At 74.2% G+C, this 54,158-nt stretch carries 58 protein-coding genes, 2 pseudogenes and 1 riboswitch (2 of these 61 cut by a window edge); of the genes and pseudogenes, 31 read left to right on the forward strand and 29 right to left on the reverse strand.

Going from position 1 to position 54,158, the window contains the following annotated elements; all coding sequences use genetic code 11:
• On the reverse strand, positions 1 to 1,082 hold the 5' portion of the coding sequence (locus GKE82_RS22885; protein ID WP_309233777.1) for an FAD-dependent oxidoreductase. The gene continues 382 nt to the left of window position 1, outside the view; only the first 1,082 of its 1,464 coding nucleotides appear in the window; the start codon lies at positions 1,080 to 1,082; the stop codon falls past the left edge of the window.
• Between the two features lie 118 nt (positions 1,083 to 1,200).
• Here GKE82_RS22885 and GKE82_RS22890 point away from each other — a divergent pair, with 118 nt between their 5' ends.
• The gene (locus tag GKE82_RS22890; protein ID WP_154734875.1) at positions 1,201 to 2,232 is read left to right on the forward strand and encodes a histone deacetylase; all 1,032 of its coding nucleotides are present in this window, start codon (positions 1,201 to 1,203) and stop codon (positions 2,230 to 2,232) included.
• Positions 2,233 to 2,235: 3 nt separating this feature from the next.
• Here GKE82_RS22890 and GKE82_RS22895 read toward each other — a convergent pair whose 3' ends face one another.
• The 3 genes from GKE82_RS22895 to GKE82_RS22905 form a co-directional block, all read right to left on the reverse strand.
• Complete coding sequence (locus tag GKE82_RS22895; RefSeq protein ID WP_154734876.1) at positions 2,236 to 2,739, reverse strand: hypothetical protein; 504 nt, start codon at positions 2,737 to 2,739, stop codon at positions 2,236 to 2,238.
• On the reverse strand, positions 2,736 to 3,551 hold the full coding sequence (locus GKE82_RS22900) for a zinc ribbon domain-containing protein (protein ID WP_154734877.1): 816 nt from the start codon (positions 3,549 to 3,551) through the stop codon (positions 2,736 to 2,738). The genes GKE82_RS22895 and GKE82_RS22900 overlap by 4 nt, the downstream gene beginning before the upstream one ends.
• A 75-nt stretch (positions 3,552 to 3,626) precedes the next feature.
• Positions 3,627 to 4,586, reverse strand: coding sequence for a glycosyltransferase (locus GKE82_RS22905; protein ID WP_154734878.1), 960 nt, complete (start codon positions 4,584 to 4,586; stop codon positions 3,627 to 3,629).
• Positions 4,587 to 4,680: 94 nt separating this feature from the next.
• Here GKE82_RS22905 and GKE82_RS29295 point away from each other — a divergent pair, with 94 nt between their 5' ends.
• The 4 genes from GKE82_RS29295 (at position 4,681) to GKE82_RS22920 (ending at position 7,179) form a co-directional block, all read left to right on the forward strand.
• Positions 4,681 to 4,929, forward strand: coding sequence for a hypothetical protein (locus GKE82_RS29295; protein WP_146175406.1), 249 nt, complete (start codon positions 4,681 to 4,683; stop codon positions 4,927 to 4,929).
• Between the two features lie 107 nt (positions 4,930 to 5,036).
• Positions 5,037 to 5,837, forward strand: a complete 801-nt coding sequence (gene murI, locus GKE82_RS22910; protein ID WP_375337027.1) for a glutamate racemase — start codon at positions 5,037 to 5,039, stop codon at positions 5,835 to 5,837.
• Positions 5,834 to 6,565: a ribonuclease PH gene (rph, locus tag GKE82_RS22915; protein ID WP_309233778.1), complete on the forward strand. Its 732-nt coding sequence runs from the start codon at positions 5,834 to 5,836 to the stop codon at positions 6,563 to 6,565. Before murI ends, rph begins: the two co-directional genes overlap by 4 nt.
• Positions 6,562 to 7,179: a non-canonical purine NTP pyrophosphatase gene (locus GKE82_RS22920; RefSeq protein WP_154734880.1), complete on the forward strand. Its 618-nt coding sequence runs from the start codon at positions 6,562 to 6,564 to the stop codon at positions 7,177 to 7,179. Before rph ends, GKE82_RS22920 begins: the two co-directional genes overlap by 4 nt.
• Before the next feature lie 6 nt (positions 7,180 to 7,185).
• Here the strand turns inward: GKE82_RS22920 and GKE82_RS27410 are convergent, their stop codons facing one another.
• A complete protein-coding gene (locus tag GKE82_RS27410; protein ID WP_196189387.1) occupies positions 7,186 to 7,326 on the reverse strand; it encodes a hypothetical protein in 141 nt (46 codons plus the stop codon).
• Positions 7,327 to 7,471: 145 nt separating this feature from the next.
• Between GKE82_RS27410 and GKE82_RS22925 the strand changes: the two genes are divergently transcribed.
• The 8 genes from GKE82_RS22925 to GKE82_RS22960 all read left to right on the forward strand — a co-directional run bounded on the left by GKE82_RS22925 (position 7,472) and on the right by GKE82_RS22960 (position 14,841).
• The gene (locus GKE82_RS22925; RefSeq protein ID WP_107570095.1) at positions 7,472 to 7,747 is read left to right on the forward strand and encodes an HU family DNA-binding protein; all 276 of its coding nucleotides are present in this window, start codon (positions 7,472 to 7,474) and stop codon (positions 7,745 to 7,747) included.
• A complete protein-coding gene (gene pyrF / locus GKE82_RS22930) occupies positions 7,744 to 8,682 on the forward strand; it encodes an orotidine-5'-phosphate decarboxylase (protein WP_154734882.1) in 939 nt (312 codons plus the stop codon). The genes GKE82_RS22925 and pyrF overlap by 4 nt, the downstream gene beginning before the upstream one ends.
• Before the next feature lie 39 nt (positions 8,683 to 8,721).
• Entirely contained in the window at positions 8,722 to 9,036 is a 315-nt protein-coding gene (locus tag GKE82_RS22935; RefSeq protein WP_107570093.1) for a LysM domain-containing protein, read from the forward strand.
• Complete coding sequence (locus GKE82_RS22940) at positions 9,033 to 10,289, forward strand: D-alanyl-D-alanine carboxypeptidase family protein (protein WP_154734883.1); 1,257 nt, start codon at positions 9,033 to 9,035, stop codon at positions 10,287 to 10,289. The genes GKE82_RS22935 and GKE82_RS22940 overlap by 4 nt, the downstream gene beginning before the upstream one ends.
• Entirely contained in the window at positions 10,286 to 11,245 is a 960-nt protein-coding gene (locus GKE82_RS22945; RefSeq protein WP_107570091.1) for a 1-phosphofructokinase family hexose kinase, read from the forward strand. Before GKE82_RS22940 ends, GKE82_RS22945 begins: the two co-directional genes overlap by 4 nt.
• 166 nt (positions 11,246 to 11,411) lie before the next feature.
• Positions 11,412 to 12,653: a GuaB3 family IMP dehydrogenase-related protein gene (locus GKE82_RS22950; protein ID WP_107570090.1), complete on the forward strand. Its 1,242-nt coding sequence runs from the start codon at positions 11,412 to 11,414 to the stop codon at positions 12,651 to 12,653.
• 63 nt (positions 12,654 to 12,716) lie between these two features.
• The gene (gene guaA / locus GKE82_RS22955; protein ID WP_154735323.1) at positions 12,717 to 14,300 is read left to right on the forward strand and encodes a glutamine-hydrolyzing GMP synthase; all 1,584 of its coding nucleotides are present in this window, start codon (positions 12,717 to 12,719) and stop codon (positions 14,298 to 14,300) included.
• 76 nt (positions 14,301 to 14,376) lie between these two features.
• Positions 14,377 to 14,841 carry a hypothetical protein gene (locus GKE82_RS22960; RefSeq protein WP_154734884.1) on the forward strand — a complete coding sequence of 155 codons (465 nt, stop codon included), beginning with the start codon at positions 14,377 to 14,379 and terminating at the stop codon, positions 14,839 to 14,841.
• 13 nt (positions 14,842 to 14,854) lie between these two features.
• On the opposite strand, the gene GKE82_RS22965 is transcribed toward GKE82_RS22960, so the two are convergent.
• Entirely contained in the window at positions 14,855 to 15,991 is a 1,137-nt protein-coding gene (locus tag GKE82_RS22965; protein ID WP_154734885.1) for a M23 family metallopeptidase, read from the reverse strand.
• A 35-nt stretch (positions 15,992 to 16,026) separates the two neighbouring features.
• A riboswitch (cyclic di-AMP (ydaO/yuaA leader) is annotated at positions 16,027 to 16,187 on the reverse strand.
• A 145-nt stretch (positions 16,188 to 16,332) separates the two neighbouring features.
• On the opposite strand from GKE82_RS22965, the gene rplM reads away from it, so the two are divergent.
• From rplM to glmM, 3 genes are all read left to right on the forward strand, one after another.
• Positions 16,333 to 16,767 carry a 50S ribosomal protein L13 gene (gene rplM, locus GKE82_RS22970; protein ID WP_154734886.1) on the forward strand — a complete coding sequence of 145 codons (435 nt, stop codon included), beginning with the start codon at positions 16,333 to 16,335 and terminating at the stop codon, positions 16,765 to 16,767.
• Positions 16,768 to 16,985: 218 nt separating this feature from the next.
• Complete coding sequence (rpsI, locus tag GKE82_RS29300) at positions 16,986 to 17,522, forward strand: 30S ribosomal protein S9 (RefSeq protein ID WP_375337055.1); 537 nt, start codon at positions 16,986 to 16,988, stop codon at positions 17,520 to 17,522.
• Positions 17,523 to 17,540: 18 nt separating this feature from the next.
• Positions 17,541 to 18,851, forward strand: a complete 1,311-nt coding sequence (glmM, locus tag GKE82_RS22980) for a phosphoglucosamine mutase (RefSeq protein ID WP_154734888.1) — start codon at positions 17,541 to 17,543, stop codon at positions 18,849 to 18,851.
• A 38-nt stretch (positions 18,852 to 18,889) separates the two neighbouring features.
• Here the strand turns inward: glmM and GKE82_RS22985 are convergent, their stop codons facing one another.
• Positions 18,890 to 19,459, reverse strand: a complete 570-nt coding sequence (locus tag GKE82_RS22985; RefSeq protein ID WP_154734889.1) for a TetR/AcrR family transcriptional regulator — start codon at positions 19,457 to 19,459, stop codon at positions 18,890 to 18,892.
• Positions 19,460 to 19,602: 143 nt separating this feature from the next.
• Between GKE82_RS22985 and glmS the strand changes: the two genes are divergently transcribed.
• The 10 genes from glmS to GKE82_RS23035 are packed head-to-tail and all read left to right on the forward strand — an operon-like array spanning position 19,603 to position 29,052.
• A complete protein-coding gene (glmS, locus tag GKE82_RS22990) occupies positions 19,603 to 21,486 on the forward strand; it encodes a glutamine--fructose-6-phosphate transaminase (isomerizing) (RefSeq protein ID WP_154734890.1) in 1,884 nt (627 codons plus the stop codon).
• 9 nt (positions 21,487 to 21,495) lie between these two features.
• Positions 21,496 to 21,861 (forward strand): holo-ACP synthase, encoded by a 366-nt coding sequence (locus GKE82_RS22995; RefSeq protein WP_107570082.1) that lies wholly within the window; start codon positions 21,496 to 21,498, stop codon positions 21,859 to 21,861.
• Positions 21,858 to 23,408, forward strand: coding sequence for an NAD(P)H-hydrate dehydratase (locus tag GKE82_RS23000; RefSeq protein ID WP_154734891.1), 1,551 nt, complete (start codon positions 21,858 to 21,860; stop codon positions 23,406 to 23,408). Before GKE82_RS22995 ends, GKE82_RS23000 begins: the two co-directional genes overlap by 4 nt.
• 10 nt (positions 23,409 to 23,418) lie before the next feature.
• Positions 23,419 to 23,886: a CBS domain-containing protein gene (locus GKE82_RS23005; protein WP_154734892.1), complete on the forward strand. Its 468-nt coding sequence runs from the start codon at positions 23,419 to 23,421 to the stop codon at positions 23,884 to 23,886.
• 3 nt (positions 23,887 to 23,889) lie between these two features.
• The gene (gene alr / locus GKE82_RS23010) at positions 23,890 to 25,011 is read left to right on the forward strand and encodes an alanine racemase (protein ID WP_309233779.1); all 1,122 of its coding nucleotides are present in this window, start codon (positions 23,890 to 23,892) and stop codon (positions 25,009 to 25,011) included.
• The gene (locus GKE82_RS23015) at positions 25,008 to 26,414 is read left to right on the forward strand and encodes an HD domain-containing protein (RefSeq protein WP_196189388.1); all 1,407 of its coding nucleotides are present in this window, start codon (positions 25,008 to 25,010) and stop codon (positions 26,412 to 26,414) included. The genes alr and GKE82_RS23015 overlap by 4 nt, the downstream gene beginning before the upstream one ends.
• Positions 26,415 to 26,423: 9 nt before the next feature.
• On the forward strand, positions 26,424 to 26,846 hold the full coding sequence (locus GKE82_RS23020) for an HIT family protein (RefSeq protein ID WP_107570077.1): 423 nt from the start codon (positions 26,424 to 26,426) through the stop codon (positions 26,844 to 26,846).
• Positions 26,843 to 27,631, forward strand: coding sequence for an enoyl-CoA hydratase/isomerase family protein (locus GKE82_RS23025; RefSeq protein ID WP_309233780.1), 789 nt, complete (start codon positions 26,843 to 26,845; stop codon positions 27,629 to 27,631). The genes GKE82_RS23020 and GKE82_RS23025 overlap by 4 nt, the downstream gene beginning before the upstream one ends.
• A gap of 9 nt (positions 27,632 to 27,640) precedes the next feature.
• Complete coding sequence (locus tag GKE82_RS23030) at positions 27,641 to 28,468, forward strand: alpha/beta fold hydrolase (protein WP_107570075.1); 828 nt, start codon at positions 27,641 to 27,643, stop codon at positions 28,466 to 28,468.
• Between the two features lie 41 nt (positions 28,469 to 28,509).
• Positions 28,510 to 29,052: a hypothetical protein gene (locus tag GKE82_RS23035; RefSeq protein WP_107570074.1), complete on the forward strand. Its 543-nt coding sequence runs from the start codon at positions 28,510 to 28,512 to the stop codon at positions 29,050 to 29,052.
• 3 nt (positions 29,053 to 29,055) lie between these two features.
• Here GKE82_RS23035 and GKE82_RS23040 read toward each other — a convergent pair whose 3' ends face one another.
• The 4 genes from GKE82_RS23040 to GKE82_RS23055 form a co-directional block, all read right to left on the reverse strand.
• Positions 29,056 to 30,348 carry a PD40 domain-containing protein gene (locus tag GKE82_RS23040; RefSeq protein ID WP_154734894.1) on the reverse strand — a complete coding sequence of 431 codons (1,293 nt, stop codon included), beginning with the start codon at positions 30,346 to 30,348 and terminating at the stop codon, positions 29,056 to 29,058.
• A 105-nt stretch (positions 30,349 to 30,453) separates the two neighbouring features.
• Positions 30,454 to 31,218 carry an ABC transporter permease gene (locus GKE82_RS23045; RefSeq protein ID WP_154734895.1) on the reverse strand — a complete coding sequence of 255 codons (765 nt, stop codon included), beginning with the start codon at positions 31,216 to 31,218 and terminating at the stop codon, positions 30,454 to 30,456.
• Positions 31,215 to 31,982: an ABC transporter permease gene (locus GKE82_RS23050; protein WP_107570071.1), complete on the reverse strand. Its 768-nt coding sequence runs from the start codon at positions 31,980 to 31,982 to the stop codon at positions 31,215 to 31,217. Before GKE82_RS23050 ends, GKE82_RS23045 begins: the two co-directional genes overlap by 4 nt.
• Positions 31,979 to 32,947, reverse strand: coding sequence for an ATP-binding cassette domain-containing protein (locus tag GKE82_RS23055; protein ID WP_107570070.1), 969 nt, complete (start codon positions 32,945 to 32,947; stop codon positions 31,979 to 31,981). The genes GKE82_RS23050 and GKE82_RS23055 overlap by 4 nt, the downstream gene beginning before the upstream one ends.
• A gap of 84 nt (positions 32,948 to 33,031) precedes the next feature.
• Here GKE82_RS23055 and GKE82_RS23060 point away from each other — a divergent pair, with 84 nt between their 5' ends.
• Both GKE82_RS23060 and GKE82_RS23065 read left to right on the forward strand, forming a co-directional pair.
• On the forward strand, positions 33,032 to 33,688 hold the full coding sequence (locus GKE82_RS23060; RefSeq protein WP_154734896.1) for a hypothetical protein: 657 nt from the start codon (positions 33,032 to 33,034) through the stop codon (positions 33,686 to 33,688).
• Positions 33,688 to 35,004, forward strand: a complete 1,317-nt coding sequence (locus GKE82_RS23065; RefSeq protein WP_154734897.1) for a cytochrome P450 — start codon at positions 33,688 to 33,690, stop codon at positions 35,002 to 35,004. The genes GKE82_RS23060 and GKE82_RS23065 overlap by 1 nt, the downstream gene beginning before the upstream one ends.
• Positions 35,005 to 35,025: 21 nt before the next feature.
• On the opposite strand, the gene GKE82_RS23070 is transcribed toward GKE82_RS23065, so the two are convergent.
• The 8 genes from GKE82_RS23070 to GKE82_RS23105 all read right to left on the reverse strand — a co-directional run bounded on the left by GKE82_RS23070 (position 35,026) and on the right by GKE82_RS23105 (position 41,677).
• Entirely contained in the window at positions 35,026 to 35,469 is a 444-nt protein-coding gene (locus GKE82_RS23070) for a hypothetical protein (RefSeq protein WP_154734898.1), read from the reverse strand.
• A complete protein-coding gene (locus tag GKE82_RS23075) occupies positions 35,469 to 35,729 on the reverse strand; it encodes a hypothetical protein (RefSeq protein ID WP_230316264.1) in 261 nt (86 codons plus the stop codon). Before GKE82_RS23075 ends, GKE82_RS23070 begins: the two co-directional genes overlap by 1 nt.
• A 60-nt stretch (positions 35,730 to 35,789) precedes the next feature.
• Complete coding sequence (locus GKE82_RS23080) at positions 35,790 to 36,500, reverse strand: plastocyanin/azurin family copper-binding protein (protein WP_146175405.1); 711 nt, start codon at positions 36,498 to 36,500, stop codon at positions 35,790 to 35,792.
• Between the two features lie 164 nt (positions 36,501 to 36,664).
• A complete protein-coding gene (locus GKE82_RS23085; RefSeq protein ID WP_107570065.1) occupies positions 36,665 to 37,291 on the reverse strand; it encodes a cytochrome c oxidase subunit 3 in 627 nt (208 codons plus the stop codon).
• Positions 37,292 to 37,314: 23 nt separating this feature from the next.
• Positions 37,315 to 38,148: a hypothetical protein gene (locus GKE82_RS23090; RefSeq protein WP_107570064.1), complete on the reverse strand. Its 834-nt coding sequence runs from the start codon at positions 38,146 to 38,148 to the stop codon at positions 37,315 to 37,317.
• A 7-nt stretch (positions 38,149 to 38,155) separates the two neighbouring features.
• Complete coding sequence (gene ctaD / locus GKE82_RS23095; RefSeq protein ID WP_107570384.1) at positions 38,156 to 40,057, reverse strand: cytochrome c oxidase subunit I; 1,902 nt, start codon at positions 40,055 to 40,057, stop codon at positions 38,156 to 38,158.
• Positions 40,058 to 40,067: 10 nt separating this feature from the next.
• Positions 40,068 to 41,156: a cytochrome c oxidase subunit II gene (gene coxB / locus GKE82_RS23100; RefSeq protein ID WP_158276882.1), complete on the reverse strand. Its 1,089-nt coding sequence runs from the start codon at positions 41,154 to 41,156 to the stop codon at positions 40,068 to 40,070.
• Between the two features lie 95 nt (positions 41,157 to 41,251).
• On the reverse strand, positions 41,252 to 41,677 hold the full coding sequence (locus GKE82_RS23105; protein ID WP_154734899.1) for a helix-turn-helix transcriptional regulator: 426 nt from the start codon (positions 41,675 to 41,677) through the stop codon (positions 41,252 to 41,254).
• 133 nt (positions 41,678 to 41,810) lie between these two features.
• Between GKE82_RS23105 and GKE82_RS23110 the strand changes: the two genes are divergently transcribed.
• Positions 41,811 to 42,224, forward strand: coding sequence for a cyclic nucleotide-binding/CBS domain-containing protein (locus GKE82_RS23110; RefSeq protein ID WP_107570383.1), 414 nt, complete (start codon positions 41,811 to 41,813; stop codon positions 42,222 to 42,224).
• A 102-nt stretch (positions 42,225 to 42,326) separates the two neighbouring features.
• Here GKE82_RS23110 and GKE82_RS23115 read toward each other — a convergent pair whose 3' ends face one another.
• From GKE82_RS23115 to GKE82_RS23145, 8 genes and pseudogenes are all read right to left on the reverse strand, one after another.
• Complete coding sequence (locus GKE82_RS23115; RefSeq protein ID WP_154734900.1) at positions 42,327 to 44,486, reverse strand: penicillin acylase family protein; 2,160 nt, start codon at positions 44,484 to 44,486, stop codon at positions 42,327 to 42,329.
• A 10-nt stretch (positions 44,487 to 44,496) separates the two neighbouring features.
• Positions 44,497 to 44,835: pseudogene (locus GKE82_RS31680) on the reverse strand (penicillin acylase family protein); the annotation flags it as partial.
• A 207-nt stretch (positions 44,836 to 45,042) separates the two neighbouring features.
• Positions 45,043 to 45,276, reverse strand: coding sequence for a hypothetical protein (locus GKE82_RS23125; protein ID WP_107570060.1), 234 nt, complete (start codon positions 45,274 to 45,276; stop codon positions 45,043 to 45,045).
• Positions 45,277 to 45,409: 133 nt separating this feature from the next.
• Entirely contained in the window at positions 45,410 to 46,318 is a 909-nt protein-coding gene (locus tag GKE82_RS23130; RefSeq protein WP_107570059.1) for a heme o synthase, read from the reverse strand.
• A 62-nt stretch (positions 46,319 to 46,380) separates the two neighbouring features.
• Entirely contained in the window at positions 46,381 to 47,691 is a 1,311-nt protein-coding gene (locus GKE82_RS23135; RefSeq protein ID WP_309233781.1) for a cbb3-type cytochrome c oxidase subunit I, read from the reverse strand.
• Positions 47,692 to 47,719: 28 nt separating this feature from the next.
• Positions 47,720 to 48,085, reverse strand: a pseudogene (locus tag GKE82_RS30205) (cbb3-type cytochrome c oxidase subunit I); the annotation flags it as partial.
• Positions 48,086 to 48,108: 23 nt separating this feature from the next.
• Positions 48,109 to 49,035, reverse strand: a complete 927-nt coding sequence (coxB, locus tag GKE82_RS23140; protein ID WP_107570057.1) for a cytochrome c oxidase subunit II — start codon at positions 49,033 to 49,035, stop codon at positions 48,109 to 48,111.
• 61 nt (positions 49,036 to 49,096) lie between these two features.
• Positions 49,097 to 49,927: an enoyl-CoA hydratase-related protein gene (locus GKE82_RS23145; protein ID WP_154734901.1), complete on the reverse strand. Its 831-nt coding sequence runs from the start codon at positions 49,925 to 49,927 to the stop codon at positions 49,097 to 49,099.
• 33 nt (positions 49,928 to 49,960) lie between these two features.
• Between GKE82_RS23145 and GKE82_RS23150 the strand changes: the two genes are divergently transcribed.
• Entirely contained in the window at positions 49,961 to 50,722 is a 762-nt protein-coding gene (locus GKE82_RS23150) for a gamma-glutamyl-gamma-aminobutyrate hydrolase family protein (RefSeq protein ID WP_309233782.1), read from the forward strand.
• On the opposite strand, the gene GKE82_RS23155 is transcribed toward GKE82_RS23150, so the two are convergent.
• Positions 50,697 to 51,278 (reverse strand): RNA polymerase sigma factor, encoded by a 582-nt coding sequence (locus GKE82_RS23155; RefSeq protein WP_196189389.1) that lies wholly within the window; start codon positions 51,276 to 51,278, stop codon positions 50,697 to 50,699. The two genes, GKE82_RS23150 and GKE82_RS23155, sit on opposite strands and share 26 nt — an antisense overlap.
• A gap of 154 nt (positions 51,279 to 51,432) precedes the next feature.
• Here GKE82_RS23155 and GKE82_RS23160 point away from each other — a divergent pair, with 154 nt between their 5' ends.
• The gene (locus GKE82_RS23160; RefSeq protein WP_154734903.1) at positions 51,433 to 52,116 is read left to right on the forward strand and encodes an FHA domain-containing protein; all 684 of its coding nucleotides are present in this window, start codon (positions 51,433 to 51,435) and stop codon (positions 52,114 to 52,116) included.
• Between the two features lie 3 nt (positions 52,117 to 52,119).
• On the opposite strand, the gene GKE82_RS29305 is transcribed toward GKE82_RS23160, so the two are convergent.
• Positions 52,120 to 54,158 carry the 3' portion of a protein kinase gene (locus tag GKE82_RS29305; RefSeq protein WP_309233783.1) on the reverse strand. It continues 73 nt past the right edge of the window, so the window shows 2,039 of its 2,112 coding nt (coding positions 74-2,112); its start codon lies off the right edge, out of view; it ends in the stop codon at positions 52,120 to 52,122.

Consider the following 54,158-nt stretch of genomic DNA (forward strand, 5'->3'; position numbering starts at 1 on the left):
GCGCCGTGCAGCCCGGTGCAGGCGGACTCGCCGACCGCGTACAGGCCCGGGACGGTGGTGGCCCCGTCGAGGTCGGCGACGATCCCGCCCATCACGTAGTGGGCGGCGGGCGCGACCGGCACGAGCGTCGTCGCCGGGTCGAGCCCGGACTCCCGCAGCGCGCCGACGACGTTCGGGAACTTCCCGGCGTCGACCATCCGCATGTCCAGGTCGACGTGGTCGGTGCCCTGCGCGCGCATCGTCGCCCAGACGGCGCGCGAGACCTCGTCGCGGGGCGAGAGCTCCTCGACGAACCGCTCGCCGTCGCGGTCCAGCAGCCGGGCGCCCTCGCCGCGGATCGCCTCGGTGACGAGGAACCCCTCGCGGCCCGGGATCCCGGTCACCGCGGTCGGGTGGAACTGCGCGAACTCGAGATCCGCCAGCGCGGCGCCCGCCGCGTGGGCGAGCATCAGCCCGATGCCCAGCGAGCCGGGCGGGTTCGTCGTGCGCGACCACAGCGCCGCCGCGCCGCCGGTCGCCAGGATCGTCGCCCGGGCGCGCACGGCCCGCCCGTCCTCGCAGGCGAGACCGACCACGCGGCCCCCGTCGGTCCACAGCGCGGAGACGCGCGTGCCCTCGAAGACCGTGATCCGCGGATCCTCTGCGACGACCGCGGACAGCTGGCGCACGACCCGGCGGCCGGTGGCCGAGCCGCCCGCGTGGACGACGCGCCGCACGGAGTGCCCGCCCTCCAGGCCCAGCGCGAGGCGGCCGTGGCGGTCGGCGTCGAAGCGCACGCCGAGTCGCTGCAGGTCGTCGACGACCCCGGGCGCCTCGCGCACGAGGACGTTCGCGGCGCTGCGGCGCACGAGGCCGCGGCCGGCGACCTCGGTGTCCTGGCGGTGCAGGTCCGGGGAGTCGTCGGCGGCCAGCGCGGCGGCGATCCCGCCCTGGGCCCAGTAGCTCGCCGTGAACGCCAGCGGCGTCGCGGAGACGAGCGTCACGCGGGCCCCGGCGCGGGCGGCGGTCAGCGCCGCGTACAGGCCGGCGCCGCCGGCGCCGACGACGGCGATCTCGGTCTCGTGCAGGTGCGGATCGGGCACCGCCGCAGCGTATCCGCCGCCGGGCGCTGGACCGCGCCCCGTCCCCACGGCGGCCCGTCGCGCGCGCCACGACCGGCGGGCCGGGTGGGAGCGGTGGGTGCCGGGTACGGTTCCGGCGATGACCGTCCGCACGCCCGCCCCGGTGCTCCTGCGCCACCCCTCCTCGCTGGAGCACGACACGGGCGACCACCCCGAGCGCGCCGAGCGCCTGCGCGCGATCGACCGGGCCGTCGCGGCCCGCCCGGACCTGGGCTGGGAGGCGCGGGACTCCCCGGCGGCGACGGACGCCCAGCTGACGGCCGTGCACCCGCCCGCGCACGTCGCGGGCATCCGGGCCCTCAGCGCGCGCGGCGGCGGCTGGATCGACGGGGACACGTACTGCGGCCCGCAGTCGTTCGCCGCCGCGGCCCACGCCGCCGGGGGTGCCTGCGCGCTCGTCGACGCGCTGCTGGGCGAGGGGCGCCCGACCGGGGCGGCGCTGCACCGTCCGCCCGGCCATCACGCCGAGGTCGACCGCGCGATGGGCTTCTGCCTGTTCAGCACCGTCGCGGTGGCCGCCCGTCACGCGCGGGACGCGCACGGCCTCGAGCGGGTCATGGTCCTCGACTGGGACGTCCACCACGGCAACGGGACCGAGGACGTGTTCCGCGACAGCGCCGAGGTCCTGTTCGTCTCGATCCACGAGTCGCCGCTGTACCCGGGGACCGGGCCGGCGTCGGAGATCGGACGCGGACCGGGGGAGGGGTACACCGTGAACCTGCCGGTGCCGGGGGGCTCGGGCGACGCGGCGTTCACGTCGCTGGTCGAGCACGTCGCGCTGCCGCTGGCGCGCGCCTACCGGCCGCAGCTGCTGCTCGTCTCCGCCGGCTACGACGCGCACGCCGACGACCCGCTCGCCGGCTGCCGCGTCAGCGACGACGGCTTCGCGACGATGACCGGCTCGGTGCGCCGCCTCGCCGACGAGCTCGCGGTCCCGCTCGGGCTCGTGCTGGAGGGCGGCTACGACGTCGCGGCGCTCGCGCGCTGCGTCGTCGGCTCGCTGGAGGTGCTCGGCGCGGACCAGGCCCCGCCCGCGCCCGCGATCGACGAGCACCCGCTCGCGCAGGCGGCGCGCACGCGCCTCGCCCCGCACTGGCCCGCGCTGGGCTGAGCGCTACGGGCCCGACGCGCCGCCGCTGTCGGCGTCGCCGTCCGTCGTGGTCGTCCGGGAGTCCGCGCCGGATCCGTCGTCGGCCTGCGGCGTCGCGGTGGCGACCGGCGGCAGGCCCGAGGAGCCGGTCGGCCCGGTCACACCAGGGGCGCCGGGCGTCCCGGTCACGCCGGTGGCACCCGTGACGGCGGTGACCGCCGGGGTCGTCGTCGGCGCCCCGCCGGCCGCGCCCGGGGGCGGGGTCGACGCGGCCGTCTCCGTCGGGGTGACGCCCGGCACGGTGCCGTCGTCGGTGTCGGTGAGCGCCGCGAACGCGACGACGAGGGCGAGGACCGCGACGACGACGACCGCGGCGAGCCCGGCGATCGGCAGCCGCCAGTTCGGGGTCGGCGCGAGACGGGTGCGCGCCGCCGCGCCGCAGTTCAGGCACCAGTCCTGCTCCGGCCCGACCGGTGCGGCGCAGCGGGGGCAGCGGACCGTCCCGGGCGGGAGCGGCGGGGTGCTCACGAGGCCTGGTCGTCCGGGCGCCGCACGACGGTCAGGTCGTCCGCCGGGGCCTCGGTCGTCGGCTGGTCGGCCTGCTCCGCCGCGGCCGTCGGGGGCGCGTCGGCGGCGGGCGCGGACGGGGCGGGGGTGGTCGGGATCGCCTGGGTGGCCTGCGCCTCGGCGGCGAGCGTCGCCGACACCGGCGTGGCGCCCGTCTCGGCGGCGCTGACGGCGGGCATCACCGGCGCCTCGGGGGCGGTCGGGCCGGGGGCGGGCGTGGGCGGCGGCGCGGGTGCGGTGGCGCCGCCGGCGGCCGCGCTGACGACGACCTGCGGGGCGGCGGGCGTGCCGGCGGGGGCGGGCGCGGTCGCGTCGCCGACCTCGCCGACCGCCAGCGGCCCGCGCAGCCCGATGCCGCAGGAGGGGCAGAACCGCGCGTCGCTGCCGTGGATCGCCGCGCACCGCGGGCAGGCCGCCAGCCCGGGCTCGCGCAGCTCGTGGAACGGCCGCTGGTCCTGGAGCGCGCGCTCCAGCGCGCGGAGCTCGAGGTCGACGGCGGCGAGGGCGTTGAGCTTCTGCGCGACGAGCTCGTCGCCGCGGCGGCCGAAGCGGTGCAGGTCGAAGACGAGGCCGCCGAGGTCGCGGAACCCGAGCTCGCGGACGCGCCGCAGGTGCCGCAGGCGGCGGCGCAGCCGACCGCGGTCGCGGAAGCTCGGCTCGGGGGGCGCCGCGGGGTCCTGCGGGGCCAGCCCGGCGGGACCGCCCGGGGGCGGGACGACGGGGGCCGGGTCCGCAGTGCGGGGCCGGCGAAGACGGTTCAGGAGGCCTCTCATACGCAGACGGCGCCGATGTCGGCGCCTGCGGCCACTATACCCGCGACGCGCCCGATCGATGCGGCGTGCCCGCGGTCACCCGACGTCGGGCAGCAGCGCCCGCCAGGCGTCGTGGACCCGCTCGGCCATCCGGTCGGCCGACCACGGCGCGACGACCGAGCGCCCGTCCACGCGCGGGTCGGGCTGCGCCAGCGCCGCCGCGATCGCCCGCCGCCAGCGGTCGCGCTCGTAGGGCGCGCAGAGGGCGCCGGCGACGCCCTGCAGCGCCTGCGGGTGGATGCCCACCGGGGTCGTGATCACCGGGACGTCGCAGGCGAGCGCCTCGAGCACCGCGAGCCCGAAGCCCTCGGCGTCGCTGGGGAGGACGACGACGCTCGCGGCGTTCATCCAGAGGGGGACGTCCGCGGGGTCGACGGTCCCGAGCGTGTGCAGGCGCGCGCCGTCCACGGCCTCCTGCGCGAGGTCGAACCGCTTGCCGGCGCGGCCGGGATCGGCGGGGAACAGCACGCACGGCTCGTCGGGCGGGAGGCCGAGGCGTGCGCGGGCCTCGGCGCGGGGGATCGGGCGGAAGCGGTCGACCGCGACGCCGCACGGCAGCACCGCGGTGGGCAGCCCGCGACGCCCCAGCGACGGCAGCGGCGTCCCGCGCGGGGCGGGACCCGCGAGGTCGACGCCGAGGTCGTGCGAGACCGCGGCGACGAGGTCCATGCGCCGCGCGACGAGCCGCGTCAGGCGGCCGGTCCGCGGGTGCCGCACGTCGGTCCCGTGGACGGTGAGGACCCGGGCCCGGGCCGGGATCGCGAGCGCCGGGAACGCGGTGAGGCCGAAGTGCGCGTGCACGAGGTCGAACGGCCCCTCGCGGCGGGCGAGCCCGCGCAGCCGCCGGACCGCCTGTGCGTAGTCGCCGGGCGCGAACTCGGTGAGCGTCACGTCGGCGCCCAGCCGCCGCAGGGCGGCCACCTGGTCGCGCACGAAGATGCCGCGTCCGGGCGCCTCGGGCGCCGCGGCCATGTTCGTGACGACGATCGTTCGCATCCCGTCGCAGATTCTCCACAGGTGCGTCTTTCGCCGTCACGCGCCCTCGCCTTGACTGCGGTGCAGACCAGCCACCGACCCCTGGAGGACCCCCATGGGACACCGCATGATGGGCCGCGCCCACGCCGCCCTGCACCACTGCACCACCGACCTGCGCCGTCGCCTCGCCGCCGAGACGGGGCAGGGCACCGTCGAGTACGTCGCGCTGATCCTGCTCGTCGCCGGCGTCCTGGCGGCCGTCGTGACGGCCGGCGTCGGCAAGGAGTTCGACCTCGGCGAGACGATCATGGGCAAGCTCAAGGACTCCGTCGACGGCGTCGGCGAGGCCCCGGGCAAGAAGTAGGCGCCACCGGCGCGGGGCCTACACTGGCCCCGTGCCGGCCCCCCGCGTCCCCGCACCCCCGCGACCGCCCCATCGGGGTCTTCGACTCCGGCGTCGGCGGGCTCACCGTGCTCCACGAGCTGCTCGTGTCGCTGCCCGAGGAGGACTTCGTCTACCTCGGGGACACGGCCCGCTTCCCGTACGGCGAGCGCACGCCGCAGGAGCTCGAGGGATTCGCGATGCAGATCGCCGAGGAGCTGCTGCGCCGGCGGGTGAAGCTCCTCGTCGTCGCCTGCAACAGCGCGACCGCCGCGGCCCTGCCGGCGCTCCAGTCGCGGATGCTGCAGACGACGCTGGGCGTCGACGTCATCGGCGTCGTGCGCCCCGAGGCGCTGCAGGCCGTCGCGACGACCCGCAGCGGTCGGATCGGGCTGCTCGCCACCCCGGCGACGGTCGACTCCGGGGCCTACGACCGGGCGGTGCAGAGCGCGGACCCGCACGTCACGCTGACCTCGGTGCCGTGCCCCGACCTCGCGCCCATCATCCAGGCGGGCGGCGCCGGCGGCGACCTGTTCGACGAGCACCTCGTCGACGTCGTCCGTGCCTCGTGCGCGCCGCTGCGCGACGCGGAGGTGGACACGGTCATCCTCGGCTGCACGCACTACCCGCTGATCCGGCCGCTGCTGCAGCGCGCGCTCGGGCGGGGCGTGGCGATCGTCAGCTCGGGCGCGGCGCTCGCGCGGCAGGCCGAGCACGCGCTCACGTCCCGCGGGCTCGACACGCGGCGCACGGGGGAGGGGACCTACTCGTTCCTCTCGACCGGTGACCCGGAGGCGTTCCGCGCGCTGGGGACCCGCTTCCTGCAGCTCCCGCTCGGGCCGGTCGAGCAGGTCCTGCCGACCGCCGACGGCGCGCTGCTGCTGCCGTGAGCGCCCAGCGGACGGGCGGCCGGGCCGCCGACGAGCTCCGTCCCGTGACGATCGAGCCGGGGTTCGTGCGTACCGCCACCGGCTCCGCGCTGATGAGCGCGGGGGAGACGCGCGTCATCTGCACCGCGACCGTCGAGGAGCAGGTGCCGGTCTGGATGCGCGGCCGCGGCAGCGGCTGGGTCACCGCCGAGTACGGGATGCTCCCCGGGTCCACGCGGCAGCGCAAGCGGCGCGACGGCGTCCGGCCCGACGGCCGCTCCGTGGAGATCCAGCGGCTGATCGGCCGCTCGCTGCGCGGCGTCGTCGCCCTCGACCGCCTCGGCGAGCGGACCGTGCACCTCGACTGCGACGTCCTGCAGGCCGACGGCGGCACCCGCTGCGCGTCGATCACCGGCGCGTACGTGGCGCTCGCGCTCGCGGTCGAGGTGCTGCGCGCCGACGGGCGCCTGGACGCCTCGCCCCTCACGGGCTCCGTGGCGGCCGTCTCGTGCGGGGTGGTCGGCGGTCGGCCGCTGCTGGACCTCGACCACCGCGAGGACGCGCGCGCCCAGGTCGACGCGAACGTCGTCATGACCGGCGACGGCGGGCTGGTCGAGGTCCAGGCCACCGCCGAGCGCACGCCGCTCAGCCGCGCCCACCTCGACGAGCTGCTGACGCTCGCCGAGACCGGCATCACCGCGCTGCGCGCCGCGCAGCGGACCGCGATCACCGCAGGGAGCCCCGCATGACCCCGCTGCAGCTCGTCCTCTCCACCCGCAACGACCACAAGGCCCGCGAGTTCGGCGACCTGCTCGCGCCGCACGCCGTCGCGCCGCTGCCCGACGCGGTCGTGCTGCCGCCCGAGGACGGCGACACGTTCGCCGAGAACGCGCTGGGCAAGGCGCGGGCGGCCGCCGCCGCGCTGGGCGTGCCCGCGATCGCCGACGACTCGGGCATCGAGGCGGCGGCGCTCGACGGTCGACCCGGGGTGCGCTCCGCCCGCTTCGCCGGCCCGGACGCGACCGACGCGGAGAACCTCTCCAAGCTGCTGCGCGAGGCCCCGGGGGGCAGCGCCGTCGCGTACGTCTGCGCGATCGCGTTCGTCGACCCGCACGACGGCACCGAGCGGGTCTTCGAGGGGCGCTGCACCGGGACGCTGGACCACGACCCGCGCGGCACCGGCGGCTTCGGCTACGACCCCGCGTTCGTGCCCGACGACCCGCTGGCGCGCGACCCGGCCGGCGCGGACGGCCGCCCCCGCACCATGGCCCAGCTGTCCCCGCAGGAGAAGGCGTCGATCAGCCACCGCGGCCACGCGGCGCGGCTGCTGCTGGCGTGGCTCGACGGCCGCGTCGCGGGCTGACGCCGCTCAGCGCAGGTTGACCGCGGCCGCGAGGCCCACGGCGCCCGCGACGGCCGCGTAGCCCTGGTAGCCGGCGAGCAGCAGCAGGACGACGGTGAGGGCGCAGACGCCGACCGTGGCGCTCCACGCGATGCGGTCCAGGGACATGCGCGCATCGTGCCAGACGTCCCGGATCCCCGGATTTCCGCAACGTGCGGGAATCCCGGCGGCGCGGCCCGATGTTTCCTGGGGTTTTCGTCCGTTCCCGCTGCTAGCGTCGCCGTGCCCGACCAATTCCCGAGGGAGGCACCCAGTGACCAAGTCGGAGTTCGTCGACGCCGTCGCCACGACGGCAGGACTCGACAAGAAGGACGCCGCGGCCGCGGTCGACGCCGTGCTGAAGACGATCGAGGGGACGCTCGCCGACGGTGGTGAGGTCACGTTCTCCGGCTTCGGGAAGTTCCACGTGACCGAGCGCGGCGCCCGCCAGGGCGTCAACCCGCAGACCGGCGAGCGGATCCAGATCGCCGCGTCGAAGGCCCCGAAGTTCACCGCGGGCACCGCGCTCAAGAAGGCCGTCAAGTCCTGACGGGTCCGTCGGCAGTCGCCGCGACCGGTCGCCGCTTCGGCGACCGGGTCGCGGACCACGTCGCCGCGCGCGAGTCCCAGATCGTCCTGGGCCTCGACCCCGACCCCTCCCGGCTGTGGCCCGGGAGCGGCGAGGGCGTGCCCGCCGACGGCCCGCCGGCCGCCCGTGCGGCGGCCGCGGTTGCCGCCCACTGCCGCGCGGTGATCGCCGCCGTCGCCCCGGCGGTCGTGGCGGTCAAGCCCCAGCTGGCCTGCTTCGAGCGGCTCGGCGCGCCCGGCCGCGCCGCGCTCGGCGCCGCGGTGGAGGCCGCGCACGAGCACGGCCTGCTCGTCCTCGCCGACGGCAAGCGCGGCGACATCGACGTGTCGGCTACCGCGTACGCCCAGTCCCTGGTCGGGACGACGCCGACGCCGTACGGGGACGTCCCCGGGCTCGGGGCCGACGCCCTGACCGCGGCGCCCTACATGGGCGTCGACACGATCGACTCGCTGCTGGCGGTCACGCGGCCCGCGGGCGCGGGCGTGTTCGTGCTCGTGCGGACCTCGAACCCCGGGGCGGCCGACGTCGAGGACCTCGAGCTCGCCGGCGGCGGTCCGCTGTGGGAGCACGTGGCGCGCATCGTCGACCGGCTCGGCGAGGGCGACGGGGCGGCCCTGCACGACGTCGGCGCGGTCGTCGGCGCGACGCGGCCCGAGCACGTCGCCCGCATGCGCGAGCTGATGCCGCGCGCCGTGTTCCTGCTCCCCGGCGTCGGCGCCCAGGGCGGCCGCGTCGAGGACCTCGCGCCCGCCTGGGCGCCCGGTCCCGCCGGCGGCCTCGCGACGGCCTCGCGCTCGATCGTGCAGGCGGCCGAGCGTGGCGGCGTCGGGACCCCGGCGGCGGCGGCCCGCGCGGAGGCCGAGCGTCTGCGCGACGCCGCATGGTCGCTTGCGTGACGCCGGTCGCGGCGCCCGCCGCTCTAGAATCCCTGGACCGTGCCGTACCGCAGTCCTGCCCGCTTCCTCGCCCCGCTCGCGCTCGTCGCGGCGTTCCTGTCGGTCTACCTCGTGGTCAAGCCGAGCTCCGAGGAGCAGTCCGACGAGCCCGCCACGACGACCTCGACGACGCGGACCACGTCCGGCTCGGGCAGCGGCGGGACGACGCGCAAGAGCTACACGGTGAAGTCCGGGGACGTCCTCTCGGCGATCGCCGAGAGCACCGGGGTCCCGCTCGAGCGGATCATCGAGCTCAACCCGGACCTCGATCCGCAGGCGCTGCGCGCCGGGCAGAAGATCAAGCTGCGGCGATGACGTCGCGGACGTCCCGGCCGGGCGCGGCGGTCCTCGCCGCGCTCGTGGTGCTGCTCGGCGCCCTCGTGGCCGCCGGTCCCGCGCGCGCGCAGGACGGCGAGCCGTCGCTGCGGTCGGCCTCCTCGGCGATCCTCGTCGAGCCCGCCACCGGCGACATCGTCGTGGAGAAGCGCGCCGACACCCGTCGGGCGATCGCGTCCACGACGAAGATGATGACCGCGCTGGTGACGCTCGAGCGGGCGTCGCTGGACGACGTCCTCACGACCACCGACTACCGTCCGGCCCCGGTCGAGTCGCAGATCGGGCTGCAGCCGGGCGAGCGGCTGACGGTCCGCGACCTGCTGCGCGGCCTGCTGCTGGCGTCCGGCAACGACGCGGCCGTCACGCTGGCGGTGCGGATCGGCGGCTCGCGCGAGCGGTTCGTGCGGCTCATGAACCAGAAGGCGCGCGAGATCGGCCTCACGAACACGCGCTTCGCCAACCCGATCGGCCTCGACGACCCGGACAACTACTCGACGGCCACGGACCTCGCGAAGCTCGCGCTCGTCCTGCGCCGCAACGCGTTCGCGCGCGAGACGATGAACCTCGAGCAGGCGACGCTGCGCTCGGGCGCCCGCCGCCGCGTGGTCCAGAACCGCAACCTGCTCGTCCGGCGCTTCGACTTCGTCAACGGCGTCAAGACCGGCCGCACGAGCCAGGCGGGCTTCGTGCTCGTCGGCAGCGGCTCGCGCGACGGCGTCTCGGTGGTGAGCGTCGTGCTCGGGGAGCCCAGCGAGGAGGCCCGCGTGCGGGACTCCGCCGCGCTGCTGCGCTACGGCCTGCGCCGCTACCGCGTCACGCGGGCGCTGCGCACCGGGCAGCCGCTGGGCAGCGCCACGCTCGAGTACCGCGACGACCAGCGCGTCGAGCTGGTGGCCGCCCGCTCCTCCTCGCGCGTCACGCGCCGCGACGAGCGGCTGACCACCCGCGTGCTCGGCGCGCCGAAGGTGCTCGACGGCCCGCTGCCCGCCCGCTCGCGCGTCGGCACGGTCGAGGTCCGCTTCCGGGGCCGGGTCGTCGACCGGGTCCCGCTGGTCACCGCCACCGAGGTGGTGGAGGCGACGGCGACCGACCGGCTGAAGGACTTCGCCGGACGGCCGGGCACGAAGATCCTGCTCGGGGCCCTCGTCGGGTGTAGCCTCCTGCTGGTCCTGCTGCGGCGTCGCATGGGCGCCCGGACCGGCCGGCAGACGAGCGGGACCGAGATCGCATGATCATCACCGTCACCCTCAACGCGGCGATCGACAAGTCGCTGAACGTGCCGAGCTTCCGGCTCGGCCGCCGTCACCGGACGGTCGAGCAGACGACGATGGCGGGCGGCAAGGGCGTCAACGTCGCGCGCACGCTCAAGACGCTCGGGCAGCCCGTGATCGCCACCGGCTTCCAGGGCGGGCCGACGGGCACGCGGATCGTCGAGCAGCTCACCGAGGACTCGATCCTCAACGACTTCGTGCGGATCCGCGAGGAGTCGCGGACGAACACCGCCGTCTACGACCCGACCAACGGGCAGATGACGGAGATCAACGAGCGCGGCCCGGCGATCACCGCCAAGGAGGTGGAGCTGTTCCGCGACAAGCTCCTGTACCTCGCGCGCGGCGCCGACATCGTCGTGCTGGCGGGCTCGCTGCCCCGGGGGGTCGAGGTCGACGTCTACGCCGGGCTGGTGCGCGAGCTGCGCCGCATGGACGTCCTGGTGATCGTCGACACCGACGGGGAGCCGCTGCGCCACGCCGTGCGCGCCGAGCCCGACCTCATCTCGCCCAACGTGCTGGAGGCCGAGGAGCTCGTCGGCCACGAGTTCAACGACGACGAGGACCGCGCGATCGCCGTGCGCGAGATGGTCCAGCTCGGCGCGCGCGAGGCGATCATGACCGCCCCCGACGGCTGCGTCGCCGCGATGCACGTCGACGGCGAGCGGCAGCTGCTGCGCGTCACGGTCGAGCCGCGCGAGACGGTCGCCGCCGTCGGCTCGGGCGACGCGTTCCTCGCCGGCTACGTGGCGTCCCGCTACGGCGGCGGCTCGGTCGAGGACTGCCTGCGGTTCGGCGTCGCCTGCGGCGCGGAGTCCACGAAGCGTCTCGGGGCGGGCCTGATCGACCCGCGCGAGGTCGAGAAGCTGACCGCGGAGGTCGACGTGCAGCGGATCGTCGCCCCGGCGGAGGTCGGCTGACCGACCGGTCCGGGGCGGGGGTCTTCCTTCGCCCCCGAACCGTCCGGCCCCGGTGCTATCGTGCCGCTGGCAGTGAGTTGCCGCCTCACAGCCTGCTTCAACCCCATCGTGACCCCGCCTGCGCGGGGTCTTTTCGTCACCCCTCAGACCTAGGATCGGGCGCTCTATGGACATCGAGATCGGACGCGGGAAGAAGGCCCGCCGGGCTTACGGATTCGACGACATCGCGATCGTGCCGTCGCGCCGGACCCGGGACCCCGACGACGTCGACATCAGCTGGAAGCTCGGTCCCTACCGCTTCGACCTGCCGCTGCTCGCCTCCGCGATGGACGGCGTGGTCTCGCCGCGCACCGCGGGCATCATCGGCAAGCTCGGCGGCCTGGGCGTCCTCAACCTCGAGGGCATCTTCACCCGCTACGAGGACGCCGAGGACCAGCTCGAGCGCATCGCCAAGCTGCCGAAGGACCTCGCCACGCGCGAGATGCAGGCGATCTACCAGGAGCCGATCAAGCCGCACCTGATCGCGCAGCGCGTCAAGGAGATCAAGGACCAGGGCGTCGTCACCGCCGCGTCCCTGACCCCGCAGCGCGTCACCGAGTACTACGAGCTCGCGCTCGAGGCCGGTCTCGACATCCTCGTCATCCAGGGCACCGTCGTCTCCGCCGAGCACGTCTCGCAGACGGCCGAGGCCCTGAACCTCAAGGAGTTCATCCGCGAGGTCGGCGTCCCGGTCGTCGTCGGCGGCTGTGCGAGCTACCACACGGGCCTGCACCTGATGCGCACCGGCGCGGCCGGCGTGCTCGTCGGCGTCGGTCCCGGCGCGGCGTGCACCACGCGCGGCGTGCTCGGCCTCGGGGTCCCGCAGGCGACGGCGATCGCCGACGTCGCGGGCGCCCGCTCGACGCACATGCTCGAGACCGGCGAGTACGTGCAGGTCATCGCCGACGGCGGCATGCGCACGGGCGGCGACATCTCCAAGGCGATCGCCTGCGGCGCCGACGCCGTGATGGTCGGCTCGCCGTTCGCGCGCGCCCACGAGGCGCCGGGCCGCGGCTTCCACTGGGGCATGGCGACGTTCCACCCGACGCTCCCGCGCGGCGCGCGCGTGCAGACGGTGCAGAACGGCACGCTCGAGGAGATCATCAGCGGTCCCGCGCACGAGAACGACGGCACGTTCAACCTCATGGGCGCGCTGCGCACCTCGATGGCGACCTGCGGCTACCAGGACCTCGCGGAGTTCAACCGCGCGGAGGTCCTCGTCGCCCCGGCGCTGCAGACCGAGGGCAAGCTCCTGCAGACCTCCCAGCAGGTCGGGATGGGCTCCCGCGGCTCCGCCGTCGGCGCGCACTCCACCGGCGAGGACGGCTCCAACGGCAGCGGCAAGACCCCGACCCTCGCGCAGGCGTAGGCGCGGGCGGGGACCGGCTTGAGCACCGACAACCTCCCGACCGCCGCGACGGCGGTGACCGAGCTGGCCGACGAGTCGGCGCCGATCGAGGCGCCGCGGTCGGTCGACGAGGTCGTCGTCCTGGACTACGGCGGGCAGTACTCGCAGCTCATCGCCCGCCGCGTGCGGGAGTGCGGGGTGTTCAGCGAGCTCCTGCCGCACCACGTCGGTGCGGCGGAGGTCGCCAAGCGCAAGCCCAAGGGCCTGATCCTCTCGGGCGGGCCCGCGTCGGTGTACGCGCCGAACGCGCCGAAGCTCGATCCGGGCCTGCTCGAGCTCGGGATCCCCGTGCTGGGCATCTGCTACGGCATGCAGCTCGTCGCGCTCGAGCTCGGCGGCACCGTCGAGAGCGCGGAGGTCGGCGAGTACGGCCGCAGCACCCTCACGGTGCGCGAGCACGGCCGGCTGCTCGCGGGCACCCCGGCCGAGCAGCCCTGCTGGATGAGCCACCGCGACACGGTGTTCGCGCCGCCGCCCGGCTTCACCGCGCTCGCCGCGTCGACCGCCTCGCCGGTCGCCGCGCTCGAGTCGACCGAGCGGGACATCTACGGCATCCAGTTCCATCCCGAGGTCGTCCACACGCCGTTCGGCCAGGACATCCTCAAGAACTTCCTCCGCGACGTGTGCGGCTGCGACCTGACCTGGTCGGCGGCGTCGATCGTCGAGGAGCAGCTCGCGCGGATCCGCGAGCAGGTCGGCGACAAGAAGGTCATCTGCGGCCTGTCCGGGGGCGTCGACTCCTCGGTCGCCGCGCTGCTCGTCCACCGCGCGGTCGGCGACCAGCTCACCTGCGTGTTCGTCGACCACGGGATGATGCGCAAGAACGAGGGCGACCAGGTCGTCCAGACGTTCCGCGACACCTTCAAGGTCCCGCTCGTCGCCGTCGACGCCGAGGAGCGCTTCCTCACCAAGCTCCGCGGGACGACCGAGCCGGAGGCCAAGCGCAAGATCATCGGCACCGAGTTCATCCGCGTGTTCGAGGAGGAGGCCGCCAAGCTCGCCCAGGGCGAGGAGGGGGCCCGGTACCTCGTGCAGGGCACGCTCTACTCGGACGTCATCGAGTCCGGCGGCGGCACCGGCGCGTCGACGATCAAGTCGCACCACAACGTCGGCGGCCTGCCCGACGACCTCCAGTTCGAGCTCGTCGAGCCGCTGCGCGCCCTGTTCAAGGACGAGGTCCGCGCGGTCGGTGCCGAGCTCGGGCTGCCCGAGCGCCTGGTCTGGCGTCAGCCGTTCCCGGGGCCCGGGCTCGCCATCCGCGTCGTCGGCGGGGAGGCCACCAAGGAGCGGCTCGACCTGCTGCGCGACGCCGACGCGATCCTCCAGGACGAGATCCGCAAGGCCGGCCTGTACCGCGACCTGTGGCAGTCGTTCTGCGTCCTGCCGGACGTCCGCACCGTCGGCGTCCAGGGCGACGAGCGCACCTACGGCTACGTCGTCGTCATCCGGGCCGTCACGTCCGACGACGCCATGACCGCCGACTGGGCCCGCCTGCCCTACGACCTGCTCGAGCAGATCGCCGCGCGCATGATCGGCGAGCTGCGCGAGGTCAACCGGGTGGTCCTGGACATCACGTCCAAGCCGCCCGGCACGATCGAGTGGGAGTGAGCGGCTGAGGCGCCGCCCGGCGCGGGCCGGGCGCCGGGGGCTGATCCCCGCCGTGCGCGGCGGACGTAGCCGGGGCATGGAGCCTGCGCCGCTGCCGCTGATCGACGAGCACGTGCGGGCGCTGCCCGGCGACGCGGCGCAGGCGTGGGACGCGGTCGTCGCCGTCCTCGGGCGCGCGCTGGACCGGTCGCTCGGCCCGCTGACGCACGTGTGGGGCTTCCAGCCGCCCCGGCCGGGCGGCCCGCGGCCGCTGCAGGTGGGCTCCTGGGGGCCGGGCTTCACGGTCACCGCGTTCGAGCCCGGCGAGCGGCTGGACCTCTCGGGCCACCACCGCTTCGCGCGCTACCGCCTGGAGGTGCTGCTCGACCCGCCCGCCGACGGGCGCGTCGTCGTGCGGGTGCGGACGCTCGCCACGTTCCGCGGCCGCCGCGGCCGCGTGTACCGCGCCCTGGTGATCGGCACCGGGGCGCACGTCGTGGCGATGGGCCGGCTCCTGGCGGGCTTCGACCGCGCCCGGCGTCGCGCACCCGTCGCGGCCTAGCGTCCTGCGGCTCCTAGGAGCGGCGCTCCCAGCGGCGCAGCGCCGACGACGGGTCGATCGGCCGCCCGCCGGAGTACCAGCCCGGGGCGGTCCACAGCTCGAAGTGCAGGTGGCAGCCGTCGGCGACGCCGGTGTCACCGACCTCGCCGATCCGCTGGCCGGTGAACACCCGGTCGCCCTTGCGGAAGGTCACCTTGCGGCGCAGGTGCATGTAGACGTGGTCCTGCCCGGTGCCGTCCGGGTCGATGACGAGGTAGTTCCCGGCGCGCGCCTGCACGCCCGCGAACTTCACGCGGCCGCCGCGGACGGCGCCCAGCGGCGTGCCGCAGGCGGCGAAGACGTCGCGGCCCTGGTGGGAGCGCCCGCCGCGCGCGGCACCGAACTCGCCGGCCCCCGTCCCGAACCGGTAGCGGCCGAGGATCGGGAAGCGGTCGCGCACGAACTCGAAGGGCTGCTCGACGACGGTCTCGCCGGACTGGGCCATCGTCGCGGTGGTCCCGGCGGGCCGCAGCCGCAGCCGCCACAGGTAGGTGCCGTCGCTGGGCACCTTGCCGCCGACCGTGCCGTCCCACTCGAGGCTCTGGACGGTGCGGCCCGGCACGGTGACCGCCGGGTAGGAGCGCACGACCGTGCCGGTGCGCGCCTTGACGAGCTCGGCGCGGGCGCTCGCGGGCCCGGCGCTGCGCACGAAGTAGCTGAGCCGTGCCTTGCGGCGTCCGGCGTAGAAGACCCGTCGGGCCTCGACCCGGGCCTCGACGCCGCCGCTCGACACGGCCGTGGCGGGGGAGACCACCGCGAGCCGGGCTCGCGACGGGCCGGACGCGTTCCCGTCGTCGTTGGCGACCGCGACCGGCCCGCTGGCGGCGCCCGCCGGGACGGTCACGGTGACGGACCCGGGGCCCGTCGCCGTCGGCGCGGCCATGCGGTCGTCGGCGATGCCGTCGGCGCCGAGGAACGCGACCGCGCTCACCCGGTCGAGCGCCTCGCCGCTGAGCCGCACGACGCTGCCGGGGCCGGCGCTGTCCAGGCCCGTGCACGCGGTGACGCACGCGATCCCGGTGACCTGCGGCGTCTCGGACGCGAACGACCCGCCCGAGCCGCTGGCGGCGACGGCGACGGCCGGGCCCGCCAGGAACGCGGCGGACAGCACGGCGAACGACAGATGGACGCGATGGATGGGTCCTCAGCTCCTCGTATGACGGCCTACGGGGTGAGCTGACGGGCTCGCGCGGTCGAGTGCCGCGCTACCGGACGGGTGTCCGGATTCGCCCCTGGATCATGGATCCGTTGGGTCCCCCGCTCCACCGCTCCCCGGGCGGGAGCGACGGACTCGGCGTTTGCTGCAGACGTCGTCGGGGACGATAGCGGCGGCGCCGGTCGCTGTCAGCCACACGTCCGTCCGGGGCGGTGAGGGGGCGGACGTCGTCGCGCGGCGCGATCCCCTACACTTCACCGCCGCCGCGCGCCCTGTCGTGCTGCGCCCTCTCTCTTATGAAGACGTACGTCGCCAACCCCACCACCCGCGAGCGGAACTGGGTCGTCGTCGACGCCTCCGGGCAGACGCTCGGTCGCCTCGCGACCCAGATCGCCGACCAGCTGCGGGGCAAGCGCAAGCCGGACTACACCCCGCACGTGGACACCGGCGACTTCGTCGTCGTGATCAACGCGGAGAAGATCGTCGTCACCGGCAACAAGCGCACCGACAAGATGTACTACCGCCACTCGGGCTTCCCGGGCGGCCTCAAGTCGCGCACGTTCGAGGAGATGATCGACCGGCGCCCCGAAGAGGTCATCCGCAAGGCCGTGAAGGGGATGCTCCCCAAGAACCGCCTGGCGCGCAAGCAGCTCACCAAGCTCAAGGTCTACGCCGGCCCGGAGCACCCGCACGAGGCCCAGAAGCCGCAGCCGATGGAGATCCAGTCCTGATGATCGACGAGACGCCCAACGACGACCAGGCCCCGGAGGAGACGCCGGCCGAGGTGACCCCGGAGGCCCAGGCCCCGGCGGAGCCCGCGGCCGACGCGCCTGCCGAGCCCGCCGCCGACGCCCCGGCCGAGCCGGTCGCGGAGGCCGAGGTCGCCGACGAGGACGAGGACGTCGAGTACGTCGAGGAGACGCCGCGCGAGAAGCCCGCGATCCCCGGCATGGATCTCGAGGTCGACATCGTCCTGGAGGGCGAGAGCGGCGCCGCCGACCCGTACGCGGAGGACGGCGAGGAGCCGGCCACCGGCGACGAGGTCGACGAGGACGTCGTCGACGACCAGCCGATCGCCGCGTCGATCGTGCTCGCCGAGGGCGCGCGCTACCGCGCGACCGGCAAGCGCAAGACCGCGGTCGCCCGCGTGATCCTGAAGCCGGGCACCGGCGCGTACACGATCAACGGCAAGTCGCTGGAGGAGTTCTTCCCGCGCGACACGCTGCAGCGCAACATCCGCCAGCCGCTCGAGGCCGTCGGCTTCGAGACGCGCATGGACGTCGTCGCCCGCATGCACGGCGGCGGGGTCAGCTCGCAGGCCGGCGCGCTGCGCCACGGCATCTCCCGCGCGCTGCTCGAGGCGGACCCGAACCTCCGTGGCGAGCTCAAGCGCCGCGGCTTCCTGACGCGTGACGCGCGCGTCAAGGAGCGCAAGAAGGCCGGCCTCAAGAAGGCCCGCAAGCGCCCGCAGTTCAGCAAGCGCTAGCGCACAGCCGCACGAGCCATGGCTCGCAAGCTGTTCGGCACCGACGGCGTCCGTGGCGTCGCCGGCGAGAAGCTCACGGCCGAGCTCGCCCTCGGGCTCGGCCGGGCCGTCACGCTGGAGGCGGCCGCGCAGCGGCCGCAGGTGCTCGTCATCCGCGACACGCGGGAGTCGGGCGAGATGCTCGAGGCCGCGCTGGCCGCCGGGGTGACCTCGGCGGGCGGCGACGTGCTGCTCGGCGGGATCCTGCCGACCCCGGCCGCGCCGCTCCTGGTCCGCCGCTACGGGTTCGACGTCGCCGCGGTCATCAGCGCCTCGCACAACCCGTTCCGCGACAACGGCATCAAGTTCTTCGGCGCGGACGGCATGAAGCTCTCCGACGCCACCGAGCTGGCCATCGAGCGGCGCCTGGAGGAGCCGGTTGCGGCGCCCGCGGCGATCGGCCGCGTGCGGACGCTCCACGGCACGCTCGAGGACTACCTGCGCGAGCTGCACACCCGCTTCGCGTCGCTCGGCCTCGACGGCCTCGACGTGCTGCTGGACTGCGCCAACGGCGCGACGTTCCGTGCCGCTCCGGAGATCTTCCGGCGGCTCGGGGCCACCGTGACGGTGGTCGCGCACGAGCCCGACGGGCGCAACATCAACGAGGGCTGCGGCTCCACGCACGTGGACGCGCTCGCGGCCCGCGTGGTCGCGGGCGGGCACGATCTCGGCTTCGCGTTCGACGGGGACGGCGACCGGGTGCTCGCGGCCGACCGGGACGGCCGGGTCGTCGACGGCGACGAGCTGATCGCGCTGGTCGCCACGCACCTGCACGCGGGCGGGCGGCTCGGCGGCGGGGTGGCGGTCACGGTGATGACGAACTACGGCTTCCACCACGCGATGCGCGACGCCGCGGTCGACGTGGCGGTGACGAGCGTCGGCGACCGCTACGTGCTGGAGGAGCTCAAGCGCAGCGGCTGGCGGCTCGGGGGCGAGCAGTCCGGGCACATCATCGACATGGAGTTCGTCCCCTCCGGTGACGGCATCGCGAGCGCGCTGCTGACGCTCGAGGCGCTGGACGGGCGCGATCTCGCCGGGCAGCAGGCGATGCGCAAGCTCCCGCAGCGGCTCGTGAACGTGCCGGTGCCCGACCGTGACGCCGCGATGGCCGACCCGGCCCTCGCCGACGCGATCGCCGCCGAGGACGCCGACCTCGAGGGGCGCGGCCGCGTCCTCGTGCGGCCCTCCGGGACCGAGCAGCTCGTGCGCGTGATGGTCGAGGCGCCGACGCAGGACGAGACCGACGCGGTCTGCGCGCGGCTCGTCGCCGTCGTCGAGCGCTCCGCCTAGACCACCCGACCGACCGGTCGGTCGGGTCGGCCCGCCGCTCAGCGCTCGTGCAGCACGAACGCGAGCGCCGCGACCGCGCGGGCGCGGGCCCGCTCGGCGTCCTGGCCCTCCGCGAGCGCGCCGAGGACCGCCCCGTCGACGATCGCGAGGACGAGGTCGGCGGGCGGGGCGGTCGCGCGTCCCGAGCGGCCGAGCACGTCGCTGACGAGCGCGCGGGCGGCCGTGCGCACGCGGCGGGCGTCGTCGCCCCCGCCGGGACGGCGGGCGCCGCGTGCCCAGCGCTCGCACCACGCGACGAGCTCGTCGTCGTGCTCGGGCAGCAGCAGGCCCACGAGGACCGCGGCGGCGTCGCGCGGGTCGCGGCGCGTCAGGGGGACCCGTCCGGCGGCGCTGGCCATGCGGGCGACGTCGGCGTCGGCGAGCGCGCGCAGGGCGGCCGCGCGCAGCTCCTCCGCCGCGGGGAAGTGGTAGGTCGCGGTCCCCAGGCCGATCCCCGCCTCACCGGCGACGGCACGGTGGTGGACCGCATCGATGCCGTCGCGCACGAGGACGCGGCCGGCGGCCGCGACGATCTCGGCGCGACGGGCGGTGCCTTTCGGCGTGCTCATCGTACGACTGTACGGGAAAAGTCGCACATGTGTACGGAATGCGGTAACCGGGGCAGGATCCGGCGCTAGGTTCAGCGAAACCCCGGCCAGTCGGCGCGCCCTGCGCGCCCGCGACCGGACCCCGTCCCGGAAGGATCCACGCCATGTGCGGCATCGTCGGATACGTCGGCAAGAAGGACGCCCAGCCCGTCCTGCTCGACGGACTGCGCAAGCTCGAGTACCGCGGCTACGACTCGGCCGGCGTCTCGGTCGTCGACGGCGACCGCATCGCCTCCGTCCGCGCCGTCGGCAACCTCGACAACCTCGAGGCCGCCCTCGTCCAGGCCACCGGCGCCTGGGCCGCGATCACCCCAGAGATGCTCGCCGGCACCGTCACCGCGGCGCCGATCACGATCGGCATCGGCCACACGCGGTGGGCGACCCACGGCCGCGTCAACGAGCAGAACGCGCACCCGCACTACGACAACCGCAACCGGATCCACGTCGTCGTCAACGGCATCGTCGAGAACTACATGGCGCTCAAGCAGCGCCTCATCGCCGGCGGCGCGCACTTCACCTCCGAGACCGACGCCGAGGTCATCGCCCACCTCGTCTCCTCGCACCGCGACCAGTGCGACACGCTCGCCGAGGCGGTCCGCCGCTCGTTCCTGGAGCTCGAGGGGCACTACGCGTTCGTCGCGATGGGCCTCGACGACCCCGACACGCTCGTCGCCGCCCGCAAGGAGTGCCCGCTGATCATCGGCCGCGGCGACGGCGAGACGTTCCTCGCCTCCGCGATCCCCGCGTTCCTCAAGCACACCCGCGACGTCCAGGTCATCGAGGACGGCGAGCTCGTCGTCGTCACCGCCGACGAGGTCGCGTTCATGAGCCCCGGCGGCGCCCCGATCGACCGCGAGGTCACGACGATCGACTGGGACGAGGAGACCGCCGAGAAGGGCGGCTACGAGACGTTCATGCTCAAGGAGATCTACGAGCAGTCCGACGTCGTCGCCGAGACGCTCGCCGACCGCACGCTGCGCGAGGACGGCGTCGACCTCGACGACGAGGGCGCGCTCGACGAGTCGATCCTCGCCAACGTCGACCGGATCGTCATCGTCGCCTGCGGCACCTCGTTCAACGCCGGGCTCATCGGCCGCTACGCGATCGAGGAGTGGGCGCGCGTCCCCGTCGAGATGGACGTCGCCTCCGAGTACCGCTACCGCAACCCGATCCTCGGGCCGCGCGACCTCGTCATCGGCATCACCCAGTCCGGCGAGACGGCCGACACGCTCGCCGCGATGCGCCTCGCCCGCGAGCGCGGCGCGAACGTCCTGGCCATCACCAACGTCATGGGCTCGCAGGCCACCCGCGACGCCGACGGCGTGCTCTTCACCCGCGCCGGGCTCGAGGTCAGCGTCGCCGCCACCAAGACGTTCGTCTGCCAGGTCGCGGTCCTCTACCTGCTGGCGCTGCGGCTCGCCGAGCTGCGCGGCGCGCTGCCGCGCGAGGAGCTCGTCCGGCTCACCGGCGAGGTCAAGCGGCTCCCGCACATGATCCGCGAGCTGCTCGACTCGATGGACGTCGAGGAGATCGCCCAGCAGCACCACGCGGGCGAGTTCTTCCTCTACCTCGGCCGGCACGCCGGCCGCGCCGTCGCGCTCGAGGGCGCGCTGAAGCTCAAGGAGATCTCCTACATCGCCACCGACGCGTATGCCGCCGGGGAGATGAAGCACGGCCCGATCGCCCTGCTCGACGAGCAGACCCCGGTGATCTGCATCGCCACCGACTCGCCGATCCTCGACAAGATGATCTCCAACATGCAGGAGGTCCGCGCCCGCGGCGCGCACGTCATCGGCGTCGCCAGCGAGGGCAACGTCGAGATCGGCGAGCACTGCGAGTCGGTCATCCGCGTGCCGCAGACCGACTGGATGCTGCAGCCGCTGCTCGCCGTCATCCCGCTGCAGCTGCTGGCCTACCGGATCGCGCGGCTGCGCGGGCTGAACGTCGACCAGCCGCGCAACCTCGCCAAGACCGTCACGGTCGAGTAGGCGGGTCGCGTGGGCGTCGGCATCGACCTCGTCGAGATCACCCGGGTGGAGGAGGCGCTGCAGCGCCGGCCCGGGCTCGCGCAGCGCCTCTTCACCGAGGCGGAGCTCGCCTACGCGGACGGCACCGGCCGCCCCGGCGAGCACCTCGCGGCCCGCTTCGCCGCCAAGGAGGCGGTCGCCAAGGCGCTCGCGCTGGAGGCCGGCTGGGCCTGGCGCGAGGTCGAGGTCGTCGCCGACGGCGGTCCGCCGAGCATCCGCCTGCACGGCGACGTCGCCGCGCGCGCCGGGGCGCAGGGCGTCACCGCCGTCCAGGTCAGTCTCACGCACGCCCGCGACACCGCCGGGGCCGTCGCCCTGACGGTCCCCGCCGCATGACCCGCCCGGCGCTCCCGGACTGGCTCGACCCGCTGCCCGACGCGGCACGGATGCGCGCCACCGACGCCTGGGCGATCGACGAGCTCGGCATCCCCGGCGTCGACCTCATGGACCGTGCCGGGGCCGCGCTCGCCTCGGTCGTCGAGCGGGTCGCCCCGCAGGGCACGATCGCCGTGGTCTGCGGCAAGGGCAACAACGGCGGCGACGGCTACGTCCTCGCGCGGCTGCTGCGCGAGCAGGGCCGCGACGTCCGCGTCCTCGTCACCGCGCCCGTCGCGGAGCTGCGCGGCGACGCCGCCCACCACGCGGCGCTCCTGCCCGGTCCCGGGCCGGTCCCGTTCGCCGCTGCCGGGCTGCACGGCGTCACGCTCGTCGTCGACGCGATCCTCGGCACCGGCGTCACCGGGGAGCCCCGCGGCGCCGCCCGCTACGCGATCGACGCGATCGTCGAGAGCGGCGTGCCCGTCGTCGCGTGCGACGTCCCCAGCGGCGTCGACGCCTCCACCGGCGAGGCCGCCGGCGTCGCCATCCGCGCCGTCGCGACCGCCACCTTCCACGCCGCCAAGCCCGGCCTGTGGATCAACCCCGGCAAGGAGCGCTCCGGGGTGCTGGCGGTCTGCGACATCGGCATCCCGGCCGGGGCGCCGACCGAGCCCGCGGACGTCGGGCTGCTCACCGAGCGGGTGCTCGACGGCCTGCCCGGACGCGGCGCCGCCAGCACGAAGTTCACCAGCGGGCACGTGCTCGTCGCCGGCGGCTCCCGCGGGCTCACGGGGGCGCCGTGCCTCGCGGCGCTCGGCGCGATGCGCGGCGGCGCCGGCTACGTCACCGCCTGCGTGCCCGGGTCGCTCGAGGAGGTCGTGGCGATCGCGCTGATGGAGGCCATGACCGTCCCGCTGCCCGACCACGGCGGCGCGCTCGTCGCCGACGGGGCCGCGCTCGTCGCCGAGCGGGCCGCCCGGCGCGGCGGCGCGCTCGTGCTCGGACCGGGGCTCGGCACCGCCGCCGCCTCGCGCACGTTCGCCCGCGGCCTCGCGGCGGTGGCCGACGTGCCGCTCGTCCTCGACGCCGACGGGCTCGGCGCGCACGCCGGCCGCGTCGCCGACCTCGCCGCGCGCACCGCGCCGACCGTGCTGACCCCGCACGCCGGCGAGCTCGCGCGGCTGCTCGACACCTCCAGCGAGCGCGTCCAGGCCGCCCGGCTCGAGCACGCGCACACCGCGGCCGAGCACGCGCACGCCGTCGTCGTCCTCAAGGGCGACGACACGCTCGTCGCCGACCCGGACGGTCGCGTCGCCATCAGCCAGGGTGGCGCTCCGGCGCTGGCGACCGCCGGGACCGGGGACGTCCTCGCCGGCCTCGTCGGCGCGCTGCTCGCCCAGGGCGTCGAGCCGTTCCGCGCCGCCTGCGCCGCCGTCGAGCTGCACGCGCGCGCCGGACGGCTCGCCGCCGAGCAGCACGGCCCCGACGGCGTGGTCGCCGGGGACGTCGCGGCCGCGCTCGGCCGCGCGCGCCTGCGCGACGGGGACCGCGGCGCCGGTCGGTAGGCTGGACCGCATGGCCGCCCTGACCGTCGCCGAGATCATGGACCCCGACGCGGTGACGATCGGGCCGGACGCCGACGTCGAGTCCGCGATCCGCCTGATGCGCTCCACCGACGTGCCCGGGGTGCCGGTCGTCAACGAGGGCGGCCGCTGCGTCGGCATCGTCACCGAGGCCGATCTCGTCATCCGCGACGAGCAGGGCGACCTGCACCTCCCGCACTACATCGAGCTGTTCGGGGGCATCATCTACCTCGAGCCGCTGCGGCGCTTCGAGGAGCGCCTGCGCAAGACGTTCGCCGCCCGGGTGGAGGACCTCATGACCGCCGACCCGGACACGATCGAGAGCACGGCGACGGTGCGCGAGGCCGCGAAGCTCATCGCCGGCAGCGGGCACAACCGCCTCCCGGTCGTGGAGCACGGCCGGTTCGTCGGGCTCGTCACGCGCGTCGACGTGCTCGACGCGCTCGCCCACCAGGACTGAGCGGTGGAGCGCGTCGAGGCGCTCGTCGACGTCGCCGCCATCGGGGCGAACGTCCGGACCCTGCGCGGGCGGCTGGCGCCCGGCGCGGCGTTCGCGGGCGTCGTGAAGGCCGACGGGTACGGGCACGGGGCGCTCACCGCCGCCCGCGCCGCGCAGGCGGCGGGGGCCGACTGGCTCGCCGTCGTCTCCGCGCGGGAGGCGCGGACGCTGCGCGACGCGGGCATCGACGGGCCGCTGCTCGTCATGGGCGCGCTGACGCCGGACGAGCTCGATCTCGCGCTCGGCGCGGCGGCGGACGTCGTCGCGTGGACGCCCGAGTTCCTCGAGGCCGCCGCGCGCCCGCGGCCGGACGCACCGCCCGCCCGCGTGCACGTCAAGCTCGACACCGGCATGGGCCGGCTGGGCACGCGCGACCCGGACCTCGCGACCGCGCTCGTGCGGCGCGCCGTGGCCGACGACCGCGTGCACGCCGTCGGGCTGATGACGCACTTCGCCACCGCCGACGAGGAGGGCGACCGCTTCATGGACGAGCAGCTCGCCCGCTACCGCGCCTGGGCGGAGCCCCTGAAGGCCGTGCACCCCGGGCTCGTCCGGCACGTCGCCAACAGCGCGGCGACGCTGCGCGACCCGGCCACGCACCTCGACCTCGTGCGCTGCGGCATCGCGATCTACGGCATGGACCCCGCCAACCGCGACCCGGAGCGGCACGGCCTCGTCCCGGCGCTCGCGCTGCGTTCGGTCGTCGCCGCGGTCAAGCCGTGCGCGCGGGGCGAGAGCGCGGGCTACGGGCGCCGCTTCGTCGCCGAGCGGGACACCGTGCTCGCCACCGTCCCGATCGGCTACGGGGACGGCTGGCGCCGCGGTCTCACCAACCGGGCCGAGGTCCTGATCGGCGGCCGCCGCTTCGCGCAGGTCGGCACCGTGAGCATGGACAACGTGACCGTCGACCTCGGGCCCGACGGGGGCGGCGTCACGGTCGGCGACCCCGTGACGCTGCTGGGTGCCGACGGCGGCGAGCGGATCCTCGCGGAGACCGTCGCCGCCGCGCTCGGCACGATCAACTACGAGGTCACCTGCGGGCTGCTGCCCCGCGCGACCCGCCGCACGGTCGGCGCCGCGACGTGAGCGCCGCCCTGGACGCGGCCCGTGACGCCCTGCGCGGCGAGCGCGCGTGGGTCGTGGGCGGCGCGGTCCGCGACCGGCTGCTCGGCCGGCCGCTGGACGACATCGACCTCGTCGTCGACGGGGACGTGCGCGCCGCCGCCCGCCACCTCGCGCTGCAGGCCGGCGGTCCGTCGTTCCCGCTCTCCGACGCGCACGGCGCCTGGCGGGTGCACGGGCCCGACCGCGCGTGGCAGATCGACCTCGCGCCGCTGCGCGACGGGACGATCGAGGCCGACCTCGCGCTGCGGGACTTCACCGTCAACGCGATCGCCGAGCCGCTGCAGGGCGGGCCGCTGCTGGACCCCCACGGCGGGGCGGAGGACCTCGTGCGCCGGCGGCTGCGGATGGTCGGCCGGGCCTCGTTCCCCGACGATCCGCTGCGCGTCCTGCGGCTCGCGCGGTTCGCGTCGGAGCTCGACCTCGAGCCCGAGCCACCGACCGTCGCCGCCGCGCGCGAGCACGCGCCCGGCATCGAGCGGGTCGCCGCCGAGCGCGTCTTCGCCGAGCTGCGGCGGATCGTCGCGTGCGACCGGCCCGTCGAGGGCCTCGCGCTGATGGAGGACCTCGGGCTCACCGCACGGGTGCTGCCCGAGCTCGCCGCCCTGCACGGCGTCGAGCAGAACGTCTTCCACGACGCCGACGTCCACGACCACACGATGACGGTCCTGCGCCGCACCTGCGAGCTGCAGGCCGACCCCGGCGCCGTCCTGGGGGAGGAGCACGGCGCCGCGCTCACGGCGTTCCTGGCGCGCCCGCTCTCCGACGAGCTGACCCGGGGGACCGCGCTGCGCTTCGGGGCGCTGCTGCACGACATCGCCAAGCCCACCTGCCAGGCGGTCCGCGACGACGGCACCGTCCTGGGCTTCCCCGACCACGACCGCGAGGGGGCGCGGCTCGCCCGCGCGATCCTCGAGCGCCTGCGGACCAGCGACCGGCTACGCACCCACGTCGCCGCGCTGGCCCGCCACCACCTGCGCCTCGGGTTCCTCGTGCACCACCGGCCGGTCGAGCGCCGGCGCCTGCACGCCTATCTCGTGGCCACCGGGCCCGTCGCGCTCGACGTCACGCTCCTGTCGGTCGCCGACCGCCTCGCGACCACCGGCCGCGACGCCGAGCGGTCGATCGCCGTGCACCTCGAGCTGGCCCGGGAGCTGCTGCCCGCCGTGCGCGCCTGGGAGGACGGGGACCGGCCCGCCCCGCTCGTGCGCGGCGACGAGCTCGCCGCCGCCCTGGACCTGCGACCCGGCCCGCTGCTCGGCGAGCTGCTCGCGGAGCTCGCCGCGGCCGGCTACGCGGGCGAGGTGACCGACCGCGACGGGGCGGTCGCGCACGCCCGCGCGTGGCTCGCGGCCCGCGAGGGGTAGGGTCCGCGCATGCCGGCCGATCCCGACTGCATCTTCTGCAAGATCGTCGCGGGGGACCTCCCCTCGACGACGATCGCCGAGACCGAGCGCGCGATCGCGTTCATGGACATCAACCCGGGCACCCGCGGGCACGCGCTGGTGATCCCGCGCGAGCACTCCCGCGACCTGCTCGAGATCGCGCCCGACGACCTCGCCGCCTGCGCGTCACTGGCCCAGGAGATCGCCGGGCGGGCGAAGGACCGCCTCGGCGCCGACGGGGTGAACCTCCTGAACTGCTGCGGCGCCGACGCCTGGCAGACCGTCTTCCACTTCCACCTCCACGTCATCCCCCGCTACAAGGACCAGCCCGAGAAGGACGCGCTGCGCCTGCCGTGGGTGCCCGCACCGGGTGACATGGACGACATCGCCGCTGCCGGAAAGGAGCTCTCGTGAGCACGAAGGAGTTCGGGCCCGTGCGCCTGGAGCAGGACGGGCCGCTCGCGGTCCTGACGTTCGACGCCCCGCCGCTGAACCTGTTCACCGAGGCGATGATCGACGGCTTCGGCGCCGCGGTCGCCGAGCTCGTCGCCGCCCCGCCGCGCGGCGTGCTGCTGCGCGCCGAGGGCAAGGTCGTCAGCGGCGGCGTGGACGTTCACACCTTCGACGGGCTCACACCCGAGCAGGGCGCCGACCTGTGGGACCGCTGGCTCGTGCCGATCCAGCAGCTCGAGGACCTGCCGTGCCCGACGGTGTTCGCCGCCCAGGGGCTGTGCCTGACCGCCGCGTTCGAGATCTCGCTCGCCTGCGACCTGCTGCTCGCCTCCGAGAAGGCGAAGTTCGGGCTCGTGGAGATCGTCGTCGGCCTCACGCCGAGCATGGGCGGCCCGCAGCGGCTGGCCGAGCGCGCCGGCCCCGCCCGCGCGAAGGAGCTCATCTACACCGGTGAGCTCTACGACGCCGCGACGCTCGCGTCGTGGAACGTCGTCAACCGCGTGCTGCCGCTCGAGGGCTTCGACGAGGCGGCCCGGGCGTTCGCCCGCCGGATCGCCGAGGGCCCGACGAAGGCGCACGCGGCGACGAAGCTCCTGGTCGGGGCCGGCGTCCGGCAGGACCCGCGCGCGGCCGACGCGATCGTCGGCGAGGTCAGCGGTCCGCTGTTCGCCACCGAGGACCTGAAGAACGCGGTGCGCTCGTTCCTCACCGACGGCCCCGGGAAGGCGACCTACGAGGGCCGCTGAGCCGCGCGCGTGCCGGTCGCGCAGCACGGGTCCGTCCGGATCCACTACCGCGACGAGGGGGACCCCGCCGGGCCCCCGCTCGTCCTGATCATGGGGCTCGGCGGCAGCGGCAACGCGTGGTGGCGGCTGCTGCCGTCCCTGCAGGACCGGGCGCGCCTGCTCGTCATCGACAACCGCGGCACGGGGGAGAGCTCCCCGATCCGCGGGCCGCTGTCGCTGCGCGACCTCGTCGCCGACGTCCTGGCGGTCATGGATCACGCCGAGGTCCCCGTCGCCGACGTCCACGGCGTCTCGATGGGCGGCATGGTCGCCCAGCACCTCGCGCTCGACCACCCGCAGCGGGTGCGCTCGCTGCTGCTCGGCAGCACGACCGCGCAGGCGCGCTCGGGGCCGCCGCCGTGGCGGCTGATCGGCAGCAGCGGCCTGCGCCCGCTGCTCGGGCCCGGCCGCTCCTGGCCGGTGATGTCCCGCGTCCTCTACGCGCGACGGACCTTCGAGGAGGCGCCCGAGCGGATCGCGCAGGACTGCGACCTGCGCCTGCGCGACGGCACCCCGACCGTCACGATCGCCGCGCAGCTGCTGGCGATCGCCCGTCACGACGTCCGCGCGCGGCTGGCCGAGCTCGGCCGGTTCCCGGTCACCGTCGTGCACGGGGACGAGGACCGGCTGGTCGCCCCGGCCCGCGGGCGCGCCCTTGCAGCGGGCATCCCGGGCGCCGTCTTCGTCATGATTGGGGGATGCGGCCATCTCATGACGACCGACGCCCAGGAGCCGACGGCGGACGCCGTGCTGGCGCACCTGGACCGGGTCGCCGTCCGCGGCACACCCGTCGGCTGATCGCCGGCACCGCCGTCGCGAGCCTCCTGACCGGCGTCGCGGTGGCCGCCGTCTCGACGAAGCCCGTGGTGCTCACGGACTCGCGCACGGACGCGGCCGAGGGCGCGATCGACCTGCGGCGCGTCCAGCTCGGCAAGGCGCCCGACGGGCGCCTGCGCGCGGCGATCACCGCGTCGGAGGCGTTCACCGCCGAGGACCTCGTGGCCGAGAAGGGCGGGCCGCCCGGCTCGATCTGCCTGCGGCTCTACACGGTGACGACGGAGATCGAGCGCAGCATCCCCGAGCACCTCGCGTGCGTGACGGCCGACGCCGCCGGGGAGAAGCTCCGCGGCAGCGTCCTGAAGGAGCGCGCCAACGACCTGCCGACGCGCACCGGGACCGTCTCGGTCTCCCGCTCGAGCGACACGACGATCGTCCTGCGGTTCTCGCAGAGCTCGATCGGCAAGCCCGCCAGTGTGCGCTTCTCCGCCGAGGCGACCCGCCCCGGCTGCGTGCGGACGAGCTGCGTGGACGCCGCGCCCACGCCGCCGAAGGTCGGGACCTTCACGCTGCGTGAGCCGGCGGCGACCACGAACCGTCCGTAGCGCCTAGCGGCGGCGCTTCTGCGCGCTGCTGCGCTTGTCGCGGCAGACGCCGTGCCCGCCGCCGCTGTGCCCGCCACCGCCACCGGTCCCCGGGGTGGGCGTGGGCGTCGGGGTGGGGGTCGGCTCCGGGTCGGGCTCCGTCGTGGCGGTCGTCGGCTGCCGGTAGGAGCCGGAGAACGCGGACTGGGCGACGATCTCCTGGGCGCCCGAGCCGTCGATCGCCGCGTGCCAGAGGCCGAACAGGAAGTCGGCGTCCGCGTCCCGGTCGTAGACCAGCGACGCGCCGTCCGGGGCGTAGTCCGGCAGCTGCTCGTCCCCGGTGGAGTTCGTCACGTTGCGCAGCCCGGTGCCGTCGGCGCGGATCTCGTAGATGTCCGAGCCGGAGGCGTCGAAGCCGTAGAAGAGGAGCTTGGAGCCGTCGGGGGACCAGCGCGGACCCCAGGAGCTCCAGTCGAACGCGGCGGTGAGGTACCGGACGTTCGTGCCGTCCGCGTCGACGAGGCCGAGCCGGCCGCGGTCGCTGAACGCGATCGTCGAGCCGTCGGGGGAGAACGCGCCGTCCTGCTCGAGCGCGTCGGGCGTGCTCGTGACCGCGGTGAGGCCGGTCCCGTCCACCCCGATCGTGTAGAGGTCGTTGCGGTACGTGAAGAGCACCGTGTCACCGCTGGGGTGGAAGCTCGGCTGCCACGCGTCGTCGGTCGGGTCGGCGGGCGCGAACAGCACGGTGCGGTCCCCGCCGGCGAAGGCGTCGATCTGCACGGCGTGGTTGTCCTCGTCGTAGACGACCGCGGTCTCGTCCGCGCTGAGGGCCGGGTTGTCGTAGTAGTGGTCGCCGACCACCGGGGAGATCCGCGCCAGCGCGCCGTCGCGGTCGTTGCCGGACCAGACCTCGCCGCCGCGGTGCAGGACCAGTGCGTACGGGCCGCTGCTCACCGGCGGGCCGCTGGGCGTCGGGGTCGGCGTCGGCGTGGGGGTCGGGGTGGGCTCCTCGCTGTGCGGCGGGCGCCAGCCGTGGCCGTGGCCCTGGCGCGGGCTGCGGCGCAGCTCCCGGCTGCTCGTGCAGCGCAGCCCGGCGGCGCGGTAGCGCGACGCCCAGCGCGACGAGGTCGTCGAGCAGCGGTAGTCGGTGGTCGTCGGGCAGGTCGGCAGCGCGCTGCGGGCGCCGGACGGCTTGCACAGGGCGCCCCGGGAGGAGCCGTAGGTCGCCGAGGCGGACGGGGCGAGGGTGGCGACGGCAAGCAGCGTCAGGGCGACGACCGTCGTGGACAGGGTGCGCGCCTTCCGTGCGCGGTGCATGGCAGCCTCCGTGGCTCGGGATCGCTCCTCTCCTCGGCGCGCGGACCGCACGACCCGACCCCCCGCGGACGGATGGCCGCCGGGCGCCTCCCCAGAAGTCGGGAGTCAGCGTCCGTAGCGGCCCAGGCCCCGCACCGCGAGCGCGCCGAACGCCGCCAGCAGCAGGCCGAGCGCCAGGAACGCCGGCCAGGTGTCCGCCCAGGTGACGTCGCCGACGAAGCCCTGGCGGACCCCTTCGAGGACGAGCGTGACGGGGTTGACCGTCGCGAACGTCTCGAGCCAGCCGGCCAGCAGCTCCTTCGGGGCGTAGGCGGTGGAGAACAGCACCGCCACGAAGTTGCCCATCTGCATCAGCGGCGCGGCCTGCTGGGAGCGGAAGCGCAGCGCGAGGATGACCCCCCAGCACGCCATCAGGCAGGCGAACCCCATCACGAGCGGGACGGCGACGAGCAGCCCGTCGATCCCGGGGAAGTCGACGCCGAGCGCGAGCGCGACGCCGAACAGGAACGTGCCGGGCAGCATGGCGCGCAGCCCGGCGCTCGCGATGATCCCGGCGAGCAGGGCCGCGCGCGGGGCGGGGCACAGCAGCAGCCGGTCGAACCAGCCCTGCTCGATGTCGCGGGCGAGGTTGACGCCCGTCGCCGCCCCGGTGAAGCCCGCACCCTGGAGCAGGCCGACCGGCACGATGAAGGTGAGGAAGTCGTCGGAGGTGAAGCCGGGCAGCTCCGCGGCCTTCCCGAAGACGCTCGCCAGCCCGACCATGAAGATCGTCGGGGCGAGCACCCCGGGGATCGCGGCGCCCGGGACGCGGGTGATCTCGTTCAGCGCCCGCAGGACGAGCGCGCGGACGACCATCAGCTCGGCGGTCATGCGTCCCGCAGCCTTCCGCGCAGCGCCGCGACCGAGAGCGCGATGCCGCCCGCGGCGACCAGCGCGGCGGCAGCGAGCCCCTCCAGGAACGGGGTCGCCGACAGGTCGGAGATGATCGGGTCGCGCATCCCGTCGGCGATGTAGCTCAGCGGGTTGTAGCGGGCGATCGTGTCGGCGGGGCTGGAGAGCAGATCGCGCGGGAAGAACGCCGAGCTGATGAACAGGACGACGAACACCAGGGGGAAGATCCCCTGGACCGTGCTCGCGTTGCGGGCCCGCAACGCCAGCGTCGTCCCGATCGCGCCGAAGCCCATGCCCGCGACGACCCCGATCAGGAGCACGGCGAGGAAGCCGAGGACGCCGCCCTGGATGCTCGCGCCGAAGACGAGGCCGAGGACCGTGAAGTAGACGATCTGGATCGCGGCGAGCGCGCCCGCCGCGGCCAGCCGGCCGAGCACGATCGCCGCCCGCGGGATGGGGGAGGCGACGAGGCGGTCGAAGAAGCCGCCCTCGATCTCGAGCGCCAGGGCGATCCCGGCCGCGACCCCGCCGAGCAGCAGCGACTGCGTCATCGCCGCGGCGAGCTGGAAGTCGAGGAACCCGTCGACCTGCGGGAACCCGGGGAGGTCGGTCGTGCGGTTCAGGCCGCCGGTGTTCACGGCGAGGAAGAGCGTCGGGAAGATCAGCAGCGGCGCGAGGAACTGGGGACGGCGGAACGCGTTGCGCAGGGCGCGACGGGCGAGCGCGACGACGGCGCGGATCACGCCGGGGTCTCCGCGGCCGGGGCGTCGGTGCCCTCGAGGTGCCGGCCGGTCTTCTGCACGAACACGTCGTCGAGGCTCGGCTCGACGACCTGGAGCGCCGCGACGGCGATGCCGGCCTCGTCGAGCGCCCGGACGACCGGGGCGATCGCGGTCGCGCCGCCGTCGACGGCGAACGACAGATCGGCGTTCTCGGTCGAGGGTCGCTCGTCGCCGAAGCGGGCGAGGATCTCGCGCGCCTGCGCCAGCCGGTCCTGGTCGACGACCGACACGTTCAGCCGCGGCCGGTCGATCTCCGCCTTGAGGCTCGCCGGGGTGCCCTCGGCGACGAGGCGGCCCTGGCTGATGATCCCGACGCGGTCCGCGAGCTGGTCGGCCTCCTCGAGGTACTGGGTGGTGAGGAAGACCGTGGTGCCCTCGGCCTTCAGCCGTCGCACCTCCTCCCACAGCGTCAGGCGCGAGACGGGGTCCAGGCCCGTGGTGGGCTCGTCGAGGAACAGGACCTCGGGCTCGTGGATCAGCGCCATCGCGAGGTCCAGGCGGCGGCGCATGCCGCCCGAGTACGTGCCGACGCGCCGGTCCTGGGCCTGCTCGAGCCCGACGCGCTCGATCAGCTCGGTGGCACGCCCGGCGACCGTGCGCGGCGGGATCCCGTGGAGCGTGGCCTGGAGCTCGACGAGCTCCCGGCCGGTCATCAGCAGGTCCAGCGACGCCTCCTGCAGGGCGACGCCGATGCGCCGGCGGACCTTCGCCGGCTCGGTGGCGACGTCGTGCCCGGCGACCGTCGCCCGCCCGCCCGTGGGCCGCAGGAGCGTCACGAGCATCCGCACGGTCGTGGTCTTCCCGGCACCGTTGGGGCCGAGGAACCCGTACACCTCGCCCGCCGCGACCGCGAGGTCCACGCCCGCCACCGCCTTCAGGCCGTCCCGGTACTCCCGCTCCAGCCCCACCGTCTCGATCGCGCTCATCCCGGCGGCGAGTCTATTGCGCCCGCAACTTCCCGGCGGTCGTATCCGCACCTTCCGGCGACGTGTCGTGTTCAATGGGGCGTGATGAAGCGTTCGACGAAGGTCACGGTGGCTGCGGTCGCCCTCGCGCTCGCCGTCCCGGCGGCCGCCCTGGGCACGCTCGACGAGGTGGGGGTCCTGCAGGGCACACCGGCCCCCGCGCCCTCCTGCCCGGACCGTCCGTGCCAGGCGATCCCGAAGACGACCGGCTACCAGGCGAAGGTCGACACGAACCGCAGCGTGCACGTCATCCCCAAGGACGGGCGCATCGTCGCCTGGACGATCACGCTCGGCAAGCCGGGCAAGGAGCAGACGAAGTTCTTCAACGAGGGCCTCGGCGGCGAGCCGCAGGCGCAGATCACGATCCTGCGCCCCGGCAACAAGCTCTACTACCGCGCGGTCGCGCAGGGCGAGCCGCAGAAGCTCTCCAAGTACTTCGGGCAGACCGTGCAGTTCCCGCTCGAGCGGTCGATCCCGGTAAAGAAGGGCTGGGTCGTCGGGCTCACCGTGCCGACCTGGGCGCCCGCGCTCGCGGTCAACCAGCCGGGCACGACCTCGTGGCGCGCGAGCCGCGGCAAGGGCAAGTGCAACGACTTCGACCGGCAGACCGCGCAGACGAAGGAGATGGGGATCTCCCAGTTCTACTGCCTGTACCTCACCGCGCGGCTGACCTACTCGGCCACGCTCGTCTCCACGCCCTGATGCCCAACGCGACGGCCGCCGGGGCGCTCCCGCCCCGGCCGGACCTGTCGCGCTGGATGATGGGCGTCGGCTTCCTGCTGACGCCCACGCGGTTCTTCGACGCCTGCCACGCGCGCTGCGGCGACTGGTTCACGCTGCGGCCCGCGCCCGGCCGCACGCTCGTCGTGACCGCCGACCCGGACGCGGTCCGCGAGGTCCTGCGCGGGGACCCGGACGTGCTGCACGCCGGGGCGGGCAACGCGGTCCTCGCCCCGGTCCTGGGCCCCGGGTCGACGCTGCTGCTGGACGGCGCCGAGCACCTGCGCCACCGGCGGATGCTGCTGCCGCCGTTCCACGGGGACCGGCTGCGCGCGAGCACCGCCGTGATGGAGGAGGTCGCGGCCCGCCACGTCGCCGCGTGGCCGCGCGGGCAGGCGGGGCCGGCGCTGCCGCGGATGCAGGCGCTGACGCTCGAGATCATCGTCCGCACGGTCTTCGGCGTCGAGGACCCGGCGCACGTCGCGCGGGTCGGGGCGCCCCTGCGGCGCGTCCTCGCGCAGGTCGGCACGCGCGGCCGGGTCGTGGCGCTCGGACTCACCCAGGGCCGCCACGCCGGGCCGCTGAGTCCCTGGCGGCGGTTCCTCGCGGCGCGTGCGGCCGCCGACGCCGTCGTCACCGAGGAGCTCGCCGCGCGCCGTCACGCCGCTCCCGGGCAGGACGTGCTGTCGCTGCTGCTGCAGGCCCGCGACGAGCACGGGGAGGGCCTCACCGACGCGGAGCTGCGCGACGAGCTCATGACGCTGCTGATCGCCGGGCACGAGACGACCGCGACCGCGCTCGCCTGGACGGTCGAGCGGCTCGTGCGCCACCCCGACGTGCTCGCGACGGCTGTGGCGGAGCGGCGTGCGGGCGGCCATGCGTACCTCGACGCGGTGATCCGCGAGACGCTGCGGCTGCGGCCGGTGGTGCCGGCGGTCGTGCGGCAGCTGCGCCGCGACCTGCGCCTGGGCGGCTGGGACCTGCCGGCCGGCGTGCACGTCGCCCCGTCGATCTACCTCCTGCACCGCCGCGCGGACCTGTACCCCGAGCCGCTGGCGTTCCGACCGCAGCGGTTCCTCGACGCGGCGCCGTCGTCGTCCACGTGGATCCCGTTCGGCGGCGGTGTGCGCCGCTGCCTGGGGGCGAGCTTCGCGCTGCTGGAGATGCGGGTGGTGCTCGGCGCCCTGCTGGACGCGGCGCAGCTCGCGCCCGCCCGCGGTGACCGGGCGGGGGAGGGGACGACGCGGCGTGCGATCACGTTCGCGCCCGCCCGGGGCGGACGCATCGTCCTGCGCTGAGCCGCGGCCGTGCGGGCCGCGCTACTGGTCGCAGGCCCCGGGGTTCTGCGTGCAGAAGTCCTGGAAGCCGCCGGCCTCGCTGCCGGTGCCGCCCGCCGTTCCGCCGCCCGCACCGCCGGTCCCGGCACCGCCGGTCGCGGGGGTCGGGGTGGCCTGCGGGACCGCGGTGGCCTGCGGGGCGGGCGTCGCCGCCGCACCGCCGGTCGACGGGGTGCTCGGCGTGACCGTCGTGCCGTCGTCCGTGGACGTCGTGCCGGTCGTGTCGGTCGTCGTCGTGCCGTCGTCGGCGGTCGTGCCCGTGTCCCCGGTCGGGGCGGCGGGCAGCGTGCCGGAGCCCTCGCCGGGCGGCACGAGCTCGGGGGCGGAGGAGGGGACGACGTCCCCGGTCTGCTCGCTGCCGCCGCACGCCGTCACGCCGAACGCGGCGGCGACGAGCAGGGCGACGGCCGTCGAGCGGCGCGGCATCAGCTGGCGGGCGCCATCCGGCGGCCGCAGGTGGGGCAGTCGTTGAGGTCCTTTTGGGCGAGCTGGTCGCACCAGGGGCAGAAGCGCAGGTTCTCCACGGCCCAGGGCAGCTTCGACTTCGACGGGGCGAGCGGCAGCACCTTGCCGAGCACCTCGAGCTCCTCACCGGTCTCGCGGTCGCGATAGACGGTGTTGGGCTCGGCCTCGAGGAAGATCTCCCGTCCGGTGGACGGCGTCCGCAGTCGGTAACGCTGGCTCATCGTGCCCGGACTCTACCGCGGACGGCCCCGGTGACGCCCCGTGCGGGGCGTCCGGGCGCGCTACTGGACGGTGAGCGTCCCCTCCATCCCGGCCTGCCGGTGACCGGGCACCGAGCAGTAGTAGGTGTACTTGCCGGGCGCGAAGTCGGCGGTGAAGCCCGCCTCGCCGCCCGTCACCTGCTGCGACTCGCCCTTGCCGTCGATGACGATGTCGTGCGGGACCGAGGACTCGTTGGGCATCTTCACCTCGAGCGACCCGGCGGGCGCCTGCGCGGTGGCGTTGACGTAGAGGAGCTGGCCGCCGGGGTCGGCCGGGATCGTCAGGACCCCGTTCTCGGCCACGGCGGGCTTGTCGGAGGCCGAGGACTTGACCGCCGTCGCGAGCGCGCCGCCGTCCTTGCCGCCCGCGGCCGCGACCGCCGCCACGTAGGAGGCGATGTCGCGGGCGCCCTCGTCGTCGACGAGGTCCCGCGGCATGACGCTCCCGATCTGCGGGTGCTTGATCTGCTGGTAGACGACGCCGCGCACGCCGTCGCGGCCGAAGCCGTCCTTCAGCGGGCGCTTGAACGCCTCGTCGAGGTTGGGGCCGGTGACGCCCTTGGTGTCCGCCCGCCCGAGGATGTGGCAGGAGCCGCACTTGGAGACGAACAGCTGCTTGCCCGCGACCTGGTCGTCCCCGTTGTTGTTGACCGAGCAGCCGGACGCGAGCAGCGCCCCGCCGAGCAGGGTGCCGAGCAGGAGCGGACGCACGGTGCGGGAGAGCGGGTTCACGGACGGTCCTCCGGGCGCAGGGTTCACGGGTCGCGGGCGGCTCACAGCGCCCGGCCGAGCAGGACGAGGGCGATCACCACGGCGGCGACCGCCGCGGTCAGCAGGAGGAGCCGGAACGCGGCGTCCTCGGACTTCAGCGGGTTCATCACGGCGCGCGGCTCCCCCTAGACCACGTAGATCGTCGTGTAGACCACGATCCACATCACGTCGACGAAGTGCCAGTAGATGCCGGGGATCTCGACGCCGCGGTGGTCGTCGGCGCTGAAGTGCCCGCGGAACGCGCGCAGCGTCACGATCCCCAGGAGCAGCAGGCCGATGAACACGTGCGCGCCGTGCAGGCCGGTGAGCCCGTAGAAGATCGAGCCCTGCGCGTGGTCGTGCGGCGCGAACCCGATGTGCACGTACTCGTTGACCTGGATGAACAGGAACGTCAGGCCGAGCAGGAACGTCGTCAGCATGCCGACGCGGAAGCCGCGGTGGTTCCCCGCCTTCAGGGCGGTCTCCGCCCAGTGCAGGGTCAGGGACGACGACAGCAGGATCGCCGTGTTCACGCCCGCGATCGCGACCGGGAGGTGATCTCCCTCCGGCATCCAGGCGCCGTCCTGCACGACCCGGATGAAGAAGTAGGCCGTGAAGAAGGCCCCGAAGATCATGATCTCCGAGATGATGAACAGGAGCATCCCGAGCATCGCGGGCTCGGCCCGCGAGCTGCGGTTCGCGGGCGGCGGTCCGTGATGGTGGTGGTCGTCGTGCCCGTGCCCGGGGGCGGCGGGGATCGCGGCGGCTTCCATACGCTGGCCTCTTCCTGGGTGGGTCAGGCCACGGCGGGGGCCGCGACGCTCGACTCGACGTGCTCGACCGGCAGGCCGGTCGCCTTGCGCACGCGCTCGATGAGGTCGGCCCGCAGCCAGCCGGAGCGGGTGGCGGGCAGGGTGGACACGACGATGTCGTCGACGTGGAAGAACTGCAGCGCGTTCATCGTCGCGGTGTACGGGTCGGGGTCGCCGATCATGCCGGCGCCCCGCAGGCCCGCCTCGCGGATCCGGTCGACGAGCTGCGACAGGCGCGCCTGGGCACGCTTGACCGCGACGCCCTCGCCGCCCTCCTGGGGGACCACGGCGATGAAGATGCGGTCGCCGCCCTCGGCGAACTTCTGCCGCAGCTGGTCGACGAGCTCGTCGCGGCTGGCGGTGCGGTTGGCGACGACGAGCGTGACGGCGAACGGCCGGCCCTCGCGCTCGAGGTCGACGACCACGTGGTCGACGGGCAGCCCGGAGGCGTCGGCGATCCGCTCGATCAGGTCGCGGCGCAGCCAGCCCGAGGAGGTCGCCGGGTGGGTCGCGACGATGATCTCGTCCGGGTGGTGCTCGGCGATCGCGTCCATCGTCGCGGTGTACGGGTCGGGGTCGCCGACCTCGCCGATCGAGTCGATGCCACGCTCGCGCAGGTACGCGCGGGCGAGGTCGACGCGGACCTGCGCGGCGTCGTAGACGGCGTCGTCGTAGATGACGTTGCCGTGCCGGGGGTTCGTGCGCGGGATGCAGAAGACCGCGCGGAACTCCTCGCCCGCGTCGATCTTGGACTGCACCCGCTCGACGAGCGGGGTGCCGCCGAGGGTCTCGTTGGCCACGACGAGGATGGTCTTCATGCGCGTGCTACTCCTTGCTCGGCTGGGCTGCGGTCCCGGCGGGTGTCGGTGCGACCTCGGCCCCGTCGTGCAGGATCCCGTGGACCGCTCCCGGGATGCCGTACTCGTACGGGCCGCCGACGACCGTGGGGATGCGGTCGAAGTTGAAGACGGGTGGCGGTGAGGTGACCTGCCACTCGAGCGTGAGGGCGCGCCACGGGTTGCTGACGGCCCGCGGGCCGCCGCGCCAGGACACGACCATGTTGTAGACGAAGATCAGCGTGCTGAGGCCGAGCGCGAACGACGCGAGCGAGATCGCGAGGTTCCAGCCCGCGTACTTCTCGGCGTAGTCGGCGACGCGGCGCGGCATGCCGTCGACCCCGATGAGGTGCATGGGGGCGAAGGTCGCGTTGAAGAAGACGAACGTCGACCAGAAGTGCAGCTTGCCGAGCCGCTCGTCGAACATGCGGCCGGTCATCTTCGGGAACCAGTAGTAGACCCCGGCGTAGATCGTGAACAGCGAGCCGCCGAAGAGGACGTAGTGGATGTGGGCGACGATGAAGTACGTGTCGCTGACGTGGATGGTCAGCGGGATCATCGCGAGCATCACGCCGGAGATCCCGCCGAGCGTGAACATCGTCAGGAAGCCGAGCGCGAACAGCATCGGCGTGTCGAGCTTCAGCACGCCGCGCCACATCGTCGCCAGCCAGCTGAAGATCTTGATCCCGGTGGGCACCGCGATGATCGCGGTGGTGATCATCATCGGCACGCGGATCCAGCTCTGCATGCCGCTGACGAACATGTGGTGCGCCCACACGGTGAAGCCCAGGACGACGATCGCCAGCAGCGAGAACGCCATCATCCGGTAGCCGAAGATCGGCTTGCGGGACTTCACGGCGAGGATCTCGCTGATGATCCCGAAGCCCGGCAGCATCATGATGTAGACGGCCGGGTGCGAGTAGAACCAGAAGACGTGCTGGTACATGAGCACGTCGCCGCCGCCGGCCGCGTTGAAGAAGTTGAAGCCGAGCGCGCGGTCGAGCAGGACGAAGAATTGCGACGCGGCGATGAACGGCGTGGCGATGACGACGAGCAGCGACGTCGAGAAGTTCGCCCAGACGAGCAGCGGCATCCGGAAGAAGCTCATCCCGGGGGCGCGCATGGTGATGATGGTCACCAGGAAGTTCAGGGCCGTGGCGATCGATGACGCCCCGGCGAACTGCACCCCGATGGTGAAGAACACCTGGCCTATCGGCGCGCTGTTGGACAGCGGGGCGTAGGCGGTCCAGCCGCTGGCGAACGAGCCGCCGGGCGCGAAGAACGAGGCCATCATCAGCACGCCGGCGACCGGCAGCAGCCAGAACGACAGGGCGTTCAGCCGCGGGAACGCCATGTCCGGCGCGCCGATCATCAGCGGCAGCACGTAGTTCGCGAGGCCCGCGAACACGGGGATGATGAACAGGAAGATGAGGATCGACGCGTGGACGGAGAACAGCCCGTTGAACGTGCCGGGATCCACGAACTGGCGGCCGGGCTGCGCGAGCTCGGCGCGCATCAGCATCGCCATCAGGCCGCCGACCAGCAGGAAGAAGAACGACGTGACGACGTACTGGATCCCGATGACCTTGTGGTCGGTGTTCGGGTAGAAGTAGCTCTTCCAGCTCGTGGCGCCGTGGCCGGAGTGGTCCTCGGGCCGGGCGGGCCGCCCGGAGGCCCAGTAGAACCAGTAGTCGAAGCAGCCGAGCCCGACGAGGAAGAACAGGGGTGCGGCGATCAGCGCGACCTGCAGGACGGCCTCGCCGTCGAGGACGGGGTCGTAGCCGAGGCCGGCGCGCGCGCCGAGCGAGAGGGCGTAGGCGAAGGCGATGCCCAGGCCGGTGAAGAACGTGGCCCGGGTCCAGCCGGCGTGACGGAGCGAGTCGGGGAGCATCAGGCGCACCTCACTTCTTGGTCGCGTCGGCGATGTAGCGGACGAGCGCGTCGAGCTCGGCCGGGGTCAGGGTCTCGGCGTAGTTGGCGGGCATGATCCCCTCGCCGAAGCCGTCGGTGATCTTCGCGTTGGGGTCGACGATCGAGGCCTTGATCGCGGCGGCGTCCTGGCCCGCGAGCGCCTCGTCGAGGTTCGGTCCGGTCGCCCCGCTCGTGCCCGCGTCGGCGAGCGCGTGGCAGGCGCCGCACGCGGTGGCGCCGGTGGCGCCGACGCCCTGGGTGAAGACGGCCTTGCCGTCGGCCGAGGCGGTCTGGCCGCCGGCGCCGTCGGCGGCCGGGGCGGCACCGGCGGTCTGGCGCTCGGTCATGCGCTGCATCCACGCCGCGTACTTCTCGGGGGGCAGGACGTGCGCGCTCTGGCGCATGAAGGCGTGGCCGAGGCCGCAGAGCTCGGCGCAGACGACGGGGTAGATCCCGGTCTTCGTGGGGGTGACGCGGTAGTTCGTGGTGATCCCGGGGACCGCGTCGATCTTCATCCGCCACTCGGGCACCCAGAAGTCGTGGATGACGTCCTTGGAGCGGACGTCGAAGCGCACGCTCTTCCCCTGCTCGACGTAGAGCTGGTTGGTCGAGAACTTGGTGCCGTCGGCGCCGGTGTACTCGAACGTCCAGGTGAACTGCTCGCCCGTGACGGCGACCCGGTTCTCCTGGCCGCTGGCGGGCGCCTCCTCGATGTTGGAGAGCACGACCGCCGCGTAGCCGCAGAGCGTCACGAGCATCAGCGCCGGGATCGCGGTCCACACGACCTCGAGCTTCGTGTTGCCGTGGATCGGCGGGCCGTCGAGGTGCTCCTCGCCGGGCTTCTGGCGGAACTCGCGGGCGCAGAACAGGACGACCGCGGTGACGCCGACGAAGATCGGCACGGAGCAGATGACGAGGACGTCCCAGAGGGTGTCGATGTCGTCCGCCTGGGTGGATCCCTGGGCCGGGAACCAGTCGATCCAGAGGCCGATGAGGATCCCCACGGCCGACAGGACCAGTCCGATCGCGGCCGTGAGCAGGATCGCTTCACGCCGCGGCTTGCGCGTCTCTCCACCCATTGGGCCGACCATAACCAGATCGGCCGACGCAAAGCAACAGCTGTCACAACCTCCGCCCGTAGGGCGGACGGACGGCGCCCGGTGGCGCGGCGCCGCTAGGCGGCGCGGGCGGTGAAGGGCGGCACGAGGGCCACCGGGGCGTCGGTCGCGGCGGGCGCGACGGGGGCCGGGCCGAACCGCGCCCGGGCGCGGTAGTCCGACGGGGCGAGCCCGTGGTGGCGGCGGAAGGCCTTGGCGAACTGCGCCGGCTGGCGGTAGCCGACGCGGTGGGAGATCTCGCGCACGGTGAGCGTGCGGCCCTCGAGCATCTCGGCCGCGCGGCGCATGCGCACCGCGGTGAGGTGGTCGCGGAAGGTCGTGTCGCCGATCTCGGCGTAGGCGCGCTGGAGCTGGCGGCGGGACGACGCCACGCGGCGGGCGATGTCGTCGAGGGCGAGATCCTGGCCGAACTCGGCCTCGACGATGGCGCAGGCCTCGTCGAAGAGGCTCGTGCGGTGGCGGACGGTGGCGGGACGCTGCATCGGTGGTTCCTACGCCGACTTCGCAGCACCGGATCCCACACCCTGCGACGCCGTTCGTACCTGGCGCGTCGACGCTCTCGACCTGGCGGTACGCTCGCTTGCAAGAAACAGCACAAGCTCCCAGGGGGTGCAGATGCAGGTCCGAGAGGGCATGAGCACGGTGGTCCTGACCGTGGGGCCGGGGCACACGCTGCGCGCCGCCGCCCGCCTGATGGCCGAGCGGTCGGTCGGCGCGGCCGTCGTCCACGACCCCGACGCCGCCGGCCCGGGCATCGTCACCGAGCGGGACGTCCTGCGCGCGATCGGCGCCGGGAAGGACCCCGACACCGAGCTCGTCGGCGACCACCTGACGTCCGACATCGTCTACGCCGCGCCCGACTGGTCGCTGGAGGACGCGGCCCGCGCGATGGTCCAGGGCGGCTTCCGCCACCTGATCGTGCTCGACGGCGGCGACATCACCGGCGTGCTGTCGGTCCGCGACGTCGTGCGCGTCTGGACGACCGACGGGGCGACCTGCGACGTCCCGGCGGTGGGCGCCGGCGCCTGAGCGACCGCCGGGGCGACCTGCGACGCCCCGGTGGTCGGCGCCGACGCAGGCCCCGTCGCCCGTGCGGTGCTCCACCGGGCGACGGGGCGAGGGCCGGGGCGCTCAGCGCTGCTTGGCCGCGATGCGGACCGTGCGGCTCCCGACCGTCACGTCCACCCGGTAGGCGCCGCGCCGCACGCGCGGGGAGACCGCCACGCGGGTGCCACGGCGCGCGATCCGCCGCACCACCGCGTCGCCCCGACGCACCCGGACCGTCACGCGCGCCGGCCTGCCCGTCGCGCGCTCGACGACGATCCGCGGGCGCGCCGACCCGCGGCCCTCGCGCACGGTCACCGTCGTCGACCCCAGGTCGGCGGTGTGCACGCGCACCGCGGAGCGGTCCGCCTCGAGGTCACGGGCGCAGAACGGCGGGCTGATCCAGCGCTTGGCGCTGAACTCCTTCGTCTGGTCGCTCGTGCGCTCGGACCGGGGGTTGGTCGACAGCCCGTAGGTCAGGAACGTGCGCAGCTCCGGGCAGCCCGGCTTCAGGTGCACGGCCTGCATGAACGACGAGCCGTGCACGACCTCGGTGTAGCCCTTCTTCGGGTCCCAGACCGGCGTGATGACGTTGAAGAGGCCGCTGGGGCTCGGGCCGCCCTGGATCGGGATGACCTCGCCGCGGCGGGTCACCGTCTGCCCCTGGCGCAGCGTCGCGTCCAGCGGCAGCCCGGCGCCGCCGAGGTCGTTCACCGCCTGCAGCAGCGACGTCTGGACCAGCGGGTTGAGGACGTTCAGGCCCGCCGGGGTGTTGACGGGATCGCCGGCGTCGAACGCGCCCGCGAACGGGCCGGCCGGACCGGGGAGGGGGATCGGCGTGGCGCCGGTCAGCCGCGTCACGAACCGCTGCCACAGCACCGCGCCCTTGGAGTCCAGGTCGTTGCGCATGTCCCACGCCCGCAGCACCCGGCACGCCTCGCTGCCGCAGCCGGCGACGAGGTCGTCGCGCCACAGCTCCGCCGAGTACACCCGGTTGGCGAGCCCGACGGTCATGAGGTTCTGCAGGTCGAAGCCCGTGCCCTCGAGCCCGTCGGTCCCGGCGAGGCGCTGCTGGAGCTGCGTGATGCCGATCCGCGTGCGCAGCGTCCGTGCGGTGCGCTCGTCCCCGATGATCCGGCTGAAGCCCTCCAGCGGCTGCTCCGGGTTGGTCAGCCAGTAGGAGTCGTTCATGTTCGAGACGTGGTCCTCCCGGCGCAGCGTCGGCAGGTCCTTGGGGCCGAGGATGCCCGGCGCGATCGCCTCCGGATCGGTGGCGGGGCGGCAGGCGCCACGGGAGCCGTCGAGCACCGGCAGGCGCTGCAGCTGGTCCAGCGCCAGGCCGAGCACCGTGTTGCAGGCCGTGTACTTCTCGCGGCTGATGTTCGGGATCGAGCCGACGTCGGCGTAGTAGGCGTTGCCGGCCGTGTCGGCGGCGATCGTGTTGACCCACGGGATCCCGAGGTACTTCTTCAGGATGCCGTCGACCTGGTCCACGGTCTGCGCGTGGTTCATGTCGAAGAAGTGGTTCATGAGCCGGCCGAAGTTCTCCTCGTTGCCGTCGTACAGCGCGTACGCGGTCGCCGGCGTCCACGGGAAGACCGGGAGGCCGAGGATCGAGGTGAGGATCGGGCCGTGCTCGGAGGACCACAGGGTCCGCGTCCGCGGCTCGAGCGACCCGTCGGCGCGCCGGACCTGCACGGTCACGCGGTCGGCCCGCATGCGCTTGACCTTCCCGTCCTCGACGTAGGAGGTCAGCGACCCCGGCACGAGCGTCAGCTGGTACGGGACGAACCGGCGCGCCGTCGACACCGTGTGGCTCCAGGCCATGCCCTTCGTCGTGCCGATGAGGACGATCGGGACGCCGAGCAGCGACCCGCCGGTCACGTCGACCTTCCCCGGGATCGTGAGGTGCGCCTGGTAGAAGCGCTCCGGGCCCTGCCAGGGGAAGTGGGGGTTGCCGTAGAGCAGGCCGTGCCCGTCGCGGGAGCCCTTGCGGCCGATCGCGTAGGCGTTCGAGCCCAGGCCGCCGAGCCGGCGGTCGAGCTCCCCCGGGGGCGATGCCGCGCGCGGTGGCCTGCGCGTCGACCGGCCCGGTGACCGGGCGGGCCGCGGCGATGCCGTCGATCGCGACCCCCGACGAGGCGAGGATCGCCAGCGAGTGGAAGCGGCGGAACACGTCCATCGTGGTGATCGGCCGCACCCACTCCTCGCCGCGGCAGGTGGGATCGTCGACGCCGTCGCGGCCACCGATCTCGCGCAGGTGCGCGTTGTAGCCCGCGACGTAGCCCTCGATCGCCCGCCGGATCTCCGGCTTCATGCCCACCGGCGGCTCCTGCGCCACGAGCCGCTCGACCGTCCCGCGGTCCTTGATCCGCTGGTAGAAGAGGTCGGAGTTCAGGTTGTTGGCGGTCGAGCCGTTGCCGCGGATCGGGTAGCCCTTGTCGGGGCCGAACCAGCGCGAGCGCTCCCCGTTGACGGTGACGTAGGACTCCGCGAGCGTGCAGAGGGTGTCCTGCGCCAGCGCGGTCGCGTAGCCGTAGCCCAGCGACGCGTAGTCCTTCGCCTTGATGTGCGGGATGCCGAACGCGGTGCGCGCGACGGTGACGTCGTAGCGGGGGGGCGGCCGCGGCGGCGGCGGGGGACAGGAGCGCCGCGCCGGCGAGCGCGGCGACGATCGGACGGAACATGGTGCGAGCCTATGCGAACGGCGACGTTCATGTGGGACTGTCGCGCGGGGGCCCGGAACGACCGAGGGCGCCCGTGACGGGCGCCCTCGGCGAGACGACTGGTGCTGACGGTGGCGCTAGTGGTGGCCGAGGTCCGCCGGGAACGACTCGATCTCCTTGCGGGTGTCCTGGATCCAGCGGACGATCACCGCGACGGACAGGATCACGCCGAACGCGCAGACGTACCAGCTGAAGGTGATGCCCAGCAGGGCGAGCGTCGTGCCGATCGTGAGCAGCAGGGGCTGCAGGCTGCCACCGGGAAGGTGGATCTCCTCGCCGACGGGCGGGACGTTCTGCTCGTTCTCGCTCATGCGACGTAGATGTAGGCGGCGACGAAGGTCATACCGAACATGAAGAACACGACGGCGGTGGTGATGAGCCCCGACCGGACGTTCTTGCGTGCGAGCTTGCGATCCATAGGTTCCTGGAAATCTAGTGGGTGTCTCAGATCTTCGCGTCCGCGACCATCGCGGCGAAGAGCAGGGCCAGGTAGGCGAGGGAGAAGAGGTACAGCTTCAGCGCGGACTGCCGGTCGGCCCGGCGGTACAGCCGCACCGCGCCGGCGATGAACAGACCGCCGAGCACCAGCGAGGACACGAGGTAGATCGCGCCCATCCCGCCCGCGCAGAACGGGAGCTGGGTCACGGCGTACAGCAGGACCGTGTAGAGCAGGATCTGCTTGCGCGTCTCCTGCTCGCCGCGGACCGTGGGCAGCATCGGCACGCCGACCTTGGCGTACTCCTCCTTCATGAGGATGCTGAGCGCCCAGAAGTGGGGTGGGGTCCAGAAGAAGACGATCGCGAAGAGGTAGATCGCGGTGCCGCTGAGCGACCCCTCGACCGCGGCCCAGCCGACGAGCGGCGGGACGGCACCGGCCGCACCGCCGATGACGATGTTCTGCGGCGTGCGGCGCTTGAGCCACACCGTGTAGACGAACACGTAGCCGAGGAAGCCCGAGAACGACAGGCTCGCGGCGAGCACGTTGATCGTCAGCGACATCAGGACGAACGACGCGGCCGCGAGCGAGCAGCCGTAGATCAGCGCGGCGCGCGGGCTGACACGACCGGACGGGATCGGCCGGTCGGCGGTCCGCGCCATCGCGAGGTCGATGTCGCGGTCGTACCAGTGGTTGACCGCGCCCGCGCCGCCGGCGGCGAGGTAGCCGCCCAGGCAGGTCAGCAGGATCAGCCCGACCGACGGCGACCCGGCGACGAGCATCGTCGTGACCGTCGTCAGCAGCAGCAGCGACTGGACCTTCGGCTTCGTCAGCTCGAGGTAGTCCGACAGCAGCTGGCGCGCGGCGCTGGGAGCAGCGGCCGCGGCCGGGACGGTCGTGGCACGGGTCGAGGCCATGGGTGGGCGAGCCTACCGGGACGGGCAGGGACGCGCGGGGAGCTGAGCGCCCCGCGACGGTCCTACGCGGTGGCGGGCGCCTCGGCGTCGACGACCGGCGCCTTCTCGGTCTGCTGGCGCAGGACCTGCCGGCGGATGTCCTTCATCGGCTCGACCGAGCGGATGCGCGGCACGGAGTCGAAGTTGTTCACCGGCGGCGGCGAGGTCGTGTACCACTCGAGCGTGTTGCCCTTCCACGGGTCGGGCCCGGAGACCGCGCCCTTCTTCAGCGAGATCACGACGTTGATGATCGTCACGAGCACGCCGAGGGCGAGGATGAAGGAGCCGATCGTGGAGATCAGGTTGTACAGCTCGAGGTTTCCGACGTCCGGGTACTCGTAGACGCGACGGGGCATGCCGTCGAGGCCGATCGAGTGCTGGATGAGGAAGGTGACGTGGAAGCCGATGAGCATCAGCCAGAAGCTGAGCTTGCCCAGGCCCTCGCCGAGCATCCGGCCCGTCATCTTCGGGAACCAGTAGTAGATGCCGGCGAAGATCGACAGGACCGCGCCGCCGACCAGCACGTAGTGCAGGTGGGCCACGACGAAGTACGTGTCGGTCAGCTGCCAGTCGACCGGGAAGATCGCCAGGAAGATGCCGGTGATGCCGCCGATGAGGAACGTGAAGAGGAAGCCGATCGCGAACAGCATCGCGACCGTGAACTCGATCGTGCCGCGCCAGAGCGTGGCGATCCAGTTGAACATCTTCACGCCGGTCGGGACGGCGATCAGGAACGAGCTGAGCATGAAGAAGACGAGGACGATCGTCGGGCTCGGCGTCGAGAACATGTGGTGCGCCCAGACCAGGAGGCCGAGGAACGCGATGACGACGGTCGACGCGGCGATCGCCTTGTAGCCGAAGATCGGCTTGCGGCTGAACACCGGCAGGATCTCGGAGATGATCCCGAAGCCCGGCAGCACCATGATGTAGACCTCGGGGTGACCGAAGAACCAGAACAGGTGCTGCCACAGCAGCGGCGAGCCGCCCTGGGACGCGTCGTAGAAGTGGGTGCCGAAGTGGCGATCGGTCAGCAGCAGCGTGACCGCACCCGCGATGACCGGCAGCGCGAGGATCAGCAGGATCGCGTAGACGAGGATCGCCCAGCAGAACAGCGGCATGCGACCCCAGCCCATGCCGGGCGCGCGCATGTTCGCGATCGTCGCGTAGAAGTTGATCGCACCGACGAGCGAGCTGATGCCCGTGAGGTGGATCAGGAAGATCCAGGCGTCGACGCCTCCGGACGGCAGGTACGTGTCGTCCGACAGCGGCGAGTAGCAGGTCCAACCGCACTCCGGCGGGGGAGAAGAAGATCGACGCGTAGAAGACGACGCCACCGGCGGTGAGCATCCAGAACGACAGCGCGTTGAGCTTCGGGAACGCCATGTCCCGGGCCCCGATCATGAGCGGCACGAAGTAGTTGCCGAAGCCGGCCATGATCGGCACGACGAACAGGAAGATCATCGTCGTCCCGTGCATCGTGAACAGCTGGTTGTAGACCTCCGGGGAGAGGAGGGTGTTGTCCGCCTGCGAGAGCTGCAGGCGGATCATGAGCGCCTCGACGCCGCCCAGGATGAAGAAGACGAACGTCGAGACCAGGTACATGATCCCGATCTTCTTGTGGTCCGTCGTGGTGACCCACGACGTCCAGCCCGTGTTCGGCTTCTCGACGCCGTGGGCGACGATCTGCGGGACGGCAGCGGTGGTGTTCGTGGCAGTGGCAGTGGCCATAAGAGCTGAGGGTCCTCGAGGGGTCAGGGCATCTCGGTGGTGGAGGCGCCCGAGCCGGCGGCGGCGCTGTCACCGGACAGCTCGCTCTCGACCTGGCGGCGCTTGACCTGGGCGGCCTTGTTGGCGTCCTGGATCGCGGTGGTCTGCTGGGCGATCCACCGCTCGTACTCGGCGGGCGGCACGGCGCGGACGCGGGCCGTCATGTTGGCGTGGTTGCGGCCGCAGAGCTCGGCGCACTGGCCCGTGTACACGCCGGGCTTGCTGATCTTGAACCAGGTGTGGTTCGTGTAGCCCGGGACGGCGTCGAACTTGCCGCCGAGGGCCGGGATCCACCACGAGTGCGCGACGTCCTGTGCGCGGATGTCGAGCGTCACCGTGGTGTCGGTGGGGACGACCATCTCCTCGTAGGCGAAGGGGTCGTTCAGCGGGTTGCCGTCGTTGTCGCCGTTGTAGGTGTAGCGCCACACGTACTGCTGGCCGTTGACCTCGATGTTGAGGCTCTTGCCGTTCGGGGGCAGGCGCTTGGTGACGCTGGCGGTCTGGACGCCGTCGGCGAGCGGGAGGCCGTTGGGCCCGGAGTTCTCCGGGTTGCGGATGTCCCCGAGCTGGACGAACGTCAGCACGGCGAGGACGACGAGGATCGCCGCGGCGCCGGCGGTCCAGCCGATCTCCAGGCGCGTGTTGCCGTGGATCTGCGCGGCGACCGCGCCCTTGCGGGCCCGGTACTTGTAGATCGAGTAGAACAGCGCGCCCTCGACGACGACGAAGATGATGACGGCGATGACGAGGACGAACTTGTAGAGATCGTCGATCTTGTCGGCGTTCGGAGAGCCACCGTCCTCCGGCGTGAGGAGGTCGGCGGAGGCGGTCCCCGAGAGGACCAGCGTCAGGCCGAAGATGGCGAGCAGCGCCAGGACGAGCGTCCGGCGGCGGGTGGAGATCAGGTTCATGGCACTCACGGCGGCGGGGATATTAGTTGGTGATCGGCCGGATCGAGTCCTGCCTGGCGCCCTAGCGACCCGAGAAGGCGGGCGGGCGCTTCTGCGCGAAGGACATGCCACCCTCGATGAAGTCGGCCGTATCGGCCATCTCCTGCTGGATGTCGGCCTCCAGGGCCAGCTGCGCGGTGAGGCTGTGCATCGCGTGCGCGTTGAGCTGGCGCTTGGTCCCGGCGTAGGACCGGGTCGGCCCGGTGGCGAGGCGCTCCAGGAGCTTCTCGGCCTCGGGCATGAAGCTCGCGTCGTCGTGGACGCGGTTGACGAGGCCCCACTCCAGGGCCTGCGCGGCGGGGACCTTCTCCCCGAGCATCGCCATCTCGGCGGCGCGGGCGGCGCCGATGCGCGCCGGGACGAAGAGGGAGGAGCCGCCGTCGGGCACGAGCCCGATGTTGACGAACGCGAGCAGGAAGTAGGCGCTCTCGTGCGCCACGACGAGGTCGCCGGCGAGCGCGATGCCCAGCCCGACCCCGACGCAGGGCCCGTTGACGGCGCTGACGACCGGCTTGGGCATCGAGCGCAGCGTCTCGATGATCGGGTGGTAGCGGTCGTGCAGCGTCTTGCGGAGGTCCGGCCGGCCGTTCTCGGTCACCGGCACCGGGTCCTCGGTGTCCTGGAAGGACATGAGGTCGGCTCCGGAGGAGAACGCGCGCCCCGCCCCGGTGAGCATCACCGCGCGGATCTCGTCGTCCTGCGCGGCGGCCGTCAGCTCCTGCTGGAGCTCCCGCGCCAGCGCGCCGTTGAAGGCGTTCAGGGCCTCCGGCCGGTTGAGCTCGATCTTCAGCGCGGAGCCGTTGCGGTAGGTCCGCACCGTCGGGGTCTCCTGCGCGAGCACGTAGTCGCTCATGGGCGCGCATCCTATGGACCGTAGGATCGCCGTGTGTCGCGCCCCGTCATCGGCATCACGTCCTCGGTCGAGCCCATCCGCTACGGCGCCTGGAACGAGCCCGCCGCGTTCAACCCGTCCGTCTACCACGAGGCCGTGCAGCGCGGTGGCGGGCACGCGCTGATGCTCGTGCCCGACCCCGCCTACCGCGACGATCCCGACGAGGTGCTCGACCTCCTCGACGGCTTGCTGCTCACCGGCGGCACCGACGTCGACCCCGCGTCCTACGGGGCGCAGCGCGACCCGGCGGTCACCGTCACCACGCCGGAGCGCGACGCCTACGAGCTCGCGCTCGCCCGCCGGGCGCTGGAGCGCGACCTGCCGCTGCTGGGGATCTGCCGCGGCATGCAGGTGCTCAACGTGGCGCGTGGAGGCTCGCTCGTGCAGCACCTCCCCGACGTGCTCGGCACCGAGGAGCACCGGCGGACCGTCGGCGCGTGGGCGGGCAACGAGCACGAGGTCGCGCTCGAGCCCGGCTCGGCGGCGGCGCGGCTGGCGGGGGAGACCGTGCACCGGACCTTCTCGCACCACCACCAGGCGGTCGACGCGCTCGGCGCCGGCCTCGTCGTCAGCGGTCGGGCGCCGTTCGACGGCCTCGTCGAGGCGATCGAGGACCCGGGGCGCCGGCTCGCGGTTGGGGTGCAGTGGCACCCCGAGGTCGATCCCGGGAGCCCGGTCGTCGCCGCGTTCGTGCGCGAGGTCGCCGCGCTGCGCGACGCGCAGGCGGCCGTCAGGCCGCGACCGCCGCGGCGCTGACGCCCTGCCGGGCGCGGTGCACGAGCGCCTTCGAGGCCCCGGGGGTCACGCCGAGGCTCGCCGCGACGTGGACGTGCGAGTGGCCCTCCAGCTCGTGGCGCACGAGCGCCAGCCGCTGGCGCTCGGGCAGCGCCCGGACGTGGGCGACCACCTCGCGGACCGCCTCGCGCCGCGCCAGCACGTCGTGGGGGTCGCCGCTGCGGTCGGACAGCAGCGCCCCGAGGTCGTCGAGGCCGACGGTCGAGCGGTTCGTGCGGCTGCGCAGCCGGTCCAGGCAGGCGTTGCGGACGATCGTGTAGAGCCACGCCTTCAGCGTGATCTCCCGGTCCGGGTCGGCGCGCAGGGCGCGCAGCGCGCGGACGAACGCGTCCTGGACGCACTCCTCGGCGTCGTGGTGCGCGCCCCCGAGCAGGTTGCGGGCGTAGCCCAGTAGCGCGTGGGCGTAGCGGGCGTGGATCGCCTCGAACGCGCCGTGGGCGCCGTCGCGCACGGCGGCGACGAGCTCCTCGTCGGTGGCGGTGCGGGCGGTGGTGGGGTGCAGCAGCAGGGTGGTCACGGTGGTCGTCCTTCGTCGCGTCGGGTGGTGGAAGCAGCTTCCGCCCGCACGCCCTCCCGTCCCAGGCACCCCGGGGTCACACCTCCCACCCCCGGGGTGGCGGGATCCCACACCCAGGTGTGGAGGTGGCCGGACGCTGTGCGACCCTTGCCGCATGCCCGATCGCTCGCCGCTCGCCGCGCACGCCGCCTCGCCGGCCGAGCTCCGCGCGCGGATCGACGCGGAGCGGCTCGGGCGCCCGTTCCTCGTGCTGCGCGACGGCGAGGGCGCGCAGACGCTCGTCGAGCTCGACGGCGCGCGGGAGCGGCTCAGCCTCGGCCGCGGCACGACCTGCGACGTCGCCCTGGGCTGGGACGACGAGGTGAGCCGCCTGCACGCCGAGCTCGAGCTGATCGCCGGCGAGTGGACGATCAGCGACGACGGCCTCTCGCGCAACGGCACCTACGTCAACCAGCAGCGGATCAGCGGCCGGTACCGGCTGCGCGACGGCGACGTCGTGCGGGTCGGCCGCACGCTGCTGGCCTACCGGCGGCCGGAGCTGGAGGAGTCCCGGCCGACCCAGGTCGCCAGCGACGGCGCGGCGCCCGCCGAGCTGTCGGCGACCCAGCGCCAGGTCCTGCTCGCGCTCGCGCGCCCGTACAAGCACGACGAGTTCGCCGTCCCGGCCACCAACCAGGAGATCGCCGACGCGCTGCACCTCAGCGTCGACGCGGTCAAGGCGCACCTGCGCGGCCTGTTCCAGCGGTTCGGGATCGAGCACCTGCCGCAGAACCAGAAGCGCTCCCGGCTCGTGGCCGAGGCGCTGCAGCGCGGCGTCATCGCCGTCCGCGACCTCTGACGGTCAGGGCACGCGGATCTCGGCGACCGTGCCGTCCTGCGGCGACACGACCCAGACGCGGTCCCCGCGGGCCGAGAGCGCGGCGGGCCGTCGCCCCACCCCGTCGATCGGCTCGCCGACGACCTCGCTGCTGCGCGGGTCGATCCGCGTGACGGTGTCGTCGAGCTCGTTGGTCACCCAGACGCCCCCCGCCCCGTAGGCGACGCCCCGCGGCGCGGTGCCCACGCGGACGCGGTCGCGGTCGGTGGCGTCGTCGACCGCGATCCGCGTCACCGAGCCCTCGGCGCTGTTGGCGACCCAGACGCTGCCGCCGCCCACGGCGACGCCGCGCGGCATCCGGCCCGTGGAGGACCGCCGCTGCGCGCCCGTGCGCGCGTCGATGCGGGTGACGGTCTCGCTGCCGCGGCCGGTGACCCAGACCGCGCCCGCGCCGACGTCGAGGTCCTGGACCCCGCCGCGCACGGCGATCGACTGCTGCGTGCCGCTGGAGGGGTCGATCTTCACGACGGTCTCGACCATGTCCGGCGAGACCGGGGCGCTGCCGCGGATGCCGACCCAGACGGCGCCCTCGCCGGTCCGCACGCGCACCGGCTCCCCGGCGGGCAGCCGCACGGTCGCCGCGCCGGTCCGCACGCCGCTGCGGTCGCTCAGCTGGATCAGCGAGTTCGTGCCGTTCTTGACGACCCAGATCCGCCCGAGGCCCGCCGCGACGCTCTGCGCGCCCGGGCCGATCTCGGGCTGGCGGTCGCCGCGGCGGTCGCGGTCGCCGTCGACGAGGCTCATGCGGCGGTCGGGGTTGCTGACGATCCACACCAGCCCGCGCGGCCCGGCGGCCACGTCGTTGGGCCGCGAGCCCGCGCTGAGCGTCGCCGTCACCCGCGCGACCCGCGGTCGGTCCGTGGTCGTCGTGGTGGACCCGGTCGTCGCGGTCCGCGGCGTGGTCGGCTCGTCGCCGTCGCCGAGCAGCAGCGCGGCGCCGATCCCGCCCGCCGCCAGCAGCACGGCCGCGGCCGCGGCGATCGCGACGGGGCGACGGGCGCCGCCCGCGCGCCCGCCGGTCGCGGTCGGGCCGGCGGCGGTCGGACCCGTGGGCGTCACCTGGTCGGTGGCCGGGGTGGGAGGACCGCCGGGGACGCGATCGGTGGCCGGGGTGCCGGTCCGGGTCGCGTCCGGGTCGGTCGCGGGGGCCGGCGGCTGCGGGGCGGCGGTGGGCCGGTCGTCGCGCCCCTGCGGCGCGGCCGCCCCGGTCGCCACGACGCGGCCGGCGGCGGCGGCGAGGTCCGCGCGGCCGTCGGCGGCGGCGAGGGCCGCCCGCCCGAGGTCGCCCGCGGAGGGGAAGCGCTCGGCCGGGTCCTTCGCCAGCGCGCGGGCGACCACCGCGTCGAACGCGGGGGAGAGGCCCTCGACCACCAGCGGTGGCGGGTCGTCGTGCAGGTGCGCCCACATCGTCGCCTCGTCGGAGTCCCGCCGGTACGGCGCCTCGCCGCTGAGGGCGTGGTGCAGCACGCATCCCAGCGCGTACACGTCGGTGCGGGCGTCGACGCGCTCGCCGCGGATCTGCTCGGGCGCGACGTAGCCGAGCGTGCCGACCCAGCCGCCCGGCCGGGTCTGGCCGCCGGCGGAGTCCACGCGCTTGGTCAGGCCGAAGTCGGTCAGGTACGCGTGGTCGCCCTCCCCGAGCAGGACGTTGGCGGGCTTGACGTCCCGGTGCACGACGCCGCGCGTGTGGGCGGCGTCGAGCGCCGCGCCGACCTGGCGGACGATCTGGGCGGCCCGCGGCCCGCTGAGCGGGCCCTCCCGCCGCACGAGCGTCCGCAGGTCGTCGCCCTGCACGAACCGCATCGCCAGGTACAGGACGCCGTCCTCCTCGCCCGCGGAGAACACGGGGATGACGTTCGGGTGGTCCAGCGACGCCGCCACGCGGGACTCGCGGATGAACCGCTCGCGGAACGACGGGTCCTCCGCCAGCGAGGGCGCGATGAGCTTCAGCGCGACGGTGCGGTCGAGGTCCAGCTGGCGCGCGCGGTAGACGACGCCCATGC

Origin of the sequence: Conexibacter sp. W3-3-2 (assembly GCF_009707605.1) — a bacterium.
GTDB classification, from domain to species: Bacteria; Actinomycetota; Thermoleophilia; order Solirubrobacterales; family Solirubrobacteraceae; genus Paraconexibacter; species Paraconexibacter algicola.

What these genes read in the sequence shown, in the direction of transcription:
- GKE82_RS23130 (WP_107570059.1), bottom strand. Translation starts at nt 46,318, where the DNA reads ATGGCCTCGACCCGTGCCACGACCGTCCCGGCCGCGGCCGCTGCTCCC.
- GKE82_RS23075 (WP_230316264.1), bottom strand. Translation starts at nt 35,729, where the DNA reads ATGAGCCAGCGTTACCGACTGCGGACGCCGTCCACCGGACGGGAGATC.
- GKE82_RS23145 (WP_154734901.1), bottom strand. Translation starts at nt 49,927, where the DNA reads ATGAGCGACTACGTGCTCGCGCAGGAGACCCCGACGGTGCGGACCTAC.
- coxB (WP_158276882.1), bottom strand. Translation starts at nt 41,156, where the DNA reads ATGGGTGGAGAGACGCGCAAGCCGCGGCGTGAAGCGATCCTGCTCACG.
- GKE82_RS23060 (WP_154734896.1), top strand. Translation starts at nt 33,032, where the DNA reads ATGAAGCGTTCGACGAAGGTCACGGTGGCTGCGGTCGCCCTCGCGCTC.
- coxB (WP_107570057.1), bottom strand. Translation starts at nt 49,035, where the DNA reads ATGAACCTGATCTCCACCCGCCGCCGGACGCTCGTCCTGGCGCTGCTC.
- GKE82_RS22945 (WP_107570091.1), top strand. Translation starts at nt 10,286, where the DNA reads ATGATCATCACCGTCACCCTCAACGCGGCGATCGACAAGTCGCTGAAC.
- GKE82_RS23125 (WP_107570060.1), bottom strand. Translation starts at nt 45,276, where the DNA reads ATGAGCGAGAACGAGCAGAACGTCCCGCCCGTCGGCGAGGAGATCCAC.
- ctaD (WP_107570384.1), bottom strand. Translation starts at nt 40,057, where the DNA reads ATGCTCCCCGACTCGCTCCGTCACGCCGGCTGGACCCGGGCCACGTTC.
- GKE82_RS29295 (WP_146175406.1), top strand. Translation starts at nt 4,681, where the DNA reads ATGGGACACCGCATGATGGGCCGCGCCCACGCCGCCCTGCACCACTGC.
- GKE82_RS23090 (WP_107570064.1), bottom strand. Translation starts at nt 38,148, where the DNA reads ATGAAGACCATCCTCGTCGTGGCCAACGAGACCCTCGGCGGCACCCCG.
- GKE82_RS22960 (WP_154734884.1), top strand. Translation starts at nt 14,377, where the DNA reads ATGGAGCCTGCGCCGCTGCCGCTGATCGACGAGCACGTGCGGGCGCTG.
- glmS (WP_154734890.1), top strand. Translation starts at nt 19,603, where the DNA reads ATGTGCGGCATCGTCGGATACGTCGGCAAGAAGGACGCCCAGCCCGTC.
- GKE82_RS23005 (WP_154734892.1), top strand. Translation starts at nt 23,419, where the DNA reads ATGGCCGCCCTGACCGTCGCCGAGATCATGGACCCCGACGCGGTGACG.
- GKE82_RS22900 (WP_154734877.1), bottom strand. Translation starts at nt 3,551, where the DNA reads ATGAGAGGCCTCCTGAACCGTCTTCGCCGGCCCCGCACTGCGGACCCG.
- GKE82_RS23040 (WP_154734894.1), bottom strand. Translation starts at nt 30,348, where the DNA reads ATGCACCGCGCACGGAAGGCGCGCACCCTGTCCACGACGGTCGTCGCC.
- GKE82_RS23055 (WP_107570070.1), bottom strand. Translation starts at nt 32,947, where the DNA reads ATGAGCGCGATCGAGACGGTGGGGCTGGAGCGGGAGTACCGGGACGGC.
- GKE82_RS23160 (WP_154734903.1), top strand. Translation starts at nt 51,433, where the DNA reads ATGCCCGATCGCTCGCCGCTCGCCGCGCACGCCGCCTCGCCGGCCGAG.
- GKE82_RS27410 (WP_196189387.1), bottom strand. Translation starts at nt 7,326, where the DNA reads ATGTCCCTGGACCGCATCGCGTGGAGCGCCACGGTCGGCGTCTGCGCC.
- GKE82_RS23065 (WP_154734897.1), top strand. Translation starts at nt 33,688, where the DNA reads ATGCCCAACGCGACGGCCGCCGGGGCGCTCCCGCCCCGGCCGGACCTG.
- GKE82_RS23085 (WP_107570065.1), bottom strand. Translation starts at nt 37,291, where the DNA reads ATGGAAGCCGCCGCGATCCCCGCCGCCCCCGGGCACGGGCACGACGAC.
- GKE82_RS23105 (WP_154734899.1), bottom strand. Translation starts at nt 41,677, where the DNA reads ATGCAGCGTCCCGCCACCGTCCGCCACCGCACGAGCCTCTTCGACGAG.
- GKE82_RS22985 (WP_154734889.1), bottom strand. Translation starts at nt 19,459, where the DNA reads ATGAGCACGCCGAAAGGCACCGCCCGTCGCGCCGAGATCGTCGCGGCC.
- GKE82_RS23020 (WP_107570077.1), top strand. Translation starts at nt 26,424, where the DNA reads ATGCCGGCCGATCCCGACTGCATCTTCTGCAAGATCGTCGCGGGGGAC.
- glmM (WP_154734888.1), top strand. Translation starts at nt 17,541, where the DNA reads ATGGCTCGCAAGCTGTTCGGCACCGACGGCGTCCGTGGCGTCGCCGGC.
- rpsI (WP_375337055.1), top strand. Translation starts at nt 16,986, where the DNA reads ATGGATCTCGAGGTCGACATCGTCCTGGAGGGCGAGAGCGGCGCCGCC.
- GKE82_RS22920 (WP_154734880.1), top strand. Translation starts at nt 6,562, where the DNA reads ATGACCCCGCTGCAGCTCGTCCTCTCCACCCGCAACGACCACAAGGCC.
- GKE82_RS23045 (WP_154734895.1), bottom strand. Translation starts at nt 31,218, where the DNA reads ATGACCGCCGAGCTGATGGTCGTCCGCGCGCTCGTCCTGCGGGCGCTG.
- GKE82_RS22940 (WP_154734883.1), top strand. Translation starts at nt 9,033, where the DNA reads ATGACGTCGCGGACGTCCCGGCCGGGCGCGGCGGTCCTCGCCGCGCTC.
- GKE82_RS23000 (WP_154734891.1), top strand. Translation starts at nt 21,858, where the DNA reads ATGACCCGCCCGGCGCTCCCGGACTGGCTCGACCCGCTGCCCGACGCG.
- GKE82_RS23110 (WP_107570383.1), top strand. Translation starts at nt 41,811, where the DNA reads ATGCAGGTCCGAGAGGGCATGAGCACGGTGGTCCTGACCGTGGGGCCG.
- GKE82_RS22905 (WP_154734878.1), bottom strand. Translation starts at nt 4,586, where the DNA reads ATGCGAACGATCGTCGTCACGAACATGGCCGCGGCGCCCGAGGCGCCC.
- GKE82_RS22950 (WP_107570090.1), top strand. Translation starts at nt 11,412, where the DNA reads ATGGACATCGAGATCGGACGCGGGAAGAAGGCCCGCCGGGCTTACGGA.
- GKE82_RS23070 (WP_154734898.1), bottom strand. Translation starts at nt 35,469, where the DNA reads ATGCCGCGCCGCTCGACGGCCGTCGCCCTGCTCGTCGCCGCCGCGTTC.
- GKE82_RS22890 (WP_154734875.1), top strand. Translation starts at nt 1,201, where the DNA reads ATGACCGTCCGCACGCCCGCCCCGGTGCTCCTGCGCCACCCCTCCTCG.
- rplM (WP_154734886.1), top strand. Translation starts at nt 16,333, where the DNA reads ATGAAGACGTACGTCGCCAACCCCACCACCCGCGAGCGGAACTGGGTC.